66 protein-coding genes and 3 pseudogenes (2 of these 69 running past the window's edge) are annotated in these 54,261 nt (G+C 56.2%); 19 read left to right on the forward strand and 50 right to left on the reverse strand.

The genetic code is table 11. From position 1 onward, the window contains the following. Window positions 1–2,254, reverse strand: the 5' portion of a protein-coding gene (gene hrpB / locus ACERY3_RS13590) for an ATP-dependent helicase HrpB (protein ID WP_373225844.1). Its footprint begins 164 nt before the window's first position; the window shows 2,254 of its 2,418 coding nt (coding positions 1–2,254); its start codon is at window positions 2,252–2,254; its stop codon lies beyond the left edge, outside the window. Between the two features lie 73 nt (window positions 2,255–2,327). Here hrpB and thpR point away from each other — a divergent pair, with 73 nt between their 5' ends. From thpR to ACERY3_RS13615, 5 genes and pseudogenes are all read left to right on the forward strand, one after another. After that, window positions 2,328–2,882 carry an RNA 2',3'-cyclic phosphodiesterase gene (thpR, locus tag ACERY3_RS13595; protein ID WP_373225845.1) on the forward strand — a complete coding sequence of 185 codons (555 nt, stop codon included), beginning with the start codon at window positions 2,328–2,330 and terminating at the stop codon, window positions 2,880–2,882. Then, window positions 2,872–3,576 carry a DNA/RNA nuclease SfsA gene (gene sfsA / locus ACERY3_RS13600; protein WP_039260626.1) on the forward strand — a complete coding sequence of 235 codons (705 nt, stop codon included), beginning with the start codon at window positions 2,872–2,874 and terminating at the stop codon, window positions 3,574–3,576. The genes thpR and sfsA overlap by 11 nt, the downstream gene beginning before the upstream one ends. Before the next feature lie 176 nt (window positions 3,577–3,752). Continuing rightward, window positions 3,753–4,208 carry an RNA polymerase-binding protein DksA gene (gene dksA / locus ACERY3_RS13605; RefSeq protein WP_001155232.1) on the forward strand — a complete coding sequence of 152 codons (456 nt, stop codon included), beginning with the start codon at window positions 3,753–3,755 and terminating at the stop codon, window positions 4,206–4,208. A 59-nt stretch (window positions 4,209–4,267) separates the two neighbouring features. After that, window positions 4,268–4,579, forward strand: a pseudogene (locus ACERY3_RS13610) (glutamate--tRNA ligase family protein); the annotation flags it as partial. Between the two features lie 235 nt (window positions 4,580–4,814). Next, the gene (locus tag ACERY3_RS13615) at window positions 4,815–5,051 is read left to right on the forward strand and encodes a hypothetical protein (protein ID WP_373225846.1); all 237 of its coding nucleotides are present in this window, start codon (window positions 4,815–4,817) and stop codon (window positions 5,049–5,051) included. Window positions 5,052–5,066: 15 nt separating this feature from the next. Here ACERY3_RS13615 and ACERY3_RS13620 read toward each other — a convergent pair whose 3' ends face one another. Then, window positions 5,067–5,846: a DNA adenine methylase gene (locus ACERY3_RS13620; protein ID WP_373225847.1), complete on the reverse strand. Its 780-nt coding sequence runs from the start codon at window positions 5,844–5,846 to the stop codon at window positions 5,067–5,069. A gap of 119 nt (window positions 5,847–5,965) precedes the next feature. Here ACERY3_RS13620 and ACERY3_RS13625 point away from each other — a divergent pair, with 119 nt between their 5' ends. Continuing rightward, window positions 5,966–6,493 (forward strand): DapH/DapD/GlmU-related protein, encoded by a 528-nt coding sequence (locus ACERY3_RS13625; RefSeq protein ID WP_373225848.1) that lies wholly within the window; start codon window positions 5,966–5,968, stop codon window positions 6,491–6,493. Window positions 6,494–6,799: 306 nt separating this feature from the next. Here the strand turns inward: ACERY3_RS13625 and ACERY3_RS13630 are convergent, their stop codons facing one another. From ACERY3_RS13630 to ACERY3_RS13775, 30 genes and pseudogenes are all read right to left on the reverse strand, one after another. Continuing rightward, entirely contained in the window at window positions 6,800–7,378 is a 579-nt protein-coding gene (locus tag ACERY3_RS13630) for a tail fiber assembly protein (RefSeq protein WP_373225849.1), read from the reverse strand. After that, window positions 7,375–8,136: a macro domain-containing protein gene (locus ACERY3_RS13635; protein WP_373225850.1), complete on the reverse strand. Its 762-nt coding sequence runs from the start codon at window positions 8,134–8,136 to the stop codon at window positions 7,375–7,377. The genes ACERY3_RS13630 and ACERY3_RS13635 overlap by 4 nt, the downstream gene beginning before the upstream one ends. Further along, a pseudogene (locus ACERY3_RS13640) lies at window positions 8,133–8,813 on the reverse strand (phage tail protein); the annotation flags it as partial. The gene ACERY3_RS13635 and the pseudogene ACERY3_RS13640, both read right to left, overlap by 4 nt. A 320-nt stretch (window positions 8,814–9,133) precedes the next feature. Then, complete coding sequence (locus tag ACERY3_RS13645; protein ID WP_373225851.1) at window positions 9,134–9,718, reverse strand: YmfQ family protein; 585 nt, start codon at window positions 9,716–9,718, stop codon at window positions 9,134–9,136. A gap of 1 nt (window position 9,719) precedes the next feature. Further along, on the reverse strand, window positions 9,720–10,802 hold the full coding sequence (locus ACERY3_RS13650; RefSeq protein WP_373225852.1) for a baseplate J/gp47 family protein: 1,083 nt from the start codon (window positions 10,800–10,802) through the stop codon (window positions 9,720–9,722). Between the two features lie 2 nt (window positions 10,803–10,804). Continuing rightward, window positions 10,805–11,152, reverse strand: a complete 348-nt coding sequence (locus ACERY3_RS13655; protein WP_373225853.1) for a phage GP46 family protein — start codon at window positions 11,150–11,152, stop codon at window positions 10,805–10,807. Between the two features lie 59 nt (window positions 11,153–11,211). Continuing rightward, on the reverse strand, window positions 11,212–11,874 hold the full coding sequence (locus tag ACERY3_RS13660) for a phage baseplate assembly protein V (protein WP_373225854.1): 663 nt from the start codon (window positions 11,872–11,874) through the stop codon (window positions 11,212–11,214). After that, complete coding sequence (locus ACERY3_RS13665) at window positions 11,874–12,986, reverse strand: phage baseplate assembly protein (protein WP_373225855.1); 1,113 nt, start codon at window positions 12,984–12,986, stop codon at window positions 11,874–11,876. The genes ACERY3_RS13660 and ACERY3_RS13665 overlap by 1 nt, the downstream gene beginning before the upstream one ends. Continuing rightward, complete coding sequence (locus ACERY3_RS13670) at window positions 12,970–14,307, reverse strand: DNA circularization protein (protein ID WP_373225856.1); 1,338 nt, start codon at window positions 14,305–14,307, stop codon at window positions 12,970–12,972. The genes ACERY3_RS13665 and ACERY3_RS13670 overlap by 17 nt, the downstream gene beginning before the upstream one ends. After that, entirely contained in the window at window positions 14,304–16,388 is a 2,085-nt protein-coding gene (locus ACERY3_RS13675) for a phage tail tape measure protein (RefSeq protein WP_373225857.1), read from the reverse strand. The genes ACERY3_RS13670 and ACERY3_RS13675 overlap by 4 nt, the downstream gene beginning before the upstream one ends. Before the next feature lie 152 nt (window positions 16,389–16,540). Continuing rightward, the gene (locus tag ACERY3_RS13680; protein WP_373225858.1) at window positions 16,541–16,918 is read right to left on the reverse strand and encodes a phage tail assembly protein; all 378 of its coding nucleotides are present in this window, start codon (window positions 16,916–16,918) and stop codon (window positions 16,541–16,543) included. Then, complete coding sequence (locus ACERY3_RS13685; RefSeq protein WP_049857636.1) at window positions 16,918–17,295, reverse strand: hypothetical protein; 378 nt, start codon at window positions 17,293–17,295, stop codon at window positions 16,918–16,920. Before ACERY3_RS13685 ends, ACERY3_RS13680 begins: the two co-directional genes overlap by 1 nt. Before the next feature lie 11 nt (window positions 17,296–17,306). Further along, entirely contained in the window at window positions 17,307–18,731 is a 1,425-nt protein-coding gene (locus ACERY3_RS13690; protein WP_373225859.1) for a phage tail sheath C-terminal domain-containing protein, read from the reverse strand. Continuing rightward, entirely contained in the window at window positions 18,728–18,967 is a 240-nt protein-coding gene (locus tag ACERY3_RS13695) for a DUF2635 domain-containing protein (protein WP_373225860.1), read from the reverse strand. Before ACERY3_RS13695 ends, ACERY3_RS13690 begins: the two co-directional genes overlap by 4 nt. Next, window positions 18,960–19,613, reverse strand: a complete 654-nt coding sequence (locus ACERY3_RS13700) for a phage protein Gp37 (protein WP_240874353.1) — start codon at window positions 19,611–19,613, stop codon at window positions 18,960–18,962. The genes ACERY3_RS13695 and ACERY3_RS13700 overlap by 8 nt, the downstream gene beginning before the upstream one ends. Beyond that, a complete protein-coding gene (locus tag ACERY3_RS13705; RefSeq protein ID WP_049857640.1) occupies window positions 19,613–20,053 on the reverse strand; it encodes a gp436 family protein in 441 nt (146 codons plus the stop codon). The genes ACERY3_RS13700 and ACERY3_RS13705 overlap by 1 nt, the downstream gene beginning before the upstream one ends. Continuing rightward, window positions 20,053–20,976 carry a Mu-like prophage major head subunit gpT family protein gene (locus ACERY3_RS13710; protein WP_373225861.1) on the reverse strand — a complete coding sequence of 308 codons (924 nt, stop codon included), beginning with the start codon at window positions 20,974–20,976 and terminating at the stop codon, window positions 20,053–20,055. Before ACERY3_RS13710 ends, ACERY3_RS13705 begins: the two co-directional genes overlap by 1 nt. A gap of 12 nt (window positions 20,977–20,988) precedes the next feature. After that, entirely contained in the window at window positions 20,989–21,402 is a 414-nt protein-coding gene (locus tag ACERY3_RS13715; protein WP_373225862.1) for a hypothetical protein, read from the reverse strand. Next, entirely contained in the window at window positions 21,389–22,501 is a 1,113-nt protein-coding gene (locus ACERY3_RS13720; protein ID WP_373225863.1) for a phage protease, read from the reverse strand. Before ACERY3_RS13720 ends, ACERY3_RS13715 begins: the two co-directional genes overlap by 14 nt. A gap of 247 nt (window positions 22,502–22,748) precedes the next feature. Continuing rightward, the gene (locus tag ACERY3_RS13725; RefSeq protein ID WP_373225864.1) at window positions 22,749–23,231 is read right to left on the reverse strand and encodes a phage virion morphogenesis protein; all 483 of its coding nucleotides are present in this window, start codon (window positions 23,229–23,231) and stop codon (window positions 22,749–22,751) included. Continuing rightward, window positions 23,228–24,484 (reverse strand): phage minor head protein, encoded by a 1,257-nt coding sequence (locus ACERY3_RS13730; protein WP_373225865.1) that lies wholly within the window; start codon window positions 24,482–24,484, stop codon window positions 23,228–23,230. The genes ACERY3_RS13725 and ACERY3_RS13730 overlap by 4 nt, the downstream gene beginning before the upstream one ends. Further along, window positions 24,477–26,036 (reverse strand): DUF935 domain-containing protein, encoded by a 1,560-nt coding sequence (locus ACERY3_RS13735; RefSeq protein WP_373225866.1) that lies wholly within the window; start codon window positions 26,034–26,036, stop codon window positions 24,477–24,479. Before ACERY3_RS13735 ends, ACERY3_RS13730 begins: the two co-directional genes overlap by 8 nt. Beyond that, window positions 26,037–27,695 (reverse strand): phage terminase large subunit, encoded by a 1,659-nt coding sequence (terL, locus tag ACERY3_RS13740; RefSeq protein WP_373225867.1) that lies wholly within the window; start codon window positions 27,693–27,695, stop codon window positions 26,037–26,039. A gap of 103 nt (window positions 27,696–27,798) precedes the next feature. Continuing rightward, window positions 27,799–28,029, reverse strand: a complete 231-nt coding sequence (locus tag ACERY3_RS13745) for a hypothetical protein (protein WP_240874336.1) — start codon at window positions 28,027–28,029, stop codon at window positions 27,799–27,801. Then, window positions 28,022–28,543, reverse strand: coding sequence for a DUF1804 family protein (locus ACERY3_RS13750; protein WP_373225868.1), 522 nt, complete (start codon window positions 28,541–28,543; stop codon window positions 28,022–28,024). The genes ACERY3_RS13745 and ACERY3_RS13750 overlap by 8 nt, the downstream gene beginning before the upstream one ends. 67 nt (window positions 28,544–28,610) lie before the next feature. After that, entirely contained in the window at window positions 28,611–28,775 is a 165-nt protein-coding gene (locus tag ACERY3_RS13755; protein ID WP_373225869.1) for a hypothetical protein, read from the reverse strand. Further along, on the reverse strand, window positions 28,775–29,164 hold the full coding sequence (locus ACERY3_RS13760; protein ID WP_373225870.1) for a hypothetical protein: 390 nt from the start codon (window positions 29,162–29,164) through the stop codon (window positions 28,775–28,777). Before ACERY3_RS13760 ends, ACERY3_RS13755 begins: the two co-directional genes overlap by 1 nt. Next, window positions 29,161–29,469, reverse strand: a complete 309-nt coding sequence (locus ACERY3_RS13765) for a hypothetical protein (RefSeq protein WP_373225871.1) — start codon at window positions 29,467–29,469, stop codon at window positions 29,161–29,163. The genes ACERY3_RS13760 and ACERY3_RS13765 overlap by 4 nt, the downstream gene beginning before the upstream one ends. Window positions 29,470–29,558: 89 nt before the next feature. Then, window positions 29,559–30,005, reverse strand: a complete 447-nt coding sequence (locus ACERY3_RS13770) for a hypothetical protein (protein ID WP_373225872.1) — start codon at window positions 30,003–30,005, stop codon at window positions 29,559–29,561. 1 nt (window position 30,006) lies between these two features. Next, a complete protein-coding gene (locus ACERY3_RS13775; protein WP_373225873.1) occupies window positions 30,007–30,402 on the reverse strand; it encodes a gp16 family protein in 396 nt (131 codons plus the stop codon). A gap of 50 nt (window positions 30,403–30,452) precedes the next feature. Between ACERY3_RS13775 and ACERY3_RS13780 the strand changes: the two genes are divergently transcribed. Continuing rightward, the gene (locus ACERY3_RS13780) at window positions 30,453–30,863 is read left to right on the forward strand and encodes a DUF2513 domain-containing protein (protein ID WP_373225874.1); all 411 of its coding nucleotides are present in this window, start codon (window positions 30,453–30,455) and stop codon (window positions 30,861–30,863) included. Here ACERY3_RS13780 and ACERY3_RS13785 read toward each other — a convergent pair. The 12 genes from ACERY3_RS13785 to ACERY3_RS13840 form a co-directional block, all read right to left on the reverse strand. After that, a complete protein-coding gene (locus ACERY3_RS13785; protein WP_373225875.1) occupies window positions 30,849–31,145 on the reverse strand; it encodes a hypothetical protein in 297 nt (98 codons plus the stop codon). The genes ACERY3_RS13780 and ACERY3_RS13785 overlap by 15 nt on opposite strands. A 29-nt stretch (window positions 31,146–31,174) precedes the next feature. Then, window positions 31,175–31,876 carry a DUF2786 domain-containing protein gene (locus tag ACERY3_RS13790; RefSeq protein ID WP_373225876.1) on the reverse strand — a complete coding sequence of 234 codons (702 nt, stop codon included), beginning with the start codon at window positions 31,874–31,876 and terminating at the stop codon, window positions 31,175–31,177. After that, the gene (locus tag ACERY3_RS13795; RefSeq protein WP_373225877.1) at window positions 31,869–32,231 is read right to left on the reverse strand and encodes a VVA0879 family protein; all 363 of its coding nucleotides are present in this window, start codon (window positions 32,229–32,231) and stop codon (window positions 31,869–31,871) included. The genes ACERY3_RS13790 and ACERY3_RS13795 overlap by 8 nt, the downstream gene beginning before the upstream one ends. Window positions 32,232–32,305: 74 nt before the next feature. Then, window positions 32,306–32,698, reverse strand: a complete 393-nt coding sequence (locus tag ACERY3_RS13800; protein ID WP_373225878.1) for a hypothetical protein — start codon at window positions 32,696–32,698, stop codon at window positions 32,306–32,308. Window positions 32,699–32,787: 89 nt separating this feature from the next. Next, window positions 32,788–32,979 (reverse strand): hypothetical protein, encoded by a 192-nt coding sequence (locus tag ACERY3_RS13805; protein ID WP_373225879.1) that lies wholly within the window; start codon window positions 32,977–32,979, stop codon window positions 32,788–32,790. Then, window positions 32,969–33,307: an ANR family transcriptional regulator gene (locus ACERY3_RS13810; protein ID WP_373225880.1), complete on the reverse strand. Its 339-nt coding sequence runs from the start codon at window positions 33,305–33,307 to the stop codon at window positions 32,969–32,971. Before ACERY3_RS13810 ends, ACERY3_RS13805 begins: the two co-directional genes overlap by 11 nt. Continuing rightward, window positions 33,192–33,830, reverse strand: coding sequence for a DUF3164 family protein (locus tag ACERY3_RS13815; protein WP_373225881.1), 639 nt, complete (start codon window positions 33,828–33,830; stop codon window positions 33,192–33,194). The genes ACERY3_RS13810 and ACERY3_RS13815 overlap by 116 nt, the downstream gene beginning before the upstream one ends. Before the next feature lie 10 nt (window positions 33,831–33,840). Then, window positions 33,841–34,104, reverse strand: a complete 264-nt coding sequence (locus ACERY3_RS13820) for a hypothetical protein (RefSeq protein ID WP_373225882.1) — start codon at window positions 34,102–34,104, stop codon at window positions 33,841–33,843. A 9-nt stretch (window positions 34,105–34,113) separates the two neighbouring features. Then, window positions 34,114–34,338 carry a hypothetical protein gene (locus tag ACERY3_RS13825; protein WP_373225883.1) on the reverse strand — a complete coding sequence of 75 codons (225 nt, stop codon included), beginning with the start codon at window positions 34,336–34,338 and terminating at the stop codon, window positions 34,114–34,116. 10 nt (window positions 34,339–34,348) lie between these two features. Next, window positions 34,349–35,242 carry an AAA family ATPase gene (locus ACERY3_RS13830; protein ID WP_373225884.1) on the reverse strand — a complete coding sequence of 298 codons (894 nt, stop codon included), beginning with the start codon at window positions 35,240–35,242 and terminating at the stop codon, window positions 34,349–34,351. Between the two features lie 11 nt (window positions 35,243–35,253). Beyond that, window positions 35,254–37,302: a Mu transposase C-terminal domain-containing protein gene (locus ACERY3_RS13835; RefSeq protein ID WP_373225964.1), complete on the reverse strand. Its 2,049-nt coding sequence runs from the start codon at window positions 37,300–37,302 to the stop codon at window positions 35,254–35,256. Between the two features lie 15 nt (window positions 37,303–37,317). Beyond that, a complete protein-coding gene (locus ACERY3_RS13840; RefSeq protein ID WP_373225885.1) occupies window positions 37,318–37,605 on the reverse strand; it encodes a transcriptional regulator in 288 nt (95 codons plus the stop codon). Between the two features lie 162 nt (window positions 37,606–37,767). Here ACERY3_RS13840 and ACERY3_RS13845 point away from each other — a divergent pair, with 162 nt between their 5' ends. The 7 genes and pseudogenes from ACERY3_RS13845 to panD all read left to right on the forward strand — a co-directional run bounded on the left by ACERY3_RS13845 (window position 37,768) and on the right by panD (window position 43,297). Beyond that, on the forward strand, window positions 37,768–38,379 hold the full coding sequence (locus tag ACERY3_RS13845) for a helix-turn-helix domain-containing protein (RefSeq protein WP_373225886.1): 612 nt from the start codon (window positions 37,768–37,770) through the stop codon (window positions 38,377–38,379). 228 nt (window positions 38,380–38,607) lie between these two features. Further along, window positions 38,608–39,189 (forward strand): annotated as a pseudogene (locus ACERY3_RS13850) (glutamate--tRNA ligase family protein); the annotation flags it as partial. A 42-nt stretch (window positions 39,190–39,231) separates the two neighbouring features. Then, window positions 39,232–40,629, forward strand: coding sequence for a polynucleotide adenylyltransferase PcnB (gene pcnB / locus ACERY3_RS13855; RefSeq protein ID WP_072162357.1), 1,398 nt, complete (start codon window positions 39,232–39,234; stop codon window positions 40,627–40,629). Beyond that, complete coding sequence (gene folK / locus ACERY3_RS13860; protein ID WP_373225887.1) at window positions 40,626–41,105, forward strand: 2-amino-4-hydroxy-6-hydroxymethyldihydropteridine diphosphokinase; 480 nt, start codon at window positions 40,626–40,628, stop codon at window positions 41,103–41,105. The genes pcnB and folK overlap by 4 nt, the downstream gene beginning before the upstream one ends. 123 nt (window positions 41,106–41,228) lie before the next feature. Beyond that, window positions 41,229–42,020 carry a 3-methyl-2-oxobutanoate hydroxymethyltransferase gene (gene panB, locus ACERY3_RS13865; protein ID WP_014882600.1) on the forward strand — a complete coding sequence of 264 codons (792 nt, stop codon included), beginning with the start codon at window positions 41,229–41,231 and terminating at the stop codon, window positions 42,018–42,020. Window positions 42,021–42,031: 11 nt separating this feature from the next. Then, a complete protein-coding gene (gene panC, locus ACERY3_RS13870; RefSeq protein ID WP_023310431.1) occupies window positions 42,032–42,883 on the forward strand; it encodes a pantoate--beta-alanine ligase in 852 nt (283 codons plus the stop codon). 33 nt (window positions 42,884–42,916) lie between these two features. Further along, entirely contained in the window at window positions 42,917–43,297 is a 381-nt protein-coding gene (panD, locus tag ACERY3_RS13875; RefSeq protein ID WP_006810068.1) for an aspartate 1-decarboxylase, read from the forward strand. Window positions 43,298–43,300: 3 nt separating this feature from the next. Here the strand turns inward: panD and ACERY3_RS13880 are convergent, their stop codons facing one another. The 4 genes from ACERY3_RS13880 to ACERY3_RS13895 form a co-directional block, all read right to left on the reverse strand. After that, complete coding sequence (locus ACERY3_RS13880; RefSeq protein WP_045355167.1) at window positions 43,301–44,548, reverse strand: polysaccharide deacetylase family protein; 1,248 nt, start codon at window positions 44,546–44,548, stop codon at window positions 43,301–43,303. A 62-nt stretch (window positions 44,549–44,610) separates the two neighbouring features. Beyond that, the gene (locus tag ACERY3_RS13885; protein ID WP_023310429.1) at window positions 44,611–45,051 is read right to left on the reverse strand and encodes a PTS sugar transporter subunit IIA; all 441 of its coding nucleotides are present in this window, start codon (window positions 45,049–45,051) and stop codon (window positions 44,611–44,613) included. A gap of 104 nt (window positions 45,052–45,155) precedes the next feature. Continuing rightward, complete coding sequence (locus ACERY3_RS13890; RefSeq protein WP_023310428.1) at window positions 45,156–45,926, reverse strand: ABC transporter permease; 771 nt, start codon at window positions 45,924–45,926, stop codon at window positions 45,156–45,158. Continuing rightward, complete coding sequence (locus tag ACERY3_RS13895) at window positions 45,923–46,849, reverse strand: ABC transporter ATP-binding protein (RefSeq protein WP_033144653.1); 927 nt, start codon at window positions 46,847–46,849, stop codon at window positions 45,923–45,925. The genes ACERY3_RS13890 and ACERY3_RS13895 overlap by 4 nt, the downstream gene beginning before the upstream one ends. Window positions 46,850–46,956: 107 nt before the next feature. Here ACERY3_RS13895 and can point away from each other — a divergent pair, with 107 nt between their 5' ends. Further along, complete coding sequence (gene can, locus ACERY3_RS13900; RefSeq protein ID WP_008501947.1) at window positions 46,957–47,619, forward strand: carbonate dehydratase; 663 nt, start codon at window positions 46,957–46,959, stop codon at window positions 47,617–47,619. A gap of 61 nt (window positions 47,620–47,680) precedes the next feature. On the opposite strand, the gene hpt is transcribed toward can, so the two are convergent. Next, window positions 47,681–48,217: a hypoxanthine phosphoribosyltransferase gene (hpt, locus tag ACERY3_RS13905; RefSeq protein ID WP_008501948.1), complete on the reverse strand. Its 537-nt coding sequence runs from the start codon at window positions 48,215–48,217 to the stop codon at window positions 47,681–47,683. Window positions 48,218–48,425: 208 nt separating this feature from the next. On the opposite strand from hpt, the gene ACERY3_RS13910 reads away from it, so the two are divergent. Further along, window positions 48,426–50,816 carry a glucose/quinate/shikimate family membrane-bound PQQ-dependent dehydrogenase gene (locus tag ACERY3_RS13910; RefSeq protein ID WP_373225888.1) on the forward strand — a complete coding sequence of 797 codons (2,391 nt, stop codon included), beginning with the start codon at window positions 48,426–48,428 and terminating at the stop codon, window positions 50,814–50,816. 106 nt (window positions 50,817–50,922) lie between these two features. Here the strand turns inward: ACERY3_RS13910 and cueO are convergent, their stop codons facing one another. Continuing rightward, window positions 50,923–52,491, reverse strand: coding sequence for a multicopper oxidase CueO (gene cueO, locus ACERY3_RS13915; protein ID WP_373225889.1), 1,569 nt, complete (start codon window positions 52,489–52,491; stop codon window positions 50,923–50,925). Between the two features lie 145 nt (window positions 52,492–52,636). Here cueO and ACERY3_RS13920 point away from each other — a divergent pair, with 145 nt between their 5' ends. The 3 genes from ACERY3_RS13920 to speD all read left to right on the forward strand — a co-directional run. Further along, window positions 52,637–52,984, forward strand: coding sequence for a YacC family pilotin-like protein (locus ACERY3_RS13920; RefSeq protein WP_014882582.1), 348 nt, complete (start codon window positions 52,637–52,639; stop codon window positions 52,982–52,984). Window positions 52,985–53,099: 115 nt separating this feature from the next. Further along, window positions 53,100–53,969, forward strand: a complete 870-nt coding sequence (gene speE / locus ACERY3_RS13925; RefSeq protein WP_023310424.1) for a polyamine aminopropyltransferase — start codon at window positions 53,100–53,102, stop codon at window positions 53,967–53,969. Further along, window positions 53,970–54,261, forward strand: the 5' end (the start) of a protein-coding gene (gene speD, locus ACERY3_RS13930) for an adenosylmethionine decarboxylase (RefSeq protein WP_032649781.1). Its footprint extends 503 nt past the window's final position; 292 of the gene's 795 nt are visible here — the first part of the coding sequence; its start codon is at window positions 53,970–53,972; the stop codon falls past the right edge of the window.

Below are 54,261 nucleotides of genomic sequence, written 5' to 3' on the forward strand. Positions count from 1 at the left end.
ACAGCAGCTCAAGCACTAACGGCACACGCCCTTCCGCAATGGACGGCGTGGTGGCTTCACCAAACATCTCCTGCATCCGAACCGCCAGCGCCGGCGGATTATCCTCATGATAACGGACGGCAATCCGGCTTCCGGTCGGCACAGTGTAATGCCCTGGCAGTTCACTATCCAGACGTTGACGTAATGACCAGTCCAGTAAATTCTGTAACGCGGTCTTAACATCAAGCGCCTTAAGGGCTCGCAGAGAGTGTACGCCGCTCATTTGCGGCAGTAGCCAGCGCTCAAGCGTAGCGAGCAGCGTCTCGTCATCCACCGCAGGCCAACCGTATTCCGGTAGCCACTTCGCGGCGCAGTGCAGACGAATGCGGTACTGCTCCGCTTCCGGCGTCCAGTTCAGGGCGCTCAGCCCTTTTTCCCGAATTCCGTTCAGCATCGCCTGATGAAGCTCGTCTTCCGACGGCTTCGTCCCAAGCGTCAACTTGCCAATCTGGCTGCGACGAAAGGCCTTCAGCGTGCCCTGGGCGTCATCCCATTCCACGGTATCAGATTGCTGAAGCAGCTGCGGACAGGCACGCGTCAGGGCGTCAATATCTACGGCTATCGCCAGCAGGATACGCGCATCCGGAGAATGGCTGCCCTGCAGCAACAGCGGGGCGATCAGCCATTCGTGACGCGTCAGCGCATCATCGCTGTCCAGCATCGCTCCCATGCCGTTTGCCAGCTGGTAGCGACCATCCAGCCCGCGCCGACGCGCGATCCTGTCCGGGAAAGCCTGGGCCAGCAGGAAGGCAATCTTATCGCTGTCAGGCGCACCTCCCCGGCTATTCAGGCGTTTGCCCAGCTGCTGCGCCCGCTGCTGCCAGTTCCCCTGACTGCGCGAAAACGCCTGCCCCAGATCGCTGCTGCCACCGCGAGGCGGCTCCTCAAGAATAGCCGCCAGTTTTGCCGCCGTGGCAATTTCATCATCCCCTTGCGCGGCCACCAGCATCGCGGCCAGACGCGGATCATTGCCCAGCGCCGCCATTTTCTGGCCGCGCGCCGTCAGACGCTCGCCTTCCAGCGCGCCGAGCTGGGTCAGCAACGTGCGTGCAGCGGTGAGGTTTACGACAGGAGGAGGATTAAGCCAGGTGAGCTGCTCAGGGTTCGGACAGCCCCACTGGAGCAGATCCATCACCAGACCAGACAAATCGCTTTGTAAAATTTCCGGCGTGCTTTGCTGTGCAGCGCGTTCAGCCTGCTCCGCGCTGGTCAAATGCAGGCAGATGCCCGGCTCAAGACGCCCCGCACGGCCCGCGCGCTGCACCATCGACGCCTGGCTGATGCGCTGCGTCAGGAGTTTAGTCAACCCGGTACGAGGGTCAAAGCTTGCCACTCTCTCCTGCGCGCTATCCACCACCAGGCGAATCCCTTCAATGGTCAAACTGGTTTCAGCAATGTTGGTTGCCAGCACCACCTTGCGCTGCCCCGCCGGCGCGGGAAGGATCGCTTTACGCTGATCCTGTAGCGACAACGCGCCGTAGAGCGGGCAAAGCAGCGCGTCGCCGCCTACCCGGGTAGAAAGCTGCTCCTGCACGCGCTGGATTTCGCCCACGCCGGGTAAAAACAGCAGCAGGGAACCGGCTTCCTGGCGCAGCAGCTCAGCGGTGGCAATGGCGACGGCCTCGTCAAAACGCTGGTGGGAGGGAAGCGGCTGATAGCGGCGTTCAACCGGAAACGCCCGCCCCTCTGAGCTGATGACCGGCGCATCGGGTAACGCCTGTCGTAGCCGCTCGTTATCCAGCGTGGCCGACATAATAAGCAGCCTGAGATCGTCGCGTAGCCCCTGCTGCACGTCCAGCAACAGCGCGAGGGCCAGATCCGCCTGCAGGCTGCGCTCGTGGAATTCATCGAGGATCACCAGCCCGACGCCGGTCAACTCCGGATCGTTTTGCAGCATGCGGGTGAGAATACCCTCGGTGACCACTTCAAGACGCGTTGCCGGGCCAACGCAGGTCTCGGCACGCATCCTGTAACCTACCGTTTCGCCCGGTTTTTCATTCAGCAGCTCCGCCAGACGCTGAGCCACGTTGCGCGCGGCCAGCCTGCGCGGCTCCAGCAGGATAATTTTCCCGCGGATATTTCCGTCTTTCAGAATCTGCAGCGGCAGCCAGGTGGACTTGCCCGCGCCCGTTGGGGCATTCAGCAAAACCTGTGGGGCATGGTGTAAGGCAGCGAGAAGCTCAGGAAGAATGACGGCGACCGGCAATGAGGACACTAACAGCTCCAGAGGGTTAACATTAGTCGGCGTACATTGTAGCATCGGCGCATATCATTACCGAGTCCTCCGTATGCCTGAGTCGAAACGGCTGTTTTTTGCCATTGAATTGCCCACCACCATACAGCGTCAAATTGTTCGCTGGCGCGCCGATTGCTTTTCGCCGGAAGCGGGCCGCCCTGTCGCGGCGGCCAACCTGCACCTGACGCTGGCCTTTTTGGGCGACGTCAGTGCCGAAAAACAGCGGGCATTAGCCGCAATGGCCGGGCGTATTGCCCAGCCGGAATTTACGCTGCACCTCGACGACGCGGGCCAGTGGCCGCGTTCGCGCGTGGTGTGGCTGGGAACGCGCCAGCCGCCGCGCGGATTGTTACAGCTGGCGAATATGCTGCGCGCCCAGGCGGCGCGCAGCGGCTGTTATCAGAGCCCACAGCCGTTTCATCCACATATCACGCTGCTGCGCGATGCCGGTCAGGCCGTTGCCATCCCGCCGCCGGGTTTTCACTGGGCCTTTCCGGTCAACGCATTCGCGCTTTACGAATCCGTCTTTACACAGGGACGCACCCGCTATACGCCGCTACAGCGCTGGACGCTGGGCAATACCGAAAGGAATTCTGATGAAGTTTAGTCCTCCCCTGCAGCACGCTACGCTTATCCAGCGCTACAAACGCTTCCTCGCCGACGTGATCACCCCCGAAGGGGTTCAGCTCACCCTGCACTGCCCCAATACCGGCGCCATGACGGGGTGTGCGACGCCGGGTGACAGGGTCTGGTATTCCACATCAGAAAATAGTAAACGCAAATATGCCCATACCTGGGAAGTGACCGAAACCCAAAACGGGGCATTTATTTGCGTTAATACCCAGCGCGCAAATCAGCTGGTTAAGGAAGCGCTGACCCTTGGCGCCATTCCCGAACTGGTGGGATATGGCACGCATAAAAGTGAAGTGAAATATGGCGATGAAGGCAGCAGAATTGACTTCATGTTACAGGCGGAAGACAGGCCCGAGTGCTATATTGAAGTAAAATCAGTGACGTTAGCGGAACAGGAAAATGGCTACTTCCCGGATGCGGTAACGCTGCGTGGCCAGAAGCATCTGCGAGAGCTAATGAGTGTTGCGGCGGCGGGCAAACGCGCCGTATTGCTGTTTGCGGTGTTGCATTCAGCCATTGAACGTTTCTCCCCTGCCCGCCATATTGATCCTAAATACGCGCAATTGTTGAATGAGGCACAAAAGCAGGGGGTAGAGGTTTTCGCTTATAAAGCGGAACTTTCTGCCGATAATATGACTCTGAGATCCTCTCTTCCCATTGTCTTGTAAGGGATTAGACGATTGTCGAATAAGTGTTCTGGCCGCGTGCGCAAATACGCTTTTCCTCACAGGCTTGTCAAGTGTTACGTTTAGATAATTGCCTTACGGAAAAGCATCTGCTATTTATAGCGACCTGATTTTTCCCCCAACACGGGGATCGATAGTGCGTGTTAAGGAGAAGCAACATGCAAGAAGGGCAAAACCGTAAAACATCGTCCCTGAGTATTCTCGCCATCGCTGGGGTGGAGCCGTATCAAGAGAAGCCGGGCGAAGAGTATATGAACGAAGCCCAGCTGTCGCACTTCAAGCGTATTCTTGAAGCATGGCGTAATCAACTCAGGGATGAAGTCGATCGCACCGTTACTCATATGCAGGATGAAGCTGCCAACTTCCCGGATCCGGTAGACCGTGCCGCTCAGGAAGAAGAGTTCAGCCTCGAACTGCGTAACCGTGACCGCGAACGCAAACTGATCAAAAAGATCGAGAAAACGCTGAAAAAAGTCGAAGACGAAGATTTTGGCTACTGCGAATCCTGCGGTGTTGAAATCGGTATTCGTCGCCTGGAAGCGCGTCCAACCGCCGATCTGTGCATCGACTGTAAAACGCTGGCCGAAATCCGCGAAAAACAGATGGCCGGTTAATACCAGCGCTGTTTACACACTCCAAAGGCGGGAGTCTCTCCCGCCTTGTTACTGTTGATATGTCTGAATCACACTATATTGGGCGCTTCGCGCCATCTCCTTCCGGTGAATTACACTTCGGCTCATTGATTGCCGCGCTCGGCAGCTACCTGCAGGCTCGCGCCCGCCTGGGAAAATGGCTTGTCCGCATTGAAGATATTGATCCCCCGCGTGAAGTTCCCGGTGCTGCAGACACTATTCTGCGTCAGCTGGAACATTACGGTCTTCACTGGGATGACGAGGTGCTCTGGCAGTCAAAACGTCACGATGCCTATCGGGAACGTCTGGCCTGGCTTCGCGATCGGGGGCTTTCCTATAACTGCACCTGCACCTGTAGCGCGGCGAAAAATTCCGCACTATTTTGCAGTAAATTACGCACTACGCGGCAATCAATAAAACAGCTATTTCGCACTGTGCAGAATTGAACGTAACAAGTAACAGCCAACAATTTTCCTGAGAGCAGATTCGTGATGCATGTCGCTGTGTTTTCGCCAGACTGGACTGGATGGATGTCGCAACCAGAGTTAGTGTCTGACCCAACAAAGACAACGCTACAGGAAGCACAAAATGACCATCCAGACCGCCAAAACCCGCCCGATGACCGACACCGCACGTTGCATTAGAGACTCAATGGTCCGGGCCGGTATTCGCAGCACATGGCCGCTGCACGATCTGGCCGATTACGCTGGCGTAGAACTGGGCAACGCAGAATTCATCGTTACCCAGATGGAGCTGGCCGGATATCTTAAGAAAACGCACTGGGGTCACTATATGCTGACTCAGGCCGGGGTTACGGCGCTGTAACCCCGGCGCTAATGGTCAGGTCGGGGTAAAGTTACAGATAAGCAGCTCTGCCGCCCTGTGGCCGTTATTACCGCCAACCGAGTAAGTGGTACTGGTGCTGCGAATATCCAGACCGTCAAACACCGCCCGCATGTCCGGGTGGTCGTTCACTGAAATAATCGCTTTCCCCTTAATACCCCGCACGGTTTCAGCCATAAACTGATACTGCTCGATGCCAAACGGCACGCCGTAGCCCTGCGTTTTCCAGTACGGCGGATCGAGATAAAAGAGCGTGCCGGGGCGGTCATAGCGCCGAATGCACTCCTGCCAGTCCAGATGCTCAATCGTCACCCGCTGCAGACGCAGCCAAGCATCGGATATTGTCTCTTCCAGGCGTATCAAGTTGAGACTGCTGGGGCTGGTCGCACTGGTGCCGAACGAACGGCTGTCTGACCTTGCCCCGAATGAGAGTTTTTGTAAGTAATAAAAGCGGGCAGCACGCTGAATATCGGTCAGCGTTTCCGGTGGCGTATCTTTCGCCCAGGTGAATATTTCACGGCTCGTTAAAGCCCATTTAAACTGCTTGATAAACTCTTCCAAATGGTTCTGTACGACGCGGTACAGGTTCACGATATCGCTGTTGATATCGTTCAGGACTTCCACATTCGATGGGGACTTCATAAAAAACAGAGCTGCACCGCCGCAGAAAGGCTCAACATAACAGGTATGCTCAGGAAATAACGGGAGTATCGTTCTGGCCAGCTTACGCTTGCCACCAACCCACGGTATGACAGGTAATGCAGACTGATAATTCATATTGCCCCTTCCTGTTTCTGAACTTCAGTGAATGAAAACATTGACGACCAGAGATACTCGTGCTGAAAATGCGTAAGGCTATATAAAAATTCAAACAACCAAGAGTAGGTGTATTGTTAATGATTAATCATATAAGATATTTCATATACTCATTAAAAACAAAGGCTTGCCCAAGGATGGCGAGACACATACTCAACACTTCATTTCTGTCTAAAAAGAAAAAATTCAAGCTCCTGAATAGGGCCGGTGTATTCATAGACTTAAGCAGCACCATTGCAGATAACCTCTACTTTGAGTTCGGTAGGATTAAGGTGTGCAAAAATGTATTTATAAACGCAAATTGTACCTTCCTGGATAGTGCAGAAATAATCATAAAAAACAATTCGATGATTGGGCCAAATGTCACCCTCTCAACCGTCACCCATCATGCCAACCCTGAACACAGGCATTCAGATAATATTATTGCCCCTATTTGCATAGGGGAAAACGTGTGGATTGGCGCAAACTGCACTGTCCTTCCTGGAGTAACCATAGGAACAAACAGCGTTATTGCTGCAAACAGCGTCGTTACGACGGATGTGCCAGATAATGTATTGTTTGCTGGAGCCCCTGCAATTCTAAAAAAACGATTCGATATAAACAGATAGCAAGATAAAACGACGATGTTAGCCATTCTGGTATAATCTAAGTTGACATCAATTCTGATGCTATTTCCTAACTCATCCTGACCATTTAGCCCCAGAACAAACTCAACACTGAGTTTTGATGGCCCATCAACTGTTGTAAATACCGTTGCTGAAGTAGAGCCGTCAAGCAATACGCCATCTACTGCCACACCAAGCCCAACAAAATGCCCCTCATCGTAGACACGCGCGATCTAAAATTTTTTAAGCTGCATAATTTATTCTCCGGGAGGTTCAATAATTGGTATTGCGCCGTGAGTACAGCCGCCTTTATTCCGGCTTCGCTGGCCAGTCGATATCCGGCGCATCCTCTGGGTTAACCCTGCTCAGTAGCACACGATACTTTTTCCACGCCGTCAATGACTGAATGTCGTCATCGGTAGCCATATCCAGATCTACGGCGTCCTGCAAAAGCGCGATTGTGTTATTAGCTTCCTGCATCAGGCTGGATTTTTTATTTTGTGCGTCAACAATGATGGCGGCTTGCTCTGCCGCATCGTCTTTCACCCACTTGTTGCCATCCCATTTCATATACGGCCCATCGGGTGCTAGAGAGGTGGTAGTTTCCGGCAGTGGTCCGAGCAGGTTGATAAATACGGCATTACCTGTTGTGATATCAAATACGGTTTTACCGCGATGGTCTTCAATTAATGACCAGGTGGCTTTTTCGGTGTTGAATACGGCAACGCTGCCCGCTGGTACTGCCGGTGGCTTGATATCGGTGCTGTTCGCCGGGAGTCCGGTGTGCGGCGGAATATAAGCATCCCCTGCGCCGATAAATTCCAGCGTATCGGCACGAAGGTTATAAATGGTAATAGTCTGAGATACTTCGCTCATTTTGAATGTCATTTCTGGACTCCGTGATGGTGTGAACCGGTTTCTATTTTCAGTGCCTGATGCTGCGGGCTGGTACATGCTGCGCCAGTGAGTAAGCAGGTTGTCCTGTAGTCACCCTGACCGATATAGCGCGTATCAGCGTTTCGGCAGTGAATGTCTGGCGGGCAATATGCCGATGTGTTGAATACCTGTGCCTCGCGGCTGGAGGCGTAGCGCCAGTCGATTGCCGACGGCTGTTTGTTAAAGTTCAGCCAGGCAAGCCGCATTTGCTTCGCGACACGGTCCGGCGGAACCTGACCGCATCCAGCCCCCATCGCCGGGAAGACCACCGTTCTGATTTGTTCGCTTTGGCTGGCTGACAGGTTGTGAAGGTGGATAGCCAGTAATGCTGCCCACGTGGCCTGATACACGGTATCGGTGCCGCTGATGACTTTCGGAACCCGCATTGTTGGGGCATGGACAAGAAACGGGTGTTTGCTGTCTCCGGAGGCAATCACGAAGGCCGTACCGACCGGCTGCTCTCCCAGATAATCGCGCAGGATATGCTGCTGAACGCGCGTCTGCAGCTGTGTGCCATAAAATGCGGTGATATCCGCATCAACGCCGCCATCCATCAGACCGAAGCTGTTAGCTGCGCTGACCATGCAGTCAAATTCAGGGATGGTTTCAAAGGGCGCGCGAACGATTTCAACCCCCTCAATATCGGCAAAAAAAGTTTCAAATGCAGAAGTCATTGCTGGAACGGGGGCAGAAAGAATCAGCTTAATCATGCGAGCCTCACAATATAGTTAAGTGCGATGTTTTTAACGGTGTTTTCAGCGTTACCGGCGGCATTCACTGTAACGGTATGACTATGGGAGCCGATAACGACGTTATGGGAATGCGCGCCGATGGCGACGGTGTGGCTATGGGCACCAATAGCAACGGTGTGCGCATGATCCCCTGCTGATGAAGTTGTTGCTGATGCTGATGTAAGAATGAAGGTACTACCGTCCGCTCCATTTCCTCGCGGATAGCTTGGCGCATTATAAGTATGTGTATGCGCCCCTGTGGTATTTGTCGTTTTGGTTCCGTGATCAAACGCACTTGATGTCTTGGTGCCGTAATCAAAAGACGTTGTCGCTTTGGTGCCGAGGTCGGTTGCCGCTGCTGTTGCCGTGTGTCCATGTGACTTGATACCGTCCTGCTCCAGTGACAGAACGGCACGACCAGAGGCGGGTTTCCCTTTGATGGTCTGGCCGCGCATATCCGGGATAACACCGGATGGATAAGCCGCAGCAAGTTTTGGGTATGTCGACGTCGTGAAGGTCTGCCCCTGCATCATGGCAAATCCACTGGGTACAGTGTCCGACGGCCACGGAATAGGAGCGCCAACAGGATAAGCGCTGCTGGCTGCTGAGCTGGCAGCCGTCATCGCAGCTTTAACCGCTTTCGGCGTGGCGGCGTGGGTTTCATCGTCACTATCGGTGGCGCTGCTGAGTTGCACGATACCTTTTTCAGCAGTGGTGGCATCTTTAACGCCGGTGGTGATGCCGTCAGTAACAATTTTCTGAATGGCTGTTAATAGCTGATTTTCTTTTGCCGGGTCGGGTTTAATTCCGGCGTCCGCCAGGACGTTTTGCATCTCCGTCTGGAGATCGATTGTCGCACCCTGAATATCATTCATGATACGGGCGTAAACAATCGTCCCCTCCGTTTCAGTGGTCGGGTCACCGTCGTGAAATAAACCATCATCGGTGTCTACGGGCTTAATAATATCTTTCATCTTTACGCGCTCTCTGAATAATCAAATACCACCTGCGTGTGGGCCGGTTTTAATTCCTGGAATATCCCCTCAAGGTAATTGCGCCCGAAGGAGGTCAGACGTTCGCCGGTCGCTGACGCACCACAGCGGAAGCGGTACACCGGTATTTTTTCGCCCGATTCAATTTTCACTATCCACACCCAGATAATGTCCGGCGTCCACAGCCGGTCGCCGCAGCGGTTGCGCCCGCAGCGAAACGGTTCCGGTTCGGTAATGGTGATGCCGTACCCCAGCGCTTTCGCCAGCTGAATGAAGTACGCCCGGCTCAGCCCGCCGGTTTCTGACATCTTGGCCAGAATGCGCTGGCGGCGCTGCTGGAGCGTGTCGCCCGGAGACGGCGTCAGCGCGTAAACACGCTCCCAGTCCGCCAGAAAATCCACGCAGGAGGCCAGGTTAATGGCGGTCAGCATGTTGCTGCCAGCCCTGTCAGCCCGACTGATCAACGTCGCTTCCGCCATCAGTTCGGCCCGCATATTCCTGCCTTTCGGGTTATAGCTGACCGGAGGAAGCAGAAGCGCCAGCATGTTCAGGTACTCGTCTGTGGTCATCTTATGCCGCCATTTTGCTGACGTTGACTGCCCCTGCACGCAACCATTCCACCGTGGTGGCATCCACCTCGGGTACGACGTTGACGGCAGGAATAAGGATTTTGTAGTCCGTGAGTCCGGGTACTTCAGAAATCAGCGCGCCCAGCTGGCTCAGAACAGCAATCTGTCCCGGCAGCAGAGAATCAAAGTAGAGACTGACGGCGGTTTTCACATCTGCCGTGACGGCATCAAGCGTGGTGTCGCTGCTGAAATCCACGGCAATACTGAGGTCGACGCTGCGATCAGCAGGAGCCAGCACATGGCAGTCTTTTGCGGTGACCGGGCGGACGCTGTCGATATACGCCTGCACCGCACTGACGGTATCCGGTGACGGCGGACCGTCCGTGCCGGTTATCAGCACGTCAACCGTGCCGAGACCGCGCCTCAGCGGGTCAACCCACGCACCCCCAACGCCGTCGACAGACATTGCCCATACCTTATAATCGTGCGCGTTACCGCCCGCAGGAGGCTGGCGCATCACGTCCAGCAGACGATCCAGCAGCGCGGCTGGCGTTTCCTTATCCGTCCCCCCGGCCATGCTGACAAGCTGCACCGCACTGTCCATACCGGAGGGCGGTGAGGTTAGCACCGCGCTGACAGACGAAACGTCCGCGATATTCCCGGCGGTGCCGGACGAGGTGGCGCGCGCACCCACGGTAGCCTTGCCGTCACCGTCCAGCGCTCCGTCATCGGTGGTCTGGTAGAGCGTGTCATTCCCCATGACGCGAAACGTCAGACCCGCAGAAAAGGCCAGTCCGGGCGTCCCGGAAAGGGTGGCGCTACCGCCTGCCGGTGTCGGCTGTTTGGGGTAAAGTCCGCGCTGGGCGGCGTGTATCAACAGATAATCGTCGTCGGCGGTGTCCGGGAACATCTGGCGAAGCACCCACGCCATATACTGGTACAGACCGCCGACCATGTCCGACGTGGCGTTGCCGCGGATGACGTGGTCACTGTCGTCAGCCGTGTCAGCATCAGGTTGCTGGTTTTTCAGTACCTCAAGATACTGGTCAAGCAACTGTTCCTGAGAAGGAATAATCAGAGGCATCGTTACACCACCTTCACCGGATGTTCATAGGTGACAAGCCCGCCGTCCGGGCGCTCGACCACTATCGACATATCAATCCAGCCCGTACGACGTCGGGTGGCAGAGACGGTGACGGAGGTCGCGCGCCCGTCGCTGACCAGCGGCTGCAGCGCCTGCCATGCGTATGACTCAGCCAGCGCCCGGACTTCTTCGGTGTCCTTGCGCGGCAACTCATGCAGACGGGAACCCAGCAACGGGTTATAGAGCCAGCTGCCGAGCGGTGTTGTCAGGCGGACATACACGGCATTTTCCAGACCAGTGGTCCGGGTGTCGGTGTAATCGCCTGTTGAAGGATCGAGTCGTGTTTCCATTGCCGCAGGGTATCGCGCGCGCGAAAGCCCTGCGTGTTACGGGAGTGAAGCGGGAGACGTCAGTTCTGCGGGCCGTCTGACATGCCGTCCGGCGTCTGGTGCCGGTGCGTACCGACTTCGATGCCGTTGATTTTGATGCTGACGGACGTGATGGTTCCGCCGGTATGGCTGATATCACCCACGAAGCTTGCCGCCACGCCAGAGCCGTTATCGCCGGATATACTCATTCCCCCGGAGCCGGTCAGCAGTCCCTTCACGGTGGCGTTCTGTGATGCGGTCAGCTGCGGCGTGTTGAATTCCACGCTGTCGCTCGCATTGACGACATATTTTTTACAGTACAGGCGAAACTCATCGCAGTGGGACTCAATGATTTTGCCGTTCTTCAGCACGATGGTGGCCCCTTCACTGGTGTAAATGGCCACCTCGCCGTCTTCCAGCGCCTGCAGGCGGTATGCGCTGTTCTCCGTCGCCACCACAATGCCGTGGCTCGAATTCCCGCCGACGGGGATCACCACGGCCATCGTGCCTGCGGGCGGCACGGAGGTCAGGCCGTACTGCTGAAACACTTCCAGTGCCTGCAGTGATTCTGACTCCAGCCCGTCCAGCTGTGCGGTCATCACACCGCCATCGGACGTGATGCGGGTCAGTACCGCCCGGAACGGCAGGCGGATTGCCGCCAGTGCCTGTCCGATACGCCGGTTGATGATGCCTACCACGTCCATTATTTGATGTCCCTCCAGTCAGTCCACGTCCCTTCAGCCTGTTTCCCTTTGCGTTTGTGGCGACGGTGCGGGTAAGCATCGGGTATCCAGATACCGTCTTCTTTCAGCACCATCACGGTGGTCTGCGGAACACCGCGCCCGCCCCGCAGGGTACGCGACATCATAAAAAAGATGCCGTCTATACCGTGGATTTCACTTTTGACCGCCACGCGCTGCCCCGGTGCCCACAGCACGCCATCAGGCGTGCGCAGCCCGCGCACAGTGACCGTCAGCGTCAGCGCCTTCAGGCGCGAATCTGACAAAATCTTACGGGCGCGTGCGGTAGCCTCATCATCCGTATCGGTATCCGACATGGAGCGTATGAACGGACGGTACAGCGTAAAGCCGGTATCGGTGGCGGTTCCCTTACGGTCATGCACCCCGTCATGGTGGCGGGTGCCGTGCCCCTGCGCCAGTACCGTGACCTGCGAATACCGACCGGCAATACTGGTCTGACGGTTGAGTGCCAGAATATTGCCACCACGGTCACGGGTCATCGTCAGCGTGGCGACGGGCGGTGTGCTGTAGTCCGGGCCACCGATGATAAGCGTGCCATCAGGGGCTACCCACGGCCATAAGCCGTTCACCTCCGCCACTTTCAACAGCGCTTCCCACGCGGTTTCGCCGGGATTGATGGTGAATTTTTTCGGGGCCACAGACTTATCGGCATGAATGGCCGTCTTCGTGATGCCAAACGGGGCAACCACCTTGCGCATCACCTCATCAAGCGTCAGCTCTGACTCTGTGAAGACCGGAGCCGAGCAGTCCACCAGTGCGGCGGCATTATCCCGCCCGGAGAGCGTCAGCAGGTGCTGGCTGCGGGTCACCATCTCACTGACATCGTCGATAAGCCCGGTCATGACCGTCTCGCCGCTGGCGGAGAGAATGACACGCGCCCCGGATACCACTTCAGGCGGTAAGCGGCTGTGGCTGACGCCCACGTCCAGCTGCCAGGCATCGGCGGGGATAAGAAAGGAAGAGTCAACAGAGAACCGCTCCCAGTCGTGGTGGGCCACGCCGCCCACTGACAGGGTCAGTCGCTCGTCGGGGGTAAGGTCATCGTGCACAGGCATACAGGGTATCTCCGGGCAGCAGGTTATTAGGGTTACGGATACCGGGATTGAGGCGCAGCAGCTCAGCGGCACGACCGGCGTCGCCATACCATTCAAACGCCAGCATGGACAGCGTGCAGTGGCGTACCACTTCACGGGTGACCAGCAGCGGCTGGCGCTGAATGAGCGCGGCCCCCTGCATCTGCAGGGTGTAAGCAAGCGCCTGCAGATTGCGGATGATGGCTGCCGTGGTGCGGGTATCTGCTGTGACGTTCTGCTCAGAGGCAGCTCTGATATTGTCCTGCATCACCGCACGCTGGGTGACGATCGCATCCTCAATGGCCTGCCGGGTGTCATCCACCACGCGCTCGGTCTGCGTCCGGGTCTGTGACGGGGCGTCACTTTCATTCTGCAGAATGGTGCTGGCCACTTCCGCAAGCTCGGTCACCGTGACCAGCTGTGCAGTACGGGTGACCAGCGCCGTATCGTCATCGGTGACACCGATAGTCTGGCTGAGCGGCAGGGAAAACGGATGGCTGACGACCGTCACATCCTGCGTGCTCGCATAGCCTTTCGGGGTCTCCAGCACCTGCGTTGTCAGACGCGTCAGGGAAAGCCAGGAGGCGCTGATGCTGGCACCGGTCAGCATCAGGCTGTCGCTGAAGGTATCGAGCACACTTTTCAGATCGCTCACGAAGGCTGCCGGGGTATCGAGCAGATTGCTGAACGCCGACACGGTTCCCTGAACCTCGCCTTCGACGGTCTGCAGCAGGTATTCCGCCTCGGCCACCACGTTATTGATTTGCTCAAGCCCGTTTTTCAGGTCTTTCATGGCCTGCAGGGCGCTGGCAAAGTCGGAGGCCGCTTCATCGAGCAGGTCATTGCCGGTCAGTGAAATGCTCTGCGCGGCTTCATCGGCGGACGCCGCAGCAAACAGCGCCTGTTCGGTGCCAGACTCGATAAAGACCAGCTCCACCGTGACCGCATCCAGCGGTTCAACGTGTTTTTCAACACCGGCTTCAAGAAACTGCGCGTTCGGGATGGAGCCGTAAACGGGGTGGACAAGCTCACCGACACCCGCCGTTTTAAACGTGGCTAAAAGCGTCTTTAACTGCTGTTTCCAGTCGCTGCCGAACAGGAGTGCGGTCAGACGAAAATTCACCGCCTTCAGCCCCTGATCTTCCGTTGTCGCACCATCCTGATAAGGAGGGGCGTACATGATCGTATCGCGGGCCAGCGTGTCGCGGGTGTAAAGGCATTCGAAGTTAACGCCCCGGAACGAGGCGGGTAACAGGGTGTCAATCCCCAGCAGGGAAGACAGCTGGGTTATCATATCGCTCATGTGCCATGCCTGCGGTTGTTGTTGTCAATCAGCACCTGAATGGCGGCTGCAATGTCGTGACTGTCAAGACGCACCACAACGTTCACGTTGGGAGCCGGTTGTGGGGGCTGCGGTGCCCGCACAGCCCCACCGACCGGCGCATTGTGTCCCGGCCAGTTCTGCAGCATGTTCAGGGCTTCCGCTGAGGACGGCAGAATATTGCCCTGTGAGTTCTCGTTGCGGTTACGCGCCTTCAGGCGGCTCAGTTCACGGCTTTCATCACTGCCGCTGACCGTATCGGACGGGACGAACATTCCGGCAACGGCCAGCGCTACCGGATTTTCCAGCAGGCCATCTTCCAGCACGCCGTTGGTGACCAGATTCTTCCCGCCCGACACCACTTTTTTACCGCCGGACAGCAGAAAACCACCGAGCCGGGTCAGCCAGCCGGGCTTGCTTTCAGCGACTTCGCCTGCGGTTTCCGCCGCCTCACCGGCAACAGTGCCACCTTTGCGCAGTACCTTGCCGAGAAGACCACCACCACCGCCCCCGGTCAGCAGTCCGGCCCCCTCTCGCAGGATGGCGGCTGCGGCCATCGCTTTAATGGCAACCGTCGCCCCGGCGGCGGCTTCGGCAAGCTTTGGAAACTCTTCAGCCAGATGCGAGCCTTTTTCCGCCAGGTCGCCCAGCACGTTGGCTGTTCCCTTCATGGCATCATTGGTCGCATAGCGCTCTTCGTTTTTCGCCTGAGCGACCTTAAAGCTGTTACTGTCCTTAACCACACCATAGTCAACGTCCGTGGAGCGCTGTCCTTCAGGCAAATTAAACTGCGCCTCCACATCCCCGGTGATGTTGTTGAACATATCCTTATTGCGCTCATAGCCGTAAAAGGCGTTGCGCGACTGCTGGTTGGTGAGAAACGCAGAAATGTGATCGCCGTGCAGTTTTGACAGCGCATCCTGATAGCGCTGGCGCTCGGTGTCTGACGTGGCGTGCGACAGCTTTTTGCGCAGCGCAATACCCGCCGGATCATACTGGTCATATTTATCCACCAGATGCGACAGGGTATCGAGCGGCGTCAGCCCGTTAGAGATGTCCTTGATGGCCATCGCCTGAAAATCGACTTTTTTGCCGCGAATCTTTACCCGTTTCGCATTGTGCTTCAGGTTGTTTGACGAGAGTTCGGCCAGCAGGTCGTTGGCGTTCGTGGCCCCCTCGGTCGCATCACCGGCAACTGATGCCGCCACTTCAAACAGTGCCAGCGTCTGTGCGAAACCGTGTTTACCGGACAGACCGGCTGACTTTGCGCTTTCCAGACCACGTGGCACTTCGCGTGCCAGAATCGGCACATCGGCGCGTCCGTTCTGTGCAGCAGTGGTCGCTGCATCCAGCGCAGCCTGGGCATCCTTACCCGACAGGCCGAAGTTATAGGTGGACGTCATCAGGGAGGCGACATCTTCTGCGTCGGCCCCGGTGGCGGAGTGGACCTTCATGACTTCCGGCAGTGCGTCGAACACCTGCTGGCGGTTCATTTTAGAACGCGCCATCATCTCAGACGCCGTGAGGGCCTCTTCCGGGGTGCCGCCGCCATAGCGGGTCGCTGCCCGGACATTCTCGTCTATGGTTTTGACCCCGCCAAGACGTCCCTCAACGCCCTGATCGCGGTACATGAAGTTTGCCGTGCGGCGCAGTTCGCTGTCGTAATCCATCTGCTCGCTGACGGGGCGGCGCAGCACCATACCGGCCCCGATGATACCGGCACCAATCCCGCCCGCCACACGAAAGCCGGTTTTCAGACCGCTGACCAGCCTGCTTTGTGTGCGTCCCGTTTCACCCAGCTCGCGATTCAGCTTCCCGACCTGATCTGTCACTTGCGCATAAGCCCGCGACAACTCAGAGGCTGACACCACGCCACTGCGTGCCATCTCCTGATACGCTTCCTGCGTCTCGCGAATTTCCCTGCGGATAACGCCTTCAGAACGGATACCCAGCTGTTCACGCGCCTGCTGGGCGCGCTTCACCGCTTCCTGAATCTGGCGGTAGCGCTCGGTGAAGTCATCCTTCAGGCTGACGCTGAATTGCGTGTTAAACGGACCGGCCATGCGTTATTTCCTGCGGGGTGGTTTTCGCTGTCGTGGACCTTTACGGCGACGGCTGATATAGGTGCGGCTCTCACCGCGCTGTTGTTTCATCCAGGCTTTGGGGTGCTCGATGCGCAGCACGGCATCAAGCACCCCGGCAAGCTCTGGTTTGGTCAGCGCACGGACGTCTTCGTCGCTGTAGCCGTATCGCCGGAGCCTGACGCAGGCGTGTCGGAGGTCCCGCCAGCGCCGCTCTCTGGTTTCAGCTTTTTTTTCAGCTCGTCCCGCGCCATACGGAGTTGCTCATAGTCTTCACTGAGCAGCCCACGCAGCAGGTCATACGTCAGGTTCTCCTTCGGGATGGTGCCGAGTTTTTCAAGGCAGGCCGCCATCAGCGCCACGCCGAAGCCGCTGTCCGGCACGTCGGCATCAGAGGCGTCAATCTCATCACCCACGGTCGGCAGGCGCAGCACATAATCACGGTGCATCTCGCCGTTATATTCCACGCCGAGCGCCAGGGTGCCGGAGGCTTTCATTGTTTCGGTCATCATTATTCCTCAATTCGGTTAAGGGCAAAGCCGGTGATGGTCACGCGCGCCTCGTTATCCACGTTGTACTCGTCGCTCACCGTCTGGACGGTAAAGTTCTGATAGGTAATGGTCTTGTCACTGCTGCGGTCATCCTCGGGGTACAGCGACAGCTTGCCGTCGGTGATGTTTTCCCAGATGATGGTCCGGCCTTTCGGCTTGACTGCTTCCACCGTCAGGTTATAGGTGGCGATGCCGTTCACATGACCACGGGCACGGCCCGTTGAGTTCATGGTTTTGACCAGCTTGCGCCCCGTATCCACCGTTGGGTTGACGCGGGTGACTTCGATTTCTGTGCCGTTGACCTCAAGGACAATCGGCCCGACGTATTCATCAGACATCGGCTGACTCCTTAATACAGGTAAATAGTGCCGGTCAGGATGTGCAGCCCGCGCACCACCGGAGCCGGGATTGACGCATCCGCACGGGTATCGTCACGGGCATTGCGCACGACGATGACCTGGTCTTTATACGCATCGATGTTTTCCACCATCTCCAGCCCTTCGAGGGCGTAGAGCACATCCAGCGTCTCGGACTTGATCTGCAGCAGGCGACGGTCCGTCAGCTTACCGCCGTTCGGAAAACGCTGTGACATACGGGTACGCCAGGCGATGCGCACATAATCCAGCGTGCGGATGGTTGTCAGATCAAGCAGGGTGGCATCTTCAATGCCTTCACTGTTTTTGATGTACGTACTGATGGCGCGGACCAGCTGCACGCTGTCGCCTGCCACCCTGTACGGGGTGAGGCCGTTGTGCAGCGCGTTCTCTTCTTCGGTACGCATCGGCCAGGTGGCCTGCGGCGGGATATCCAGCCCCGGCAACACGATATTGTCGATGGGTTCTGACGGATCATCTTCACTGGCCAGAACCGCCCCGTAGACGGCGGCCAGCTCTCCGTTAGACAGCACTGAGGCGTTATGCCAGCCCGTTGAGATGCGGGAGGCGTTGAGTTTGCCCGTCAGGGTGGTGCCCGTCGCAAGCGTGCCACGCCATCCTGCAATACCCACGGCACCGCGCTGTTCCGTCGGCCCGGAGACCTTATCCAGGTGCGTGGCCAGCGCGCTCAGCGCATCATCTGTCGAGTACGGCGTGACCACCACGGTATGACCGGCGCTGAAAATCGCTGACAACGCCGGGGCCAGTTCAGGATCGCCCTGACCACCGCTCATCGCGATCAGCGTGCCGGTTAAGCCGGTCGCCGTGACGGTAAGCGTCAGGCCGGCTTCGTTACCGCAGGCCCCTTTATTGCGCGCGGTCAGTACCACACCGTCCGCAGGCGCACCCTGCACGGTCACGCTGCCCGCCGCTGCAGTCAGGGGTAAATCCGGCTTACTGGCCACAGCCTGTACCAGCGCTGTCATCAGGTCGGCGGCTTCATCGCCGGTGCTGACTGCGACAGCAACGGTCACCCCGGCCACCTGCAGGCGAACCTGCCCGCTGCTGCTGGCGGTCCCGGCAAGTGCCACGCCCCCGGTTGCCGCCACGGCGGCCCCGTCATCGTCCAGCGCACAGACCGCCAGCTTCAGGTTGGCGTTGGCATCAATCGCCTTTGCCACCATCCGGTGTGCCTGCGAACCACGGCCAAAGTAATCTGCAGCTTCTTCTGCGCTGAAGACGTCGGTGGGCGTCAGGGCAGCAATCTGGCCTGTCGCGAGACGCTGCGCCAGAATCACCACATATTCTTCGCCGGAGGCCAGGGCACGTCCGGCACGCGAGAAATCATACCCCACATAGGTGCCGGGAACGCGCGTGGAGGCAGGGATAATATCTGTCATGAATGACCTCGTTTTTTATCAGTGACCACAGTTTGCGCACGGGCATCCTGTAACGGCATTTCAACCGGCGCGACAGCCACCGTCTCATCCTTCACGGGGCACAGGTCACCATCACGCAAGCGGCGCTGGTAATAGGTTGAACACTCGTCCACGTCCACGGGCTTGTCGGTGACATAGCGCCGGGCGTTGTGTTCCATCGGTACTTTCAGCCCGGAGCGGGCCACAACCTTAATCATCAGATGTCTCCGTCGTCTTCTGGTGGTTCACGATGTCCTGCGCGACCACTTCCCCGTCAACGGAGAACGCGCCATGCGTTGAGTGGTGCGGTGGTACTGGCGCATCCATCCGCCCCTGCCAGCGAACAAAATCCATATCCGGCAGGTCGTCACTGTCCGGTGGCACCGGCCAGCTCCGGTTCGGCAGAGTGTCTTCATACCAGGTGGTATCAAAAAGACACTCATACATGGCCACCGCCTGTTCACTGAAAACCCGGTTGGTCACGGGGCGGACGGTTGCCGGTTGCAGGCAGCCAATATTCAGCCCCAAATCCTGCCCGGACAGCAGGCGGCGAACCGCGCGCACCATCCGGTAACACCCCGGTTCATCCAGCCGCACACCGCCGTGCCGGATGGCTTCGTTCTCACGCAGGTTGTAATCCGCCACGTAAACGCCAAACCTGCCGGATACCTTATAGCGGGTGCGCCTGGTGTCGTGCGCCACGCTTGACGTGATGCCGGTGAAGGTGACGAACGCGCCGGGCAGCCGCCCGAGGATGACGGCCAGATCGTCGGTCATCACATCCCAGCTCACCACGTCCGAGACCATCAGTCCCAGCCCTTCACGCAGGCGTAAACAGAGCGCATCTTCAATGGTGGTTATCATCAGTAACACCCTCCGCCGGTGCGCCTGCGGCTCCACAGGTCCTGACCATCGCTGTAAAACTCCACATCCGGCGTGGAAACGGCAACCGTCGCGCCACTCTGCGTACTGGTGCCGATGCTGACCTTCCCGGCGGCAACCCGCTGGAGCCAGCTGATGGCATCCTCGTAACGAATGCGGATTTCGTCGGTGCAGCGGTGCTCGGTGCCGGTCATCAGAAAACGGGCAATGTCACAGCAGTAGTCCCGCAACGCTTCCGGCACATCGGTCAGTGGCAGGACGTACCGGGCACCGATATAAGAATCCATGCGCCGACTGGCTGACTGCAGATGACGCTCAATACGCGCTTCATCCGGGTCAGCGCGGCCACGGGGAGCCGTGACCGTCGCAGCGTCACGCACGGTGAAAAACGAGATGTAATCCTCCGGCGTCGCGTAAACCATTATGCCGTCCCCGTTGAGCCGTAAATCATCTGCCACAGTCCGTACCCGGCGGCCCCGCGCGCTTCAGCACCAAACTTCAGCTTCTTGCGGTTAAACACGTCCGGGTTATTCATGTCCTGCTGGGACACAAAAATCGGCTTTTTGCGCTGCTGGAAAATCAGCGGCTTGATGGCACGGGTGGTATCCATCAGGAACCAGGCGGTATCGCTGGTGAGCCACGGCACGACCAGCACCTTCGCGGTGCCCTTGTAGATGTTGGCTTTCCCGTCATCCAGACGTTCGGCGGTCATCAGGGCATTGGCGGTGTCTTCCAGCGCCGGAGGAACAACCAGCAGCACAGGCTGCACGTTGAGCGGTCGACCTTCTACATCCTTCATACGGCGCAGCGCCGTGCGGGCAGCACCGTAGGATTTCTGCGCATCAGCGACAGACGCGGCGGACAGCTTCGCTGAGCCAAGATTACTGACCACCAGGTCCTTACCGTCTTTGTCCTTGCCGTTAGGATGCTTGTCAGAGATAAACGGCTGGCCGTCATAGCATTTCGCCTTAAACGCTTCATTAAGCGCTTCAAAGACCAGTTCATCCGGCCACTGTTTTGCGCTGAACCCGGCGTCCTGTGCCTGCGGGGCGTAAATCCCAATCTGATCGTCCTCGATATCGTCGCGGTCGACTTCAACCGTGGCTTCGTAAGAGTCGTTGGTCAGGGTGTAACTGTGCTGCGTCAGCGCCTTCACGACTTTATCGCCCACCCACTTCTTCAGGCGGGGAAAGCGGTCAAGCCAGGCATAATCATTGGTTCGGGTGGTGGAGGGCACCAGCGTGGCGACCTGATCCCACTGAGAGGGAGCCGCGTCAAACGCGTTGCTGAAGGTGGTTTTTAGCGCCACAAAGAGCGCGGTCAGGTTGTTTCTGTTTAAAATCATGGGGTTTTCCTTTTACTCAGTCCACACGCCGTCGCTGGTCAGCATCACCACAACGCCGGACGGGGAATGCGTGGTGTCATCAATTCCGGCAGCGTTTGTCAGCGTGCGGTTATCCAGGATAAAAATGCGTTTACCGAGCGCCGCCTGAGTCACCGTGCCATCGTTCGCCCAGCGAAAGGCTTTATGGCGGCGGACCAGTACAGGAATGTCACCATCCCCGCCACCGGTGTTGTCAGCCCGCTCTTCAGCACGCCCGGCATACACCAGGTCCGGCGCAACCTGACCACCCACGGCCAGACCGTCGGCATTGATACAAACGATGGTGCCCGCCGGGATAAGCTCACCGGCAGCGGCGGGAACCGGGATTAATTCACCGTCAATGTACGGTGCATCGACGTCGGCTTTTTGCGCATCAGTAAGGGCCATTGCTCATCTCCTTCGCGTAAGCTTCATTAAACACCGCTTCATCCAGCCCGAAGTCAGCAAACTGGCCGCAGACCGCCAGTGCTCCGGCATCCGGCACCGGCTTACCTTTATCATCAAGGGTCATGCCCTGCGTCTGCATGCGGGACAGCGCCTGAATCGGCTTGCGGGCACCGATCATCTTTTCCATCAGCGCAAAGTCGCTTTTACCCAGCTCGCGCAGGTTGTCCTCATCCGCGCCCTTCATCACACGACCATCGCTGAGCGCGGCGGTCAGCAGCGCATCGACCTTATCGCCCTGAACCTGAGAAGACAGGGAGGCCAGTTCAGCACGCAGATCATCGACCACGGCCACCGGCACATATTTTGTCGGGTCTGGCCTGCCGCCCTGACCGGCAGTCGACAGGGCAGCAATCTGGTTCTGTCCGTCCGCAATGGCCTGGTCTTTTTGCGCCAGCTGCGTTTTATGCGCAGCCAGCAGCGCGCCGACAGAAGAACATTTCGCCGCTTTCAGCTCGCCGTTCTGCAGTGTGTCGACGGCGGTCTGAATGGCGGCCTCGTCTGCCTCATTACCCAGCCCAAGAATGGCGCACAGCGCGAGGCGAAGGTTTTCGTTCATCGGTGTTTCTCCGTTGTCATAAAACATCATGGACGCCGCCACCTGACGCATACCGTCGAGCACCGGCGTATTGGTCAGGGCGGCGTTCACCAGCTCCCGGACGTGACCGTTTTTGTCATAACGAAACGTCGGGGAAACGTAGCGGTACTCATCTGCCTGGATAAGCGATGCGGCACGGGCGGTCCATTTCACATCCGCAAAGAGACCTTCACCTTCCACCCATGTCAGCGACTTGAACCAGCCGGAGGCAGGCACCGGGCCATTGGCCTTCGGCGCATTCAGGGACTGGTGTTCGTAGTCGAATTCGTAGTGGTTGATGCGGCGGTTTGCGGCGTCTATCAGGTTTTGTGCCAGTGCGGCGTCCATATACCAGCGTTGACCGCTACCATCAGGCGCACCGAACCAGCCAGCAGGAAACAACTGAATGCGGGCCGTGTTGTCCTTGTTGATACCGGCAATCGAGGCGGTCGCAAGTTTCCACATGGGGTAAATCATCCTTTCTGAGCCGTAACGCTGGGGGCAGGATACGGCGTCAGAAAAGGGGGAAACAGTTACGGGAGTGAAGCAGGAGCGAACAGGGAGGAAGAGCAAAATAACGAAACGTCATCAGCATACGCGCTGACAACCCGATTTAAAACCCGTTTAAATCGCGCCAGAATCGTTTAACGGGGTTTTGGCAGTATGATGTTACCGCTGCGCTTTCACAGACGCTTACAGCGCGTCTGTGGCGTCATTCACCGTTTCCGGCGATATACTCCAGAATCGCCTGGCGGATCTCTTCGTAATCCGCCTCCGTCAGCACCAGAAAGGGTCTGGCCGGAATATCAGAGCCGGGGTGGTTAACCTTACGGGCAAACCGTCCGCCAAAGGCCAGCGCTTTTTTATGCCGGGGACGGATTTCATGCGCACGGGTCTTACCGCCAAAGTTCTGGATAGCCGCATAGACCACGTTGGTGCCGACAACAGCGCTGTCGTTATCATTCCACGGGTGGATGGAGCCGTGCAACCGGCCTGACATCTGCAGAGGCTTACCATCACGGTATTTCAGCGGCTCCCATGCCGGACGCCCGCCGTGGATAAAGTTTTCATCCACCGCGTTCATCATGATCCCGGCGATTTTTTCCATCAGCGGGGCGCGGTTTTTCACGCGCCGCTCCAGCTCTTCCAGCAGGCGTTCAAGGTCTGGCGGAACCGTCAGCTCGATATCAATCACTCTGACACCTCCGGGAACTGGCCATCAAGCAGGAGACTCCCCGACGCCTGTGCCGGTGACCATGCGCGAATACGGGCTGCCTGAAAGCCGGTTTTCACGGCGTTCAGGGTGACGGTCTGGTATGCCCCGTTATCACCGGTCACCATATTGAGCACGTTATCCTGCAGAAACACCGCCACCGGGCGGTAAAATGCAGAGACAAGACGCGGCCACAACGACGTACCTTCCTCCTGGTTTGCCAGGCAGTCATCCGCCGTCAGGGTGATCACCGGCGACGGCAGCACGCCACCGGTGTGCAGCCGGGACAGCACGCGCGGGGAAAGCGCCCCCACGCGACGGAAATCACCGGAGGATGCAGGCGTCAGGCGCTGCGTCCACTCATGCACATCCCGGTTCATCGTGGTGGCCAGCCGGTTATTGCCGAGGGTTTCCTGCACGGCCACCGCCGCCAGCTCCGGTGCCGCCGTGGCACTTTTCTCCAGCAGCGACTGACCGAGACCCGCCAGATAACCGTGCCCCGGATTGAGATGAAAACCCGCATCCGGCACCAGCAGCTGTCCCGTCTTTGGATCACGGTACGCCGTCACGGGGCGCATTTCGCCATCCGTACCGTAAGGCTGCTGCACGGTGATCAGCCTACCGGCGCTGCTTTCCAGTCCCACAGGATGTTTATCAAGCTGGGCTTTCGTCAGCGCCCGCACCCAGCAGCGGCAGTTATACCCGTTCGGCGGGTAGATGGTCTGCCAGATGGGATCATCCCAGCGGAACACGCGTCCGTTGAGAGAAGCGTGCAGCGGACGCGTCCGGTTGTCCATGACCGCGTTGTACTCAAGGTACGGGCGCTCAGCGACACCCCGCATCTGCTGCTGCCAGCGCCCCGCCGCATAGGCTGACTGAATATTGGTTCTGAAAATCGTCTCCAGCCGGTACGGCATCAGCTGTTTGCCCTGTAGCACGCCGTCTTCATCGGCAACCAGTCCGCGCCCCAGCCAGCCCTTACGCTGCAACAGCGGCTCGACCTCATCCTGAAACTGACGCAGGGTGGAGCCGTTCGCCAGCGCGTTGCTCAGTCCCTGATGGATATCATTGAGCACATCCAGCTTCGTGATCCCGGCAACCGTAAACTGTACCGCGTGCGCCTCATCTTCCAGCGCTTTCCAGCCCATTGAGGGCGTTATGCCCTTTGACTGGAAATAGCTGATGGCCTTTGTCGGTGGCAGGGTCAGGGCAAAGCCTGCATTGACATCAGGCATAATGCTGCCCCAGCACGTCAGCGGCAAATACAGCCTGCCCGACCAGTTCGCGAAGCGACGCATCGTTCAGCGTCGGATAACTCGCTGCCAGCAGCGCATACACCTCGTCCGGTGACTGCGCAGACCTGATGCTGTCAATCAGTGGGCGCAGCATGGTTTCGGCGGCAGCGCTGGCCTGCGCAGCCAGCAGCTGCGGTGCCGCATCAAGCTGTGCCTGCACCTCGTCCGTAGAGGGCGCGGGCAGCGACAGGGCGGCAAGCCGGGCCTGCATGACCTGCGACAGCGCCGCTTCCCCCGGTAACTGACGGCTGACGGGCTTCAGTATCGTCTGGCCCTGCTGCGGCAGCGGAATACCGCTCTTGTCGGACAGCCACTGCGCGGTGATATCATAGCCCGCATTCTGCGCCTTAAGGACGACATCCATCAGTGTGTTCAGGTCAGTGGATTCACGGGTGTCAAACTCCAGCTGTGGCGCACGTGCAGGATCAAACCGTCCATTCAGCGCCAGAACAGGCCACAGCAGTTGTTGCGTCAGGGTTTCCGCCACCATCTCGGCATCCCCGGTCAGCAGATCATGGCGCACCTCATTGTGAATATTGCCGAGAGCGTTGGTGGAGGATTTGCCGTCCGCCTGGCTGGTCAGCGTACCGCCGAGAATGACTTTTGACTGTACCTTCTCACACCAGTCCACCATCGCGAAGAACGGTGCGCTCTGGTTTGCCGACGGGGCTATCAGCTGGATATCGGCATCTTTCGGGATGATCCCGCCACCTTCGCGGGCCAGCTGCCGGATACCGCGTAACAGCCTGGACCGTTCTTTATCGCCCATCGAGGTATCGTATTTGCCGATACGGAACGGCAGACCATAGAGGTTCAGGAACTGCGCCCAGTCGCGGGCGGACAGGTTCTTGAACAGGTAGGTCCAGACCAGTACGCGGAACAGACCACTCTGTGCAACAGGGCCAGATTTTGATTTGTGCCGGTGAACCAGCCAGCCCAAATCCCACAACGGCTCGCCGTCGGCACCGCCACGACGCAGGTTTATCTGGTCCAGATCATCCTGCGGCATGGTGAACATCCGCGCAGCCCGCTTATGAAACTTCACCGGTAGCGTCAGATCGCCTTTCTGGCCCCATTCAATTTCGGTACAGGAAAACCCGTGCCCGATGGCATCCAGCATATCCATCAGCATTTCACGACGCCCCGGCAACTGGTGCAGCCACCAGTCCGCTTCCGCCGCAATTTTCTTTTCGGCCTCCGTCGCATCCGGCGGGGCTTTAACGCTGAACGGCAGCGTCAGCAGCGCCCGTTTGCGCTTGGACATCTCAGCGAACAGATGACCGTCACGCTCTTCCATGTCCGTAAACAGATCGCTCTGCGCCTGGATATCACCCTGTTCCGCTGCCTGAAACAGCGTATAGATACGCTGGATATCCAGTCCGGTGGACGGGTGCTCAGGGAATTCCCGGTACAGATACGGATCTTCGTCACTCTGCATCGGTTCTGTTTTAATGCGGCTGAAATACCGTTTAAAGACACCTTTTATGTCCATTTACCATCCCCCCTTGCCAAATCCACCGGGATCATCGTCATCGTCGTCATCATCATCGCTACCCACCGCACTCACAGGGATAAACTCAAAGCGCCCCACACTGGTGGACGCGATGGCAAACAGCATCTGCAGCGCATCCGGTCCATCATCATGGTCCGCCATCGGAAAATGCATCAGCTGTTCTCGCAGGGTGGACAGCAGGTGGCTGATGAGAATGCGCTCGTTTTCCATAAACGGCTGCAGGGACTCAATACGCCCGTGCTTGTCGGTGGTGGGAATCACCGAGCGTGCAGGAACCGGGACGCCTGCCTTCAGGGATTCTTCTATCAGCGTTTCACGCAGGAAGTCCTGAAACTGCACTGACTCAAACGCCCAGGCAATACAGCCAAACTCACGCTGCAGTGCGATCACATCGGTGATGATTTTCTTCGGCTTGCGGACGCGAATATCAGCCCGGACCACCTTGAGTACCTTTTTGATGCGGTGCCAGCCGCCTACCAGTAGCGCGCTGGGGTCATTCCCCCGCGTGTTGTTTTTGCCAAGCGACGGGTCAACGGCCCCGAAATATACCAGGTCAGGCTCCAGCTCCCGATATTCGTGAATACAGCCGTGGAAGATGGCGTTCTCGCCGCTGACAGGATCGTTCTGGTATTCCGCATCGAACGCGCGGGTGCCGACACGTACCCGGATAAGCATCAGCGCCAGCAGCGGACGAGCCGCCCATGAGACGCGGGAGCCTTTCAGCATTGCTTTCTGGTTTCGGTTATAGAACGCTCTGGCGGCGGCTTTGCCCTGCGTGCGCAGGATAGCTTCCCACTCATCCCAGCGGGTCATGTCGTCCGGCCACGCGAGAATGGCCTGGAAGCGCTTCGCGTTCCACAGCGGGTTTTTCATGGTGCGGGCCAGCACGGAATCGTAGTGCAGGATGGAGCCGACGTAGATAACATCCAGCTTCACCCCGGCCCCGCCCAGCGGCAGAACGGTACTGTTAAGCCACTTCTCCAGCTTGTCGCGCTGCTTTGGCGTCACCACGTTCTCGTCGTTTTCGAGGTCATCGAGGTGAACGAGATCGGGACGATACGCGCCGTGCTTACGACCACGCAGGCTCTGGCCCTGACCGGCTGACTCGATTTTGATACCCGATGCCGTCAGAATGCAGCCGATACGCCAGACGCGCCCCTGCCCGCAGGCTTGTGGGAAGTCCAGCGCCAGACCAGCGTTATACAGCAACTCGGCCTTGATAACTTCCAGCGACTCCGCCGACTGCGCGGAGGTATCGAAGGCGATGATGATGAATTTTTTCAGTTCAAGGACAACGCACCACAGGTCAAACAGCTGCTGCCCGAGGGTGGTTTTTGCCTCACTGCGCGGGGCGGCAATAACGTCATTCTCGCTCTCCGGGCTGGCGACAATCTGAGGCAGGCGCTCATACAGGTACTCGTGCAGCTCGCTGGTCTCAGGGTGATGGAGGTGATGCTGAAAATAGGTGTTCACGAAAAAGCGAAACCCGGTCACCGGGCAGCTGACCTGTGAACGTCGGGCCTGAATCGCCTCCGGGCTGCTGTCAAGCCCGCAGCTTGCACTCTCTATGCGGTCGCGCAGCTCACCCTGAATGCGGGCGATTTTTTCGCGAAAGGCTTTAAGCGAAGATTTTGACACCCTTTAACCTCTTAAAAATAAAGCCTCCCTGTGCCAGGATATCGCTGCCAACAATGACCCATTACACAGAGAGGCTTTATGTCTGATACAGAAAAACTGACCATCAGACCTGATTACGGAAAGCCAGCACAGCCTCAATCTGCTCCAGAAGTGCCGATTTAGCCTGCCATACCGACCGGGCATAAAGGCCGTCCGCCTGGTGAGTCTCACCATCAGCGGTCTGAACCATCAGATAATCGCTCTGAACGTATACACGAACGATGGTATCGGCCCGCACCGCATTGCGGTCGGTGAGCGCGATAAACTGATTTACCGGTTTAATGACTTCAGCCATACTTTTTCTCCACTATCTGCTGAAACTCAGGTAAGACATCCAGAAACCCCGCCATCAGTGACGGATGCTTCTCACTCAGAAACGCAGCTAAATCCTCGACCACACCGGCGGCCACAATCAGCCGGTCGGTTTCCGGCAAAATGCGCTTACTGGCGGCAATCATTTTGTTAAATCCATCCTGGAGCCTGACCAGCAGGCTGGCGTACTCATCGGGGGGCATTGCTGCCTTACCGTCTGTACTTTCTCGCCCCTTACGCAATTGCTCCATCGCGTGCTGCTGATGCTCCATGAACTCCATTACCAGCTCACGGGCGACGTCTTCCGGCAGGCCGGACGACAGGCGACGGGCGGCGCGTTGTTTGTCCCAGTCGTCGCCACTTGCGCGGGCATCACGACGCCAGCGAAGAACAGTAGCCACGCTCACACCATGCATCGGCCCCAGCACTTCCGGGGAAATCCCCTGAGCGATGTAATCACGCCTGATGGCGTCTTTGAGTGCCTGCGGATGTGCCATTTACGTCACCATTTACACTTGCCATACTTCCCTGAACCCGCCAGACAGCAGCGGAAACGACGAAACGTTAGCGCCTGCGGTTTCCACTTGTGCTGTACACGACCACCTGACCATCAACCGTCTCACTGGTTACTGACAACGCTGCCGCCGTGGAGAAAATGCTCACGCTGGCGCGTTGCTGGACACAGCCAGACAGCACGCAGGCCATCAATAAAACCACTGAGAGACGCATCAGTTACCTCCCGATCTCATCAGGTCTGCAGCATATTCAATGAGCCAGATTTTGGGGGCGAGCCATAGCTGAAGCAGGTTGCAGGTATTACTCGCCACCACAAACACAGTAATCAGACCGACCACCACGGACAGGACGAGACTCAGGGTAGCCTGAGTCTCGGTACTCAGGCTTTTATTCCACGCCAGCCCCTTACGGAACAGCACGATGCAACCCCATAACAACAGAGAGAACATAACGATACGCAGGCCGTACAGGGCAGCCTTCCAGAGCATTAGCTGGCGAATAACATCCGGTAACTGCGCCTGGCTGAACGCCACCGCCGAATCGATCCCGGAGAGGGTCTTTTGCAGCAGGGTGGCAAGAAGATGGCTGGTTTGTTCGTTCATGGCTTCGCCTCCGGCATGGCAGGCGCAACAGGAGTGTCAGCGGCAACCGGTATACCGGAAGCGCCGGAAGACGAGGGCACCATTAACTGGCAGGTTTTCCCCTCCCTTGCACGGGTATCGATGCAGGCCGAACCATCCGGGTAGGTCATGATGACGGTGGCCCCCGGCTGAACTTCAGCATTGGTGATACCGAATCCGTCGGTATTATCCGAATGCGTAAATGACACGCCAGAACAGGCCGCCATCGTCAGAACGGCTGTCAGCAACAGCGTCCTGCAGGCGAAGATGTTGATATTTGCTTTCATTAAAAACCCTCAACAAAATGTGAGGGTTATTGTGGCAGGTCGTCTGTGGTGAGACGTGATACGGGGGTGAAGCGGTCAGGATAACAAAATCAGAAGAGATCACCCTGAGAGGCAGGCGGCGGACTGCGACGACGGGCCAGTATAGCCCACGCCCAGGTATTTGCGATACCGTAGCGCGGTGCCGTCAGCGTCAGCGCCATGCGCAGGGATTCCCCCTTGCTGACCAGCTCGTCAACATCCTCCAGAAAACAGCGGTTACGCCACTCCCGGAACGCAACGGCGCAACGGGGGATCACCAGTGAACTTTCCCCGCCGAAGTGCTGCATCAGCAAGCGCGTATTGTCTTCACCAATGGTTTCACGCAGCAGTTCCAGACGGCGTTCTCCGGTCTGTCGGTTTCCCCGACCGACAGGAAAACACGCACCGCCGAAACGCTCAATCAGTTGCTGAGTTGCCGGAAAGCCGATCACCAGTGCAATCTGCCGCACGGTTTCCGGTAACAGGTCTTCAAGGGATGCAATGTCAAACTTGCGCATATTACAACCTCCCGTGACGTCTCGCGTCAACAATCAGCATCTGCATGACTTTACGCAACTGGTCGTCATTCAGCCACTCAACGGGCTTTTTCTCCCCCAGCATGCGCTCTGTGACACCATCCAGATATGACCACGGGCGACCGGCTTCAGCCAGCAGCGCCTCAATCTTGCTGAGCATCGCCTTACGCCCGACTGCCACACCCGGCCTGCGTCCGGTCTTCGCGGCTGGCGCAAACCCCTGACCACGCATATAGCGCACCACGCTCTCCAGCTCCGACTCTGAACAGTCACGCGCACTGCGTTTACCGGTCACCCGTACCAGAACGGCGCGGTAGGTTTCATCATCCCAGCCCAGCGATTTTTTGCCGGTGTGGATCACTTTGATAAGATTACGCATAGTGCCTCTCTTGAATTGGTGCAAATTGGCGATGATAAAAGGACATTGATATGCGAATAGACTTTGATGAGCTAAACAAAATTCTGTCAGTTTTTCTCAACAGTAAAGAACCGTTCATAACGCTACGTGACCTCGATTTTTTTGACGTAGAAGGTGAAGAGGAAAATAAACTTGTCTTTCACCTGCTCCTGCTTGTTGAAAATGGTCTAATCAGTAATCGGCACCTGCAAACAGGTGATCCAAAACATATCGGTATAATTTTTTCCAGCCGTGGTGTCGGCGGTGCTTCCATTCCAATCCGGCTAACACAAGACGGGCACGACTTTGCGAATGCACTGAATAAGAAACCCATACTTGAGCGATTAAAGCAGGATTTTGCGGACGCCCCGTTTGAAATGCTCAAAGACGTCAGCAAAGACTTATTAACAAGTTTCGTAAAAAATAAATTAGGTTTTGAATAATGAAATAAAAGGCGAAATTCTTATTAATTGCGTAAGGGCGGCAACGGAAGCGACAGGATCGTTGCCCTCTGCAATTTTTTTCAGTTTCGATACTATCCAGAACATACTTAGCGCTTCTGTCACTTCAAGCCTTAACTCGCTACACAGATATGAACAGAAGTCCTGAACATCGCCATCGTTCTCTAAATGAGACGTCAATTGCTCCACGACATCTGCAGAAAAACCGCTTGCCATCAGCGATGAGCGATAAAGCTCACGTTGAGATATTTCATCTTTTTTCATTTTAAATTTCCTTTCCTTAATCACTTCATTCATCGGAGCAGCTTGTTATCGGCACCATCAACACCGTGGTGCAGACGCGCATTTTTACCAGCCCAATACCCCGCACCAACGGCATCATCAGACCCACGGCAGGATTTAGCGGAACGTGATTGTCCCTCTGTGAGACCTTTCTTTTCATGTAGTTGCTGCGTATAACGCTCCAGCAGACCTTTTTCGTCGGGAGAAATACCGAAAGCTGTGATGACGCCGGAAGCACCACCGACCCAGCCCTCGCAGAACTGGTCGCCACGGGCGATACGCGTTGCGGGCTTACAGCGCTTGCAGTGCTTCGCCTGGTACTCTTTGCGGGCACACATCATCTGACGGGAGAGAACATCAAAGACATATGCCGCAATCTCCGCACGCTCACCGGGTCCGTAGAAACGCACCACGCGCTTAAGGCTCCCGTTATTACGCCACTCGCCACTGAAATACGCTTCAACACCAAAAGCACGACAGACAAGGTTTGCGAGGTGATGCATGTAATCCGGAGATTTCCGCGCATCACTCGGTGCACCGGTACTGGATGCCTCTTTGATTTCGGTAAACTCCACATCGGATTCACTCAGACCATACTCGCGCATATAAGCCTGCACTTTCGCCATAGCATTAGCTGCTTCTTCAGGGCTGGACGTCCCCTTAGCCAGGCGCATGAGCTTTTTAATTTTGGCGAGATACTTTTCTTTATTCATGGGAATCTCCCATGCGGCTGGCAAGCTCCTGCGCCTGTTCAGGAGACGCAGCCTCAAAATGCGGATGATGCTGACCATCATCGGTAATGACCTCCAGATTATGCATCTGGAATAAACCACTCAGAGACCAGTTGCATCCGTGATTCTTTCCCTTTTCAATGGACGGTGAGCCTTTCCCGCTAAACCGGCCCACACACTCAACACCAAAATATTTACGGGCTTCCGGGTGACAGGTCATCAACAATCGGACAGACTGAACCGTTCCGCACATTGGGCAAATTAACGCCCTGTCAAGTCGCTCGACATTTTGGTTATTAAGCTGCTGCTTAAGCGCTTCCAGAGTTAATGTTTTCATATCTGATATCCTTGCTTCAGGCGTAAGCAGTTCCCTGACGGTTACACCATAATTAAAAAATGATTAATATAGGATTAAGACTCACCGCAGAAGTGAATAGTCTGCTCAATTCTCATAGAGACGATCTCAGAGTAATAACCATTACTCGCGCCACACCATCTGACCGTGACGCTCCCTTTAGTTGTGCCAAACTTAAAGAACGTCCAGGTGATACTTTGAGCGCCGTCTCTGTCACTGGTTTCAGACTCAGTCACCACTTCAGCCTCCGTAATCGGTGAGTTCTCAAGGTCTCCGAGGTCCCCGGTAATATCTTCAATCCATACCGACTCACAGCAATGTTCTTCATGGAAGAAAACACAAGACCGGGTGCCTGACCACCATGCAAACTTCAGTTCTGTTTTTTCTTCATTCACTGAAACCTGGTCAAATGTCAGTCCAATCATTTGCTGAATAATGGTTACACTCATAATTTTCCCCATAATGGGCGTAAGCAGTCCCCTGACGGTTTACGCCATAATTAATAGATGATTAATATCTGTTTAAATAAGTTTTAAATTTAGCCTGCCGGAGTCAGAGAATTAATATTGGCAAAATAAGGCTCAACATTAATTTCAACGACCGTTGCTGATTTAAGGTCACGCGCCACACCAATCGTTTTTATCACCTTGCCACCCCGCATAGCCTTTGATGGCTGGAAGATAAAACGACTGCCGACGGCATAACGGTGGTTAAACTCCTTAGCACGCATGAGGTGAACTCCACCGACGAGCCAGGGCATTGGCGCAAAACGCCGCACGTGCATTTGCATAAAACAGATTGTGAGAACCACATCGACTTGCAGCAGCCTTAAGCCACAGCGCCTCAGCTTCACCCCAGTCACCGCGATGCTCCGCACGAATCGCCCCAACAGCGCAGGCACCAAAGTTGCTACGTGCGCCATGTTCAACAGGTTTTGACATATCACACCCCCGCGATATCGAGTGAGATGGGACGATACTGGTCGGTGTCGCCGATGCGCTCATAAAGGCGGATATAGCTTTTACTGCCCACAACCTGAACAGCCTCAGAAAGGGCATTCATGGCCTCAATCCAGCGCGGGTCAGTAATTTCATGGCGACGCAACTGCAGTACGCGCCCCGGATTGATTTCGCCTTCCTTATCGGTGGAGAACGCGCGGTCAATAATCGCCAGCAGCTCAGGACGGGCATCGTGAGTCCATTCCGCGATACAGGCGTCAATTAACGCTTTTGCCGCCTGGATACGTTCATCAAAGGCAATGTGGTCCTGCATTGCACGCTGCACCTTGTAGCGCCCGTCAAAGCTGTACATGGTGACATTGCCCTTACGCCCACCAACCTTCGCGCCGTACTGCTCAGCAGACAGGTCAATCAGCGCCTGAATATCAGCGAAAGCATCTTCTTTGAACTTACGCAGCGCTTCCTGCAGCGGCTTTGCACGTTCAACCAGCGATTTAACCAGCGCATCGCGCTCTTTATCGACAGGCTTGATAACTGACTCAGGAATCAGCGCACCGCGTGCATCTTCCCAGAACCCGGCAGGAATAGTGGCTTTGGTATGTGATGTTGTATTTTCAGACATTTTCTTCCCCTTATTGCAGATTGACTTTGATAAATTCAGATTTAACACCCTGAACGCCAGTTTCTTTCAGCTTTCCCATGTAAATTTCATTTATTACCTTGAGAATTGCAGGAGCCTTTTGTTTCATGATTAAAGCCAGACACTCAGAGTTACCCGGTCTTGTATCATTAAGCCCTTCAACGCTTACGCTGATAGCCACAGGAATAACGCTCTGCCCAGGAAAGTCCCCCATAACAGCACCATCTTCAGTAAATTCAAAAATAACCTTCGCCATATAACCCTCTTAATTCCAGATAATCTGACAATCATTAATACGGGACGTACACACCACGCGCTGCACGCCGTTCTCTCTTACTACCACTTCAACAACAGGCCACGGAATATGACCGGTCATACTTTCAGCCGTAATCACCGGACGCTGCGGCTTACGGACATAACTACGGATAACACACCCCTGAGCCTCAAGGGCGTCGCGGGCACTGGCAAATGCAATAAACTGATTAACCATGATTTTCTCCTTAGTGAATGAGCATTTCGGCGAACTTCTTCACCGCAGCGACACTGACCGGGGTGTTACTGATTTCGCAGGTACGGTTTACCCCGCGCAGTAATTTACCCAGCCGACGCGCATTACCCCGCGCCGAGGTAAACAGGGCATCACTGATTTTCACGTCAGCCGCCTCTGGCATCATGCTGACTGCCAGCAGATTGAAATCATCGCGGGACAGCGCATCCCCCAGCGGCAGGGACAGGCCCACACGGCTGTACAACTGCGCAAACTCACCGCGCTTACCGCGCAGGTTGACCAGAAGACGCGGCATGCCCGCCAGAACGATACCGATACCGGCCTTGTCATGCAGACGGCGCAGTACTTCCAGCGCCCGGTAAGGCAACAACTCAGCTTCATCAATCAGCAGCAGACGACCGGAATCGCGCAGTGCCTGGACGCAACCATCACTCAGGTCATGGATGTTGCCGCGCTTGCTGACGCCCAGGCGGTTACACAGTTCTTCCAGCAGTACGCGGGCGGTGTAGCCGGGATCAGCTTCAATCAGGATGGCGTCACGGTGCTTGTCCGCGTATTCACGCATAATCATCGTCTTGCCAACACCTGCCGCGCCAGTCAGAACACCGATATCGCACTCCAGATGGGCGTAGGTAATCAGCTCCATGCCGTAACGCGCCGATTTGGTGGGAACAAAATCAAAATTAATCTTCCGGGACTGCGCTTTTTCACGCTCGCGCTGAATGAAGCCCGCAATTAATTCATTGACGGACTCAACATCCCCGGTATATTTACCCTGAAGGTATTGATTAATGACCGCCGCGCTTTTCCCGATTGCCCGCGCCACGTGCACCTGAGAAAGGCTCTGGCGGCTCATTAATTCCTGCAGTTGTTCACGTAATTCCATATTTAAACTCCTCATGCCCGACCAGAGCCGGTTTTCTTCAGATATTCATCGCGGTCAGCCTGGAAAAGGAACAGGTGTTCTTCGTCCTCTGACGGGGTGGCGTCGATAGTGATCCCCATATTGAAGTTGCTGTTGTGCTCCAGCACCTGACGGCCTTCCGCCAGTATTCCTTCTCTTTTATCTTCCACGCGCTTAAGACGACGTTTGGTACGTTCTTTCTGCGCTTTATCCATCTCGCTGACAGGGACGGCTGCGACTTTGTTACCGTTCCAGACTGCCGTGCAGAGATAAGAACCATCCATCCGGCGCACGATCACCTCGCGGGCATCATGCATATCAAAGGCCGCGCGGACCTTCTCGCCATCGACGTTAATAAGTTCTTCCGCGAAATATTCGTTGCTGTTGACAGTGATCCACCCACGACTGGCGGTTGGTTTACGCTCCAGCATGAACACCTCGCGCAGCTCAAGCTCGGTCAGGTATTCAATCTCGTCACCTTCGGCTTCCAGAACGGCCTTACGGTACTGCGCTGGGGTCAGATAACGTCCGTTATACTTCGGTAACTGGCTGTGCTCGTGCGAATGGTTGTAGGCATCAACCTCAATGGCGATGGCGTCAAGAAGCTGCTGCCATGACGGCAATTTGCCTATCGCTTTTTGCTGTATCGCGTTGAGCGCCTTGCCGTTTTTCAGCGCATTGATGGCAGAATCAATGCCGCGCTGCGTAATACGGACATGTTCTGCATCTGCGCCAGTGCCGTTGAATGTGGCAAACTTCTGCGCGATGGCCAGCGGTATCACGCCGTTAAGGCGCTCAATAATGCCGCGAGCCTGCGGATTACCCGGAATACCGGTCATATGACGGATACCCATACGCGGGAAAATACCGGATATTTCATCATCAAATGACAGGTTAGCCTGACCGCTACCGTTATCTGAATACACAAACAGCGGCTTGCCGTGGTGCTTCATGGCGTACCGGTAGGCATCAGCCACCGCCAGCATGCTTTCAGCGAGCGACAGGCTCCAGCCGACGACATAGCGTGTCCGGCCATCAATAATGAGCGTCAGCTCCGGGGTGAACGGCTGACCGTGCACCGGATGCGCGACTTTCATATTCAGAGACTTACCATCACTTATCCAGCAGCCGTTAACAGGCATCTGTGACCAGTCACGCTTCTGATATGTCTCCAGCGCACGGGCAGCAGAACCAGATACACGCCCGCGAGCAAGCTCACGACGCGGGAATTTTTTCATTGCGCGATTGACTGCGTGATAGGACGGTATCGCCGCCAGCATGGCGGGCTGGTCGGCATACCGCGTATTCCATTCCGCTTCAAAGGAACGGTATGCTGCCTGCAGAGTGGGGCCGTTGAGACTGCGCCAGTGGGGGAGAAAATCGACCAGCCAGCCAATCTGCTCAGGCACTTTCGCTTTCAGGTGACCGGGTGCCAGTAACGCCAGACGTTCACCACCGTTTTCAGTGCTCCGACAAATTGTTACCCACTCCTGCAGGCAGCGAACGCTGATGCCGGTGCGGGTCTTACCCTTGCGGGCGTTGGCGATTTCAGCAGCCCGCAGAACACGCTCAGGCAGAGAACCATTACGGGAGCCATCAGCAATTAACTGAACCGCACGAGACCTGGGCATTTTTGCATCAATCAGTCTTTCGACTTCCTGCGCCAGCAGGGCGCGGGCATCGGCGATCTGCTTTTGCTTATCGGTCAGTGTGCCAACCTTGCGCTCCAGTAGCGCCGGGCACTGGCGAATCAGTTCAAGCTCCTGCGACGGCTTCACGGCAGCTTTCTTGTCCGCCACCGGCGCATCGACAACAGCAACCTCAGTGGACTGCTCAAGCACCGACTGATAGTGACGCTGTTTGAAAAACTCGCGTTGCTCGGCGGTCAGGCAATCGACATGAAACTCGAACGCTTTAGTTCCTGCTCTGCGGCGTTTGAGTTCGCTCGCGCCACCGGATGCCTTATCAAGCCTTGCACGAATATTCTGTTCTCTGCCCGGCATGCCAGGCAAACCGAGACACTCTTTAGCTGTCACCCACATATCCATAGCCACCTCTTAACCCCTGACGATCCTGGATTTATTCAGCCAGCGATTTGGCCAGATATCTTCAGGAGCAAGCCCCAATGCCGCAGCGATGATGCCTTCCTGCTTTGGGGCGTGGCGGTAGAGTGCGTTACGAAGTGTATCGACAGACGCACCGTGGCTTTCTGCCAGCTTGGTGTAATTCGTACCCGCCAGTTCAATACATGTACGAATTAGCGGACCGGGCGCATCCTGATTGCCGGATGCGCTTACGTAAAAACGAATCAGGGACGCGGGCAATTCTTGATTAGCCGTATGCATTGTGTGATCCTCAAAGGTTAGTGCAAAACGTTTAACGCTACTGTTAAACGCCAGCGTGTAACGATACGCACAAATATACGATCGTAAAAATCCGCGAGCAAGATTTATTTGCGGATTTTTCGTGTTTATTTGCGATGTTACGAGAACTGAATGGAATTGATAATGAAAACAAAAGCCTGCGATGATAAATCCGTTGGAATCGAAAAAATCCACGATTGTGTTTTGGCTGAGCCTGGAATAATCCATTTTGGTATGCGATTAAAAGCCGCCATGGATAAGGGCGGAATACTCAGCAATGTAGCTCTGGCTGAAAGAGCCGGAATGTCAGAGGCAGTGGTACGAAGCTACATTAAGGGCAAGACATTCCCCACCCTGGATAGGCTGTATATCTTAGCTGAGGCGTGTAACTGCTCCGTCGAGTGGCTTGCCATTGGGGACGCTAGTTCCGCTGATGACTCGTTTAAATACACGACCCGTGTAAAGGAGAAGGTGAGTGATGCAACTTTCGAGGAAAATGTTGAATTCCTGTTACTACTGAAAAGACTTACTCATGCTGAACGTGAAACGCTCTTTGATATCATATTCAGAAATGGCGTTGGTGCGGTTCTCAGCCTTAACAATGAAAAGAACATCAAGCTATTGCAGCTACCTGAGGCGATGAAATCAGGGGTTTTGCGGCTGGCTAACAGACCAGATACTGCCATCCGAGAGATTTTATCGAAGGTGGAACGAGATGATCCCCCAGAAAGCGTAGCAGATAAAAAAGCCGTTTGATTTAAAATCCATAAATATTATGCAGTTAACGGATTTAGTCAAACGGCTATCAGTTTTCTTCAAACCTAACTCAAAAAGTGCAGAATTTATTATAAAAAAAGTCATTTTCGCTCATTTTTGAATTCGCAGTACAGAACCTCTGAAATCCCCTACATCCCGCGTCAATCAAGGCTTTTTCCCTTAGCCGAGGCTTCTCCGAACAGTGCAGAAATGATTGCTACCCCACACACCCGCGCGCGTATCCAGAGCGTGGGTGGCGTCTATGACGGCCACTGCCGCACGCTTAATCTTCCCCCGGAAAATGCCGCCGTACGTATAAAGCAGCGCTCCCCGGTGACGCGCTTTACCGATCTCCTCTCCGGTGAGATTCATGCCGATGAACGTCTGGCGCGTGAGGATTTTATTATTCACCGCCGTGACGGCCTGTTTGCCTATAACCTGGCCGTGGTCGTCGACGATCGTTTCCAGGGCGTGACGGAAATTGTGCGCGGGGCGGATCTGGTCGAACCGACCGTGCGACAAATATCGCTGTATCACCAGTTTGGCTGGACGGCACCGGACTACATTCATCTGCCGCTGGCGGTCAATGCGCAGGGCTTTAAATTGTCAAAGCAGAACCACGCCCCGGCCCTGCCAGACGGCGATCCGCGTCCTGTTTTGATCGACGCGCTGCGATTTCTCAACCAGAATGTAACCAACGAATGGCAGGATCTGCGTATTGACGAACTGCTGAAAATGGCCGTTGCCAACTGGACGCTCGCGGCAGTGCCAAAAATCCAGCATTCTCAAATGCGTTGCGCTGAGCTATGATTAGCCGCTTTTTTCATAACAAAACACACTACGAGGTGTACCATTTTTACCCGAGTCGCTAATTTTTGCCGTAAAGTGCTAAGCCGCGAAGAGAGCATGGCGAACGATGCTATTGCACAGCCACACATGTCGGTTATTCCGCGTGAGCAGCACACTATTTCCCGCAAAGATATCAGTGAAAATGCCCTCAAGGTGCTCTATCGTCTGAATAAAGCGGGCTACGAGGCCTACCTCGTGGGCGGTGGAGTGCGTGATTTACTGCTGGGCAAAAAACCAAAAGATTTCGACGTGACGACCAGCGCCACGCCTGAGCAGGTGCGCAAATTATTCCGCAACTGCCGTCTCGTTGGCCGCCGTTTCCGTCTGGCTCACGTGATGTTTGGGCCGGAAATTATCGAAGTGGCGACCTTCCGCGGCCACCACGAAGCCGGCGCATCCGATCGCACTACGTCACAGCGCGGCCAGAACGGCATGCTGCTGCGTGACAATATCTTCGGCTCTATCGAAGAAGATGCCCAGCGTCGCGACTTTACCATCAACAGCCTTTATTACAGCGTGGCGGATTTCACCGTGCGCGATTACGTCGGCGGCATGCAGGACCTGAAAGAAGGTCTGATCCGTCTGATCGGCACGCCGGAAACGCGCTATCGCGAAGATCCCGTGCGTATGCTGCGTGCCGTGCGTTTCGCCGCCAAGCTCAATATGCGCATCAGCCCGGAAACGGCTGAGCCTATTCCGCGTCTGGCAACGCTGATTAACGACGTGCCGCCTGCCCGCCTGTTTGAAGAGGCGCTGAAGCTGCTGCAGGCTGGCCACGGCTTTGAAACCTACAATCTGCTGCGCGAATACAACCTGTTCCAGCCCCTGTTCCCGACCATTACCCGCTACTTTACCGAAAGCGGTGACAGCCCAATGGAGCGGATGATTGCGCAGGTGCTGAAAAATACCGATACCCGTATTCGCAACGACATGCGCGTCAATCCGGCGTTCCTGTTTGCGGCGATGTTCTGGTATCCGCTGCTGGAAACGGCCCAGCGAATTACCCAGGAGAGCGGGCTTGCCTATTATGACGCCTTCGCGCTGGCCGCAAACGACGTGCTGGACGAAGGGTGCCGTACGCTCGCTATTCCAAAACGCATTACCACGCTGGTGCGCGATATCTGGCAGCTTCAGCTGCGCATGTCCCGTCGTCAGGGCAAACGCGCCTGGAAGCTGATGGAGCATCCAAAATTCCGCGCCGCCTTCGATCTGCTGTCGCTGCGTGCTGAAATTGAACGCAACCAGGAGCTGCAGCGTCTGGCGCAGTGGTGGGCCGAATTCCAGGTTTCCGCCCCGCCGGAGCAAAAAGATATGCTCACCGGGCTGGATGAAGAGCCGGAACCGCGTCGCCGCCATCGTCGTCCGCGCAAACGCGCGCCGCGTCGTGAAGGGACAGCATGACCCTCGCGTATATCGCCATCGGCAGCAATTTAGCCTCTCCGCTGGAGCAGGTGAACGCTGCCGTACAGGCGCTGGGGGAGATCCCGCAAAGCAAGATCGTGGCGGTCTCCTCTTTCTACCGCACGCCGCCGCTGGGCCCGCAGGATCAGCCTGATTATCTCAATGCCGCCGTGGTGCTGGAAACTGCCCTTGATGCCGAAACGCTGCTGGATAACACCCAGCGCATCGAACTGCACCAGGGCCGCGTACGCAAAGCCGAGCGCTGGGGACCGCGCACGCTGGACCTCGACATTATGCTGTTTGGTCACGAGACCATTAACACTGAACGTCTCACCGTTCCGCATTACGACATGAAAAACCGCGGGTTTATGCTCTGGCCGCTGTTTGAAGTCGCCCCCGATCTCATCTTCCCGGATGGCATCCCACTCAGGACCATTCTGGACAACCTCAACGCGGAAAGACCCGCCCGCTGGTGATCCGGTTCCCCTGCCGATTAACCTCAAAATAATTGTGGCTAATCGGTTACCTAAAATCATTGTTCCCCCGAATGTTACTGTTAGAATGCGCAAAGATTCGCTTTTGGGCTATCAGGAAACAGTATGAAACCAACCACCATCTCCTTACTGCAGAAATGCAAACAGGAAAAAAAACGCTTCGCCACCATCACCGCGTATGACTACAGCTTCGCCAAACTCTTTGCCGAAGAGGGTATCAACGTCATGCTGGTCGGAGATTCGTTAGGGATGACGGTACAAGGACATGATTCCACCCTGCCGGTCACGGTTGAGGATATCGCTTACCATACGCGTGCGGTGCGCCGCGGGGCTCCAGCCTGCCTGCTGCTTTCCGATCTGCCGTTTATGGCCTACGCCACGCCGGAGCAGGCATTCGAAAACGCGGCAGCGGTCATGCGTGCTGGCGCTAACATGGTCAAAATTGAAGGCGGCGCCTGGCTGGTGGATACGGTGAAGATGCTCACCGAGCGCGCCGTGCCGGTGTGCGGCCATTTGGGCTTGACGCCGCAGTCCGTCAACATCTTTGGTGGATATAAAGTGCAGGGCCGCGGTGACGCCGCCCAGACGCTGTTTGATGATGCCCTGGCGCTGGAAGCCGCAGGCGCCCAGCTGCTGGTGCTGGAGTGCGTGCCGGTTGAGCTGGCGAAGCGTATTACTGAAGCCCTGTCGATTCCGGTGATTGGTATTGGCGCAGGCAACGTGACCGACGGTCAGATCCTGGTGATGCACGACGCCTTTGGCATCACCGGCGGGCATATTCCGAAGTTTGCCAAAAATTTCCTCACCGAAGCGGGCGACATGCGCGCTGCGGTCAGGCAGTATATTGCCGACGTTGAATCCGGTGTTTACCCGGGTGAAGAACACAGTTTCCATTAAGGAGTCTCGTTGTGCTAATCATTGAAACCCTGCCGCTGCTGCGCCAGCATATCCGTCGTGCGCGTCAGGAAGGTAAACGTATCGCACTGGTCCCGACCATGGGCAACCTGCATGACGGCCATATGAAGCTGGTTGACGAAGCAAGAGCCCGTGCAGATATCGTGGTGGTCAGTATCTTCGTTAACCCAATGCAGTTTGACCGCGCCGACGATCTGGCACGCTATCCGCGCACCCTGCAGGAAGATTGCGAGAAGCTCAAAAAACGCCATGCGGATATTGTCTTCTCTCCGGCACCGGCGGATGTCTATCCTCAGGGTACCGATGAGGCCACTTACGTTGACGTACCGGGCATTTCCACCATGCTGGAAGGCGCAAGCCGCCCGGGTCATTTCCGCGGCGTATCGACCATCGTCAGCAAGCTGTTCAACCTGGTTCAGCCGGACGTTGCCTGCTTCGGTGAGAAAGATTTCCAGCAGCTGGCGCTGATCCGCAAGATGGTTGCGGACATGGGTTACGATATCGAGATTGTCGGCGTACCGATTGTACGCGCCAAAGACGGTCTGGCGCTCAGCTCGCGAAATGGCTACCTGACCGCGGACCAGCGTAAAATCGCGCCGGGCTTAAGCAAGGTCATGAACACCATGGCAGAACAGCTGCTGGCGAAAGAGTTAACGGCCGAAGAGATTATTGCTCTGGCTGAACAGGCGCTGAACGATAAAGGCTTCCGCGCTGATGATATTCAAATTCGCGATGCCGACACGCTTCTGGAGCTTACACAGACCAGCAAACGTGCGGTCATTCTGGTGGCGGCATGGCTTGGTCAGGCCCGCCTAATCGACAACAAAGTGGTTGAACTGGCGTAGGTTTCTCTACCCGGAAGATGAAAGGTAAACGTAATGATTCGCAAAATGCTGCAAGGTAAGCTTCACCGTGTGAAAGTCACCCAGGCCGACCTGCACTATGAAGGCTCCTGCGCCATCGACCAGGATTTCCTTGATGCTGCGGGCATCCTTGAAAACGAAGCGATTGATATCTGGAACGTTAACAACGGCAAACGTTTCTCAACCTACGCCATCGCCGCCGAGCGCGGGTCTAAAATCATCTCCGTTAACGGCGCGGCAGCGCACTGCGCGGACGTGGGCGATATTGTGATTATCGCCAGCTTCGTGATGATGTCTGATGAAGAAGCGCGCCGCTGGCAGCCGAAAGTTGCCTACTTTGAAGGCGACAACGACATGAAACGTACCGCGAAGGCGATTCCGGTTCAGGTTGCTTAAGCACTATCCCTGCGGCTGATTGCTGATCAGCCGCGACATTGTCTCCAGCGAATCCGTTCTTAAGATGTACAGGCGTTTCAGTAAGAACGGATTATCCCCCGGCTTCACCTTCCCTTTCACCGTCGTCACCGCCAGATGAAAACCGGCGTCATTCGCCGCCTTTATCGCTTTATTGTCGTAGCCGCCAAACGGATAGGAAAGATAGAGCACGCGTGGATTAAACTGCGCCAGCGCGCGACGCGAGCGTTCAAAATCAAACAAAATCACGTGATAGCTGCGGCTCAGTAAAATCGGGTGCTTATACCCATCCACGCGGTGCAGGAAGTGGGTGTGGGACTGAATATCGAACACATCCTGAATCCCCTTAATCTCCTGCACGCTCATAAACTGCAGCGATTTTGGATCCCACTTCTGCGGATGGCCTTTTATACGGGAAGAGATAATAAACGCGGTAGCCTTGAAGCCGTACTCTTTCAGCACAGGATAGGCATATCGGCTGACGGATTTCAGGCCGTCGTCAAAGGTAATCACCACCGATTTTGCAGGCAGGTTCATTTTGTTACGCACGTACCCTTCAAGCTGGTACATCGTCAGAGTGGTATAACCCTGATCGCGTAGCCAGGCCATCTGGTTGTTGAACGCACGTACGCTGGTCGTTGTGGACGTATGTCGAAAGCGCGTGTTTTCTTCATCACGCAAAATATGATGGTAGGTCAGAACCGGAAGGCCGTTATCTTCCTGCGCGTCCAGGCTGCTGATCCACGCCAGACGATTGCCGATGCGGATCTGGAACCAGGTCTGATTCAGACGGTCTTTCAGTTTATTCAGTATGGGATAGCGCAGATTGGCGCTTAATGTGCCGAACGGCGCGCTGCCGCTCGACGGCGCGTTATACACCGGCGTGTCTTTCCAGGTAATGAGGTTCTGATTGCTCAGGGGCTTATTGAGATCCCCGAGGCTGTCCTCGACGCGCTGTTTCCCCTGAACCGGCTCCAGGTGTCCCTTGTCGATAAACCCCGTGCCAAAACCGAAGCGAAATTCGTAGTAGTCCGCCGCCGCGGGCACGACGGCCAGGATCTGCCCGGCGCGCACGTTACCGACGTTAATCACGCTGTTCCCCACCTGCGCCCAGATCGCCGCGTCTTCGGTGGTTTGCATGTACTGGGCAGGCAGCGTGTGCTGACTGAGTAAACTGGCTGAGCTGACGCCGGAAATGAGCATCAATAGCAAGAAAAGAATGCGCGGTAGCATGGTGTCTTAATCGGTGCGGAAAACTGCCGCTATTGTAACAAATGAGACATCAATACCCACGTTTAATTCTTATACAAATCGTGGAGCAGGACGAAGGGAGGATTTTTTTGCTGCTGATGCCACAAGCTGCTGACGCCCGGAACGCCCTGCGCCACGATGGCCTGGCGAAACTCTGCGCTGCTTAAGGATCCACGCTGCGGATACATTAACGCCAGCAGGGAGAGGTTAATACCCGAGATCACTTCACAGCACGCGTGCTTATGGCTCAGCAACGCGGCTGCGCGGTAAGGCGCCGCGCCCGATTTATCGGTAAGAAAAATCACGCCATCCCCGGTGTCCGTTTCATGCAGGGCATCGCACATCATGCGGCTCAGCATGTTGGTGCTCAACCCGCGCCAGTAGTTTACCGCCCGGCATTGCACCAGCGGGCCAAATCTGGCTTCAAGCTTATCCAGCATTTCCTGCGCCTGTTCATCGTGGCAGGTGATAACCCATCCCAGCATAACTCCCTCCTTAGCAGGCAAGTAGTTTAGCGGAGTGAAGGTTAGCTTACGGTGATAACTGTCAAAGAAAGTGCCCGGCAAACAGAGCGTCGCCGGGCAAAAGATTAGCTGCGCAGCCCGCGTCCGCGCTGGATCAGCGACCAGCAGAGCAGGTAGAAGGCGATGATGAACACCACCAGTACCGCCACCGTGGTAAACAGCGGCACATCGGTGATGCCGAGGAAGCCAAAGCGGAACCCGCTGATCATGTAGACAATCGGGTTCAGGTGCGACAGCGCCTGCCAGAACGGTGGCAGCAGCGTCAGGGAGTAGAACACCCCACCGAGATAGGTCAGCGGCGTCAGCACGAAGGTCGGGATCAGGCTGATATCGTCAAACGTTTTGGCGAACACGGCGTTCAGCAGACCGGCCAGCGAGAAGAGGATCGCCGTCAGGAGCAGCGTCAGCGCGACAAACAGCCACGAGTGGACCTGGAACGGCACGAAGAACAGCGAAATCGCCGTGACCAGGATCCCCACGCACAGCCCGCGCGCCACGCCGCCGCCGACATAGCCCGCGATAATAACGTGCGTCGGTACCGGCGCGACCAGCAGCTCTTCAATATTGCGCTGGAACTTGGCGCTAAAGAACGACGACGCCACGTTGGCGTAGGCATTGGTGATCACCGCCATCATGATCAGGCCCGGCACGATAAACTGCATATAGGTAAAGCCGTGCATCTCACCAATCCGGGAGCCAATCAGGTTACCGAAGATGATGAAATAGAGCGTCATCGTGATAACCGGCGGCACCAGGGTTTGCACCCAGATACGCATAAAGCGGTTGATCTCTTTCGCCCAGATACTTTTCAGCGCGACCCAGTAAAGATGCGTCATGCCTTGTCTCCTTGTTTGTCATGTACCAGAGAGACAAACAGCTCTTCCAGTCGGTTCGCTTTGTTACGCATACTTAAAACCTGAATCCCCTGCGCGCTCAGCTGTGAGAACATGCTGTTAATCCCCTGCTCGCGCAGCACTTCCACTTCCAGCGTTGAGGTATCTACCAGACGATAGTTGTAACCTTCAAGTTTTGGCAGCGCGCTTTTCGCCGCCAGATCGAGAATGAAGGTTTCGGATTTCAGCTTGGAGAGCAGATTCTTCATCGAGGTGTTCTCCACCAGCTCGCCGTTCTGAATGATGCCGATATTGCGGCACAGCATTTCAGCCTCTTCAAGGTAGTGGGTGGTCAGAATAATGGTGGTGCCTTTGTCGTTGAGATCTTTCAGGAAGCCCCACATGGAGCGACGAAGTTCGATATCAACACCCGCTGTCGGTTCATCGAGGATCAGCAGCTTTGGCTCGTGCATCAGCGCACGGGCAATCATCAGGCGGCGCTTCATCCCGCCGGACAACATGCGCGCGCGTTCGTTACGCTTTTCCCACAGATCGAGCTGCTTAAGGTATTTTTCGCTACGCTCCAGGGCCTCTTTACGCTCAACGCCGTAATAGCCCGCCTGGTTAACCACAATCTGCTGCACCGTCTCGAACGGGTTGAAGTTGAACTCCTGCGGAACCAGCCCCAGCTGGCGCTTGGCGTTCACCACATCTTTTTGCAGGTCGTACCCAAAGACGCTCACCCGGCCGGACGTTTTATTGACCAGCGAGCTGATAATCCCAATGGTGGTCGATTTCCCGGCCCCGTTCGGCCCCAGAAGCGCGTAAAAATCGCCGGCCTCTACTTTCAGATCTATTCCGCGTAGCGCCTGAACGCCACCCGGATAGGTTTTTTTAAGCTGCTCAAGCTCCAGTGCAATTGCCATGAAATTAACTTACCTTCAGTTCTTACACACGTTGTGTGGTTTCATTAAAAGTCGGGTTACCCTATAGTAGCGCAACGCAATAACTCGGTTACAGGTCGCTAACCTCCATGAACAACATAGATACACTCATCAGCAACAATGCACTATGGTCAAAAATGCTGGTGGAGGAAGACCCCGGATTTTTTGGAAAACTCGCGCAGGCGCAGAACCCACGCTTTCTCTGGATTGGATGTTCCGACAGCCGCGTACCGGCGGAGCGCCTGACCGGCCTTGAACCCGGCGAACTGTTTGTTCACCGCAATGTCGCCAATCTCGTGATTCACACCGATCTCAACTGTCTTTCTGTTGTTCAGTATGCCGTGGACGTTCTGCAAGTCGAGCACATCATCATTTGCGGCCATTATGGCTGCGGCGGCGTGCAGGCGGCGGTTGAAAACACGGAACTGGGGCTCATTGATAACTGGCTACTGCACATCCGCGATATCTGGTTCAAACATAGCTCACTGCTGGGCGAAATGCCGCAGGAGCGTCGTATGGATACCCTTTGCGAACTCAACGTGATGGAGCAGGTGTATAACCTGGGCCACTCAACGATCATGCAATCAGCGTGGAAACGCGGGCAGAAGGTCTCTATCCACGGCTGGGCGTACGGTATTCACGATGGCCTGCTGCGCAATCTGGAAGTGACCGCCACCAACCGCGAAACGCTGGAGCAGCGTTACCGTTCAGGGATTGCCAACCTTCAACTTAAGCATGTAAATCATAAATAAAGCCGGGGATGTTCTCCCTCTCCCTGTGGGAGAGGGCCGGGGTGAGGACATCAGCCCTCGATTACTCGTCCAGCAGTACCACTTTCCCAACATACGGCAGATGACGATAGCGCTGCGCGTAGTCAATGCCGTAACCGACGACGAATTCGTCAGGAATCGAGAAGCCTACGAACTCTACCGGCACCTGCACTTCACGACGGTCAGGTTTATCCAGCAGCGTACAAATCGCCAGAGATTTTGGCTCGCGCAGGCTCAGGATCTCGCGCACTTTTGACAGCGTGTTGCCGGAGTCGATGATGTCCTCAACGATCAACACATCTTTGCCACGAATATCTTCATCCAGATCTTTCAGGATTTTCACATCACGGGTAGTGGACATGCCGCTGCCGTAGCTGGAGGCGGTCATAAAATCGACCTCATGGGGCACATGCACTTCACGGCACAGGTCTGCCATGAACATGAAAGAGCCGCGCAACAGACCGACCAGCACCATTTCGCTGCCGCTGTCCTTGTAATGTTCGGTGATTTGACGACCCAGTTCGGCGATACGCGCTTTGATCTCGGCTTCCGGGATCATCACTTCAACAGTATGTTTCATATTACTAACCAAATGATTTTAGTGAAAATCTCTCAATACGGATGAGTTAATATCCAGCACTGATACGCAAGCCAGCCATTATATCAGCAAATGGATAACCCTGGCGTATGAGTTATAAAAAGCAAATATTGTGATTCCGATCACACTTGTTAATACCTATAATTAGTTGCTAGCAAATTATTAACAAAAACTGACGAGTACACTTTCTATGGCTGAAACAAACTCTAAACAGCCGCGTCTACTGGTGACATTAACAGCCGCATTCGCAGCCTTCTGCGCGCTGTATCTGTTAATCGGTGGCGTCTGGCTGGTCGCTTTAGGCGGCTCCTGGTACTACCCGATTGCGGGTCTGGTTATGGTTGGCGTAACCGTCCTGCTGTTGCGTAGAAAACAATCTGCACTGTGGCTGTATGCCGCCCTCCTTCTTGCCACCATGATCTGGGGCGTCTGGGAAGTCGGGTTCGACTTCTGGGCACTGACGCCGCGCAGCGACATCCTGGTCTTCTTCGGCATCTGGCTGATCCTGCCGTTCGTGTGGCGTCGCCTGATTGTGCCGTCCAGCGGTGCGGTGGCGGGCCTGGTTGTTGCCCTGCTGATTACCGGCGGCATCTTGACCTGGGCCGGTTTTAACGACCCGCAGGAGATCAACGGTACGCTGAACGCAGAATCCACGCCTGCTGCGGCTATCTCGCAGGTGGCGGACGGCGACTGGCCTGCGTATGGTCGTAACCAGGAAGGTCAACGCTATTCTCCGCTGAAGCAGATCAACGCGGACAACGTGAAGAACCTGAAAGAAGCCTGGGTATTCCGTACCGGCGATCTGAAGATGCCGAACGATCCGGGCGAGCTGACCAACGAAGTGACGCCAATTAAGGTCGGCAACATGCTTTACCTGTGTACGGCGCACCAGCGTCTGTTCGCGCTCGACGCGGCCACCGGTAAAGAGAAATGGCACTTCGATCCGCAGCTGAACTCCAACCCGTCCTTCCAGCACGTCACCTGCCGCGGCGTTTCTTACCACGAAGCGCGCGCCGATAATGCCAGCCCGGAAGTCATCTCTGACTGCCCTCGCCGCATTATGCTGCCGGTGAACGATGGCCGTCTGTTCGCCATCAATGCCGAAACGGGCAAGCTGTGCGAAACCTTTGCCAACAAAGGTATCCTGAACCTGCAGACCAACATGCCGGACACCACGCCGGGTCTGTATGAGCCAACCTCGCCGCCAATCATCACCGATAAAACCATCGTGATTGCCGGTTCGGTAACGGATAACTTCTCCACGCGTGAAACCTCCGGCGTTATCCGTGGTTTCGACGTGAACACCGGTAAACTGCTGTGGGCCTTCGACCCGGGCGCGAAAGATCCCAACGCGATCCCGTCGGACGAGCACACCTTTACCTTTAACTCGCCAAACTCCTGGGCGCCAGCGGCGTATGACGCGAAGCTGGACCTGGTCTATCTGCCAATGGGTGTGACCACGCCAGATATCTGGGGCGGTAACCGCACGCCGGAGCAGGAGCGTTATGCGAGCGCTATCGTGGCGCTGAATGCGACCACCGGTAAGCTGGCATGGAGCTACCAGACCGTTCACCACGATCTGTGGGATATGGATATGCCGTCCCAGCCGACGCTGGCGGACATTACCGTTGATGGCAAAACCGTTCCGGTGATTTACGCGCCGGCCAAGACGGGCAACATCTTCGTGCTGGATCGCAGCAACGGTAAGCTGGTTGTGCCAGCACCGGAAAAACCGGTTCCGCAGGGCGCGGCGAAAGGCGATTACGTCAGCAAAACCCAGCCGTTCTCTGACCTGAGCTTCCGTCCGAAGAAAGACCTCAGCGGTGCGGACATGTGGGGCGCCACCATGTTTGACCAGCTGGTGTGCCGCGTGATGTTCCACCAGCTGCGCTATGAAGGCATTTTCACGCCGCCGTCTGAGCAGGGCACGCTGGTCTTCCCGGGTAACCTGGGGATGTTCGAGTGGGGCGGGATCTCCGTTGACCCTAACCGTCAGGTGGCGATTGCCAACCCGATGGCGCTGCCGTTCGTTTCCCGCCTGATCCCACGCGGTCCGGGCAACCCAATGGAGCAGCCGAAAGACGCGAAAGGCAGCGGTACCGAAGCCGGCATTCAGCCGCAGTACGGCGTGCCGTTTGGCGTAACGCTGAACCCGTTCCTGTCGCCGTTTGGTCTGCCGTGTAAACAGCCTGCCTGGGGTTATATCTCCGGTCTGGATCTGAAAACCAACCAGATCGTATGGAAAAAACGTATTGGTACGCCACAGGACAGCATGCCGTTCCCGATGCCGGTTCCGGTGCCGTTCAATATGGGTATGCCAATGCTGGGTGGCCCAATCTCCACCGCCGGTAACGTGCTGTTCATCGCGGCAACCGCAGATAACTACCTGCGCGCGTACAACATGACCAACGGTGAAAAACTGTGGCAGGGCCGTCTGCCGGCGGGTGGACAGGCCACGCCGATGACCTATGAAGTGAATGGCAAGCAGTACGTTGTCATCTCAGCGGGTGGTCACGGTTCGTTTGGCACGAAGATGGGCGACTATATCGTCGCGTATGCGTTGCCTGACGAAGGCAAATAAAAGCAAAACGGCAACTTCGGTTGCCGTTTTTGTGTTTGTTCCCTCTCCCCGTGGGAGAGGGTCAGTGTGAGGGCATCAGGCCGCACCTGCGACCACCCGGATTTTTTTATACCGTGAACCCCAGCATCATCCCCGTATCCTCATGCTCCAGCAGGTGGCAGTGCGCCATATAGGCAAACTCCTTCGGCGCCTCGTGGTCAAACTTCACCAGCACCTCGCTGACGCCGCCCTCCACTCTCACCGTATCTTTCCAGCCCGCGCGATGCGCATCCGGCGCTTTGCCGTTCTCTGTGAGAATACGGAACTGGGTGCCGTGGATATGGAACGGATGCAGCATCATGTCCCCTTCGCCTGAAATCACCCAGCGCTCAAGCTGACCTTTTGTCGCAGCAAACATCGGCGTATTCATGTCGAATGCTTTACCGTTGATCATGTTGGCGTTGTGGAAATCAAAGCCATGGTCGCCGTGATTCATATTCCCCATGCCGCCCATTTTGCCGTGGTCCATATTCATGTGGCCCATCATCTGGCCGTGCTGCATCCCCGCCATCGCCTTATCGCCATATTTCGCCATCAGCGCCTGCATGCCCATCATATCGAGCATCGGGTTCATGGAGAGCTGCAGCTTGCGCTGCGTAAGCCCCTCCAGCGACGGGAGGGCTGGCAGGGTGGTTAACGTATCAGGCAGCGTGCCGGATGCGGCCACCAGCAGCGGCTGAATACGCAGCACCGGATGCGGCTTATCAAACGGTGCGACCGCCATCCCCATCTGGCTCACCGGCAGCGTCACGAGGTCAAACGGCTTACCGTCGCTGATATCCACCAGCACCTCAAAGCGTTCGCCCATGAGCATCGGCAGCTCGCTCACCTTCACCGGCTCCGGCAGCAGGCCACCGTCGCTGGCTACCACGTACAGCGGACGTTTATCGCTGGCGGCGAAATTCAGCGAGCGCGCGTTACAGCCGTTGAGCAGGCGCAGGCGCAGCCAGCCTTTCGGCGCGGCGTGCTGAGGGTAAATGGCGCCGTTGGTCAGCAGCGTGTCGCCAAACCAGCCTACCGCCGCGCTCATCACGTCCAGCTGGTAGTTTATTTGCCCGTCAGCGTTGAATTTCTTGTCCTGCACAATCACTGGTACGTCGTCGATGCCCCACTGTTTCGGCAGGCGCAGCAGGCGGCTTTCGTCGTCTTCAATCAGCACCAGCCCCGCCAGCCCCATCGCCACCTGATGGCCCGTTTTGCCATGCTGATGCGGATGGAACCAGCAGGTCGCCGCGCGCTGATCGGGCGTAAAGGTCACGCTGCGCGTACCACCCGCTTTGATGATGCCCTGCGGCCCGCCGTCCACCTCGCCCGGCACTTCCAGCCCGTGCCAGTGCAGCGTCGTCTCTTCGGCGAGCGTGTTGTGGATATCCACCGTCACCGCTTTCCCTTTACGTAGCTGAAGCGCCGGACCGAGCAAATTGCCGTTATAGCCCCACGTCGTGGCGTTGTGCTCGCCGAACGTCGTTTTACCGGCCTGAACCACAAGCTGGATACGGCTGCGGGCGTCAGCGGTCAGTAAGTCAGGAATGGGTAAGGCAGGCCTGTCGGCCGCTAAAACCGCGCGGCTCCAGAGTGGTAATGCGCTGGCAGCCCCCAGCACAGCGGAATATTTTAAAAAATCACGACGTTGCATGTTCATTTCCTTATTTCCAGCAGGCGATCTTTTGAGCATAAACCCTCCCCTTACCGGAAGGTCAAGTAAAGCGGCAATAATAAAGATCGTCGCACCGGCATCAAGTATGCTAACGTTAATTTTCCGTGAAGAAGTGGTAGAAGCAATGAAGACGTTTTTCAGGACAATTTTGTTCGGAAGCCTGATGGCAATGTGTGCGAACAGCTATGCGCTAAGTGAAAATGAAGCGGAAGATATGGCCGATTTAACGGCGGTTTTTGTATTCCTGAAAAATGATTGTGGCTACCAGAATTTACCCAACGGGCAGATTCGCCGCGCGCTGGTCTTTTTTGCCCAGCAAAACCAGTGGGATCTCAGCAACTACGACAGCTTCGACATGAAGGCGCTCGGCGAAGACAGCTACCGTGACTTGAGCGGTATTGGTATTCCCACTGCCAAAAAATGCAAAGCGCTGGCTCGCGACTCACTCAGCCTGCTCGCCTACGTCAAATAACCTTCCCGACGCCCCCTGTTGAACCTATAGCCGTGCAACCACGGTTATAGTTAGCTATCATGTTTCGCTCATTTTTTGTGAGCGTAACGGATGTTAACAAAGGAGGAGTCCGCGTATGGCCGACCACACGTTGTGGCATGAAACACTGCATGACCAGTTTGGTCAGTACTTTGCCGTTGATAACGTGCTCTATCATGAGAAAACCGATCACCAGGATCTCATTATCTTCGAAAACGCCGCCTTTGGCCGCGTGATGGCGCTGGACGGCGTCGTGCAAACGACCGAGCGCGACGAGTTTATCTATCACGAAATGATGACCCACGTTCCGCTGCTGGCGCACGGACACGCGAAGCATGTCCTGATTATCGGCGGCGGCGACGGCGCAATGCTGCGTGAAGTGTCCCGCCATCGTTCCATTGAAACCATCACCATGGTGGAAATCGATGCGGGCGTCGTCTCTTTCTGCCGCCAGTATCTGCCCAACCACAATGCCGGTAGCTATGACGATCCGCGCTTTAGCCTGGTGATTGACGACGGCGTTAACTTTGTTAACCAGACCTCGCAGACCTTTGACGTCATTATCTCCGACTGCACCGACCCAATCGGCCCCGGCGCGTCGCTGTTTACCTCCTCCTTCTACGAAGGCTGCAAGCGCTGCCTGAACCCGGGCGGGATCTTCGTCGCACAAAATGGCGTCTGCTTCCTGCAGCAGGATGAAGCGCTCGACAGCCATCGTAAGCTCAGCACCTATTTCGATGACGTCAGCTTCTATCAGGCGGCCATTCCGACGTACTACGGCGGGATCATGACCTTTGCCTGGGCGACCGATAACGACGTATTACGCCATCTCTCCACCGAAATTATTCAGGCCCGCTTCCATCAGGCCGGTCTTCAGTGCCGATACTACAATCCGGCTATCCATACCGCAGCGTTTGCTCTGCCGCAGTACCTGCAAGACGCATTATCCACTAAGGGGGTGAGCTAATTGAAAAAGCTTAAACTGCATGGCTTTAACAACCTGACGAAAAGCCTGAGTTTTTGTATTTACGATATCTGCTATGCCAAAACAGCGGAAGAACGCGATGGTTACATCGCCTATATCGACGAACTCTACAACGCCAACCGTCTGACCGAGATCCTGTCAGAAACCTGTTCCATTATTGGCGCAAACATCCTGAACATCGCCCGACAGGATTATGAACCTCAGGGCGCCAGCGTGACTATTCTGGTCAGCGAAGAGCCGGTCGATCCGAAGCTTATCGACAAAACTGAACATC

Origin of the sequence: Enterobacter cloacae complex sp. ESBL7, from assembly GCF_041679625.1 — a bacterium.
GTDB lineage: Bacteria > Pseudomonadota > Gammaproteobacteria > Enterobacterales > Enterobacteriaceae > Enterobacter > Enterobacter asburiae_B.

Coding starts and splice junctions, on each gene's coding strand:
- thpR (WP_373225845.1), top strand. CDS start 2,328: ATGCCTGAGTCGAAACGGCTGTTTTTTGCCATTGAATTGCCCACCACC.
- sfsA (WP_039260626.1), top strand. CDS start 2,872: ATGAAGTTTAGTCCTCCCCTGCAGCACGCTACGCTTATCCAGCGCTAC.
- dksA (WP_001155232.1), top strand. CDS start 3,753: ATGCAAGAAGGGCAAAACCGTAAAACATCGTCCCTGAGTATTCTCGCC.
- ACERY3_RS13615 (WP_373225846.1), top strand. CDS start 4,815: ATGACCATCCAGACCGCCAAAACCCGCCCGATGACCGACACCGCACGT.
- ACERY3_RS13620 (WP_373225847.1), bottom strand. CDS start 5,846: ATGAATTATCAGTCTGCATTACCTGTCATACCGTGGGTTGGTGGCAAG.
- ACERY3_RS13625 (WP_373225848.1), top strand. CDS start 5,966: ATGATTAATCATATAAGATATTTCATATACTCATTAAAAACAAAGGCT.
- ACERY3_RS13630 (WP_373225849.1), bottom strand. CDS start 7,378: ATGACATTCAAAATGAGCGAAGTATCTCAGACTATTACCATTTATAAC.
- ACERY3_RS13635 (WP_373225850.1), bottom strand. CDS start 8,136: ATGATTAAGCTGATTCTTTCTGCCCCCGTTCCAGCAATGACTTCTGCA.
- ACERY3_RS13645 (WP_373225851.1), bottom strand. CDS start 9,718: ATGACCACAGACGAGTACCTGAACATGCTGGCGCTTCTGCTTCCTCCG.
- ACERY3_RS13650 (WP_373225852.1), bottom strand. CDS start 10,802: ATGCCTCTGATTATTCCTTCTCAGGAACAGTTGCTTGACCAGTATCTT.
- ACERY3_RS13655 (WP_373225853.1), bottom strand. CDS start 11,152: ATGGAAACACGACTCGATCCTTCAACAGGCGATTACACCGACACCCGG.
- ACERY3_RS13660 (WP_373225854.1), bottom strand. CDS start 11,874: ATGGACGTGGTAGGCATCATCAACCGGCGTATCGGACAGGCACTGGCG.
- ACERY3_RS13665 (WP_373225855.1), bottom strand. CDS start 12,986: ATGCCTGTGCACGATGACCTTACCCCCGACGAGCGACTGACCCTGTCA.
- ACERY3_RS13670 (WP_373225856.1), bottom strand. CDS start 14,307: ATGAGCGATATGATAACCCAGCTGTCTTCCCTGCTGGGGATTGACACC.
- ACERY3_RS13675 (WP_373225857.1), bottom strand. CDS start 16,388: ATGGCCGGTCCGTTTAACACGCAATTCAGCGTCAGCCTGAAGGATGAC.
- ACERY3_RS13680 (WP_373225858.1), bottom strand. CDS start 16,918: ATGATGACCGAAACAATGAAAGCCTCCGGCACCCTGGCGCTCGGCGTG.
- ACERY3_RS13685 (WP_049857636.1), bottom strand. CDS start 17,295: ATGTCTGATGAATACGTCGGGCCGATTGTCCTTGAGGTCAACGGCACA.
- ACERY3_RS13690 (WP_373225859.1), bottom strand. CDS start 18,731: ATGACAGATATTATCCCTGCCTCCACGCGCGTTCCCGGCACCTATGTG.
- ACERY3_RS13695 (WP_373225860.1), bottom strand. CDS start 18,967: ATGATTAAGGTTGTGGCCCGCTCCGGGCTGAAAGTACCGATGGAACAC.
- ACERY3_RS13700 (WP_240874353.1), bottom strand. CDS start 19,613: ATGATAACCACCATTGAAGATGCGCTCTGTTTACGCCTGCGTGAAGGG.
- ACERY3_RS13705 (WP_049857640.1), bottom strand. CDS start 20,053: ATGGTTTACGCGACGCCGGAGGATTACATCTCGTTTTTCACCGTGCGT.
- ACERY3_RS13710 (WP_373225861.1), bottom strand. CDS start 20,976: ATGATTTTAAACAGAAACAACCTGACCGCGCTCTTTGTGGCGCTAAAA.
- ACERY3_RS13715 (WP_373225862.1), bottom strand. CDS start 21,402: ATGGCCCTTACTGATGCGCAAAAAGCCGACGTCGATGCACCGTACATT.
- ACERY3_RS13720 (WP_373225863.1), bottom strand. CDS start 22,501: ATGTGGAAACTTGCGACCGCCTCGATTGCCGGTATCAACAAGGACAAC.
- ACERY3_RS13730 (WP_373225865.1), bottom strand. CDS start 24,484: ATGCCTGATGTCAATGCAGGCTTTGCCCTGACCCTGCCACCGACAAAG.
- ACERY3_RS13735 (WP_373225866.1), bottom strand. CDS start 26,036: ATGGACATAAAAGGTGTCTTTAAACGGTATTTCAGCCGCATTAAAACA.
- ACERY3_RS13745 (WP_240874336.1), bottom strand. CDS start 28,029: ATGGCTGAAGTCATTAAACCGGTAAATCAGTTTATCGCGCTCACCGAC.
- ACERY3_RS13750 (WP_373225868.1), bottom strand. CDS start 28,543: ATGGCACATCCGCAGGCACTCAAAGACGCCATCAGGCGTGATTACATC.
- ACERY3_RS13755 (WP_373225869.1), bottom strand. CDS start 28,775: ATGCGTCTCTCAGTGGTTTTATTGATGGCCTGCGTGCTGTCTGGCTGT.
- ACERY3_RS13760 (WP_373225870.1), bottom strand. CDS start 29,164: ATGAACGAACAAACCAGCCATCTTCTTGCCACCCTGCTGCAAAAGACC.
- ACERY3_RS13765 (WP_373225871.1), bottom strand. CDS start 29,469: ATGAAAGCAAATATCAACATCTTCGCCTGCAGGACGCTGTTGCTGACA.
- ACERY3_RS13770 (WP_373225872.1), bottom strand. CDS start 30,005: ATGCGCAAGTTTGACATTGCATCCCTTGAAGACCTGTTACCGGAAACC.
- ACERY3_RS13775 (WP_373225873.1), bottom strand. CDS start 30,402: ATGCGTAATCTTATCAAAGTGATCCACACCGGCAAAAAATCGCTGGGC.
- ACERY3_RS13780 (WP_373225874.1), top strand. CDS start 30,453: ATGCGAATAGACTTTGATGAGCTAAACAAAATTCTGTCAGTTTTTCTC.
- ACERY3_RS13785 (WP_373225875.1), bottom strand. CDS start 31,145: ATGAAAAAAGATGAAATATCTCAACGTGAGCTTTATCGCTCATCGCTG.
- ACERY3_RS13790 (WP_373225876.1), bottom strand. CDS start 31,876: ATGAATAAAGAAAAGTATCTCGCCAAAATTAAAAAGCTCATGCGCCTG.
- ACERY3_RS13795 (WP_373225877.1), bottom strand. CDS start 32,231: ATGAAAACATTAACTCTGGAAGCGCTTAAGCAGCAGCTTAATAACCAA.
- ACERY3_RS13800 (WP_373225878.1), bottom strand. CDS start 32,698: ATGAGTGTAACCATTATTCAGCAAATGATTGGACTGACATTTGACCAG.
- ACERY3_RS13805 (WP_373225879.1), bottom strand. CDS start 32,979: ATGCGTGCTAAGGAGTTTAACCACCGTTATGCCGTCGGCAGTCGTTTT.
- ACERY3_RS13810 (WP_373225880.1), bottom strand. CDS start 33,307: ATGCCCTTTCTGAGGCTGTTCAGGTTGTGGGCAGTAAAAGCTATATCC.
- ACERY3_RS13815 (WP_373225881.1), bottom strand. CDS start 33,830: ATGTCTGAAAATACAACATCACATACCAAAGCCACTATTCCTGCCGGG.
- ACERY3_RS13820 (WP_373225882.1), bottom strand. CDS start 34,104: ATGGCGAAGGTTATTTTTGAATTTACTGAAGATGGTGCTGTTATGGGG.
- ACERY3_RS13825 (WP_373225883.1), bottom strand. CDS start 34,338: ATGGTTAATCAGTTTATTGCATTTGCCAGTGCCCGCGACGCCCTTGAG.
- ACERY3_RS13830 (WP_373225884.1), bottom strand. CDS start 35,242: ATGGAATTACGTGAACAACTGCAGGAATTAATGAGCCGCCAGAGCCTT.
- ACERY3_RS13835 (WP_373225964.1), bottom strand. CDS start 37,302: ATGTGGGTGACAGCTAAAGAGTGTCTCGGTTTGCCTGGCATGCCGGGC.
- ACERY3_RS13840 (WP_373225885.1), bottom strand. CDS start 37,605: ATGCATACGGCTAATCAAGAATTGCCCGCGTCCCTGATTCGTTTTTAC.
- ACERY3_RS13845 (WP_373225886.1), top strand. CDS start 37,768: ATGAAAACAAAAGCCTGCGATGATAAATCCGTTGGAATCGAAAAAATC.
- folK (WP_373225887.1), top strand. CDS start 40,626: ATGACCCTCGCGTATATCGCCATCGGCAGCAATTTAGCCTCTCCGCTG.
- panB (WP_014882600.1), top strand. CDS start 41,229: ATGAAACCAACCACCATCTCCTTACTGCAGAAATGCAAACAGGAAAAA.
- panD (WP_006810068.1), top strand. CDS start 42,917: ATGATTCGCAAAATGCTGCAAGGTAAGCTTCACCGTGTGAAAGTCACC.
- ACERY3_RS13880 (WP_045355167.1), bottom strand. CDS start 44,548: ATGCTACCGCGCATTCTTTTCTTGCTATTGATGCTCATTTCCGGCGTC.
- ACERY3_RS13885 (WP_023310429.1), bottom strand. CDS start 45,051: ATGCTGGGATGGGTTATCACCTGCCACGATGAACAGGCGCAGGAAATG.
- ACERY3_RS13890 (WP_023310428.1), bottom strand. CDS start 45,926: ATGACGCATCTTTACTGGGTCGCGCTGAAAAGTATCTGGGCGAAAGAG.
- ACERY3_RS13895 (WP_033144653.1), bottom strand. CDS start 46,849: ATGGCAATTGCACTGGAGCTTGAGCAGCTTAAAAAAACCTATCCGGGT.
- can (WP_008501947.1), top strand. CDS start 46,957: ATGAACAACATAGATACACTCATCAGCAACAATGCACTATGGTCAAAA.
- hpt (WP_008501948.1), bottom strand. CDS start 48,217: ATGAAACATACTGTTGAAGTGATGATCCCGGAAGCCGAGATCAAAGCG.
- ACERY3_RS13910 (WP_373225888.1), top strand. CDS start 48,426: ATGGCTGAAACAAACTCTAAACAGCCGCGTCTACTGGTGACATTAACA.
- cueO (WP_373225889.1), bottom strand. CDS start 52,491: ATGCAACGTCGTGATTTTTTAAAATATTCCGCTGTGCTGGGGGCTGCC.
- ACERY3_RS13920 (WP_014882582.1), top strand. CDS start 52,637: ATGAAGACGTTTTTCAGGACAATTTTGTTCGGAAGCCTGATGGCAATG.
- speE (WP_023310424.1), top strand. CDS start 53,100: ATGGCCGACCACACGTTGTGGCATGAAACACTGCATGACCAGTTTGGT.